Source organism: Streptomyces similanensis (assembly GCF_039543625.1).
GTDB classification, from domain to species: domain Bacteria; phylum Actinomycetota; class Actinomycetes; order Streptomycetales; family Streptomycetaceae; genus Streptomyces; species Streptomyces similanensis.
On record NZ_BAABKC010000067.1, the window covers coordinates 1 to 57671 of the forward strand.

The window sequence follows — 57671 nt, forward strand, 5'->3', positions numbered from 1 at the left end:
CCGGCTGATCGACACGCTCGCCGCGGGCGGCCACCGCGCCTTGAACGCGATCCGCAGCGCGCGGTCCCAAGTGCGTCAGCGTGTATGGAAGCTGGCCCAGCAGAGCGCGCCGGATGCGACCGGGACGGTGACCGTGGACCTGGACGGCGTCCTGGTGATCTCGCACTCCGACAAGGAAGACACGGCTGCGACCTGGAAGAAGACCTTTGGCCACCACCCGCTGATGGGCTTCGTCGACCACGGGACGGGCGGGTCCGGCGAGCCGGTGGCCGCTCTGCTCAGGCCCGGGAACGCAGGCAGCAACACCGCCGCCGATCACATCACCGCCACCCAACTGGCCCTGACTCAGCTGCCCCAGTCCTATCGGCGCGGGCGCCGGACGCTGATCCGCACCGACTCCGCGGGCGGCACCCACGAGTTCGTGGCCTGGCTCGCGAAACGGGGCCGGTGGCTGTCGTACTCGGTCGGCATGACCATCACCGACGCAATCCACCAGGCCGTACTCAAGGTGCCGCCCGCGGCATGGACGCCGGCCGTCGAGCCCGATGGAGAGATCCGCGACGGGGCCTGGGTCGCCGAACTCACCGGCGGCATGCTCGACGGCTGGCCGAGGGGCATGCGGCTGATCGTTCGAAAGGAACGGCCGCACCCCGGTGCCCAGCTGAGGATCACAGACGCCGACGGCATGCGGATCACGTGCTTCGCCACCAACACCACCAGCCGGCCCATCGCCGAACTCGAACTCCGCCACCGCCTGCGGGCACGGGCCGAGGACCGCATCCGAGCTGCCCGCGCGACCGGCCTGCGGAACCTGCCCCTGCACGACACCGCGCAGAACAGGGTCTGGCTGGAGATCGTCCAGATCGCACTCGACCTGTTGGCCTGGATGCCGATGCTTGCCCTGCGCGGCCAGACCCGCCTCTGGGAGCCCCGCCGCCTGCGGCTCCGCCTGTTCAGCTCGGCCGGCCAGTTCGTCACCACCGGTCGCCGCCAGATCCTCCGCCTCGCCCGCCACTGGCCATGGACCCATGTCGTCACCAGCGCCCTCGAACGGCTCGAACAACTGCCCAACCCGGTCTGAGCAGTAGCTTTCCCGTCCCTGCGAACAGCACCATCGTCTCCGGAACAGTGGAACCCGGCGCTCACCCGACACGACAGTCGGGCTACTGCCCTGCCCACCAGCAGCTACGGAACGCGAAACGGTCTGCCGACTCCGTCGGCAGACCGTCACGAAAGATCGAGGCTAGGCCCTGTCGTCAAATGATCTTGATTAGTGAATCATGGTGGGGTGATACGTCGTCATGAGCTGTCGGATGCTGAGTGGGAGTTCATCCAACCGTTGCTGCCGGTGTCGTTGCGGGGCCGGAAGCGGGTGGACGACCGGACGGTCCTGAATGGGATTGTGTGGAAGTTCCGGACGGGTACGGCCTGGCGGGACGTGCCGGATCGGTACGGGTCGTGGGCGACACTGCACACCCGTTTCCGCCGGTGGGCGAAGGACGGCACGTTCGAGCGAATGCTCCAGGCCGCGCATGCCAGGGCGGACGCGGCCGGGGACATCGAGTGGCTGGTTTCGGTCGACTCCACGGTCGTGCGAGCCCACCAGCACGCCGCCGGGGCCCGAAAAAGGGGGTCCTCGACCCGGCACTCGGACGGTCCAGGGGTGGGCTGACCACCAAGATCCACCTTGCGTGCGACGCGCTCGGCCGACCGCTGGGCTTCGTCCTGACCAGCGGGAACGTCAACGATTGCACCCGTTTCACTGAGGTGATGGAGGCGATACGGGTGCCCCGCATCGGCCCCGGACGGCCCCGCACCAGGCCGGTCCACGTCCTCGGCGACAAGGGCTACAGTTCCCGGGCGATCCGCATCTGACTGCGGCGCCGGGGCATCGCCCACACCATCCCCGAAAGGGCCGACCAGGTCCGCAACCGGACCCGGCTTGGCAGCCGCGGCGGCCGGCCACCGGCCTTCGACCGTGAGGTCTACAAGCGACACAACGTGGTGGAACGCTGCTTCAACCGATTGAAGCAGTGGCGAGGCATCGCCACCCGTTACGACAAGACCGCCGAGTCCTTCCAGGCAGCCGTCACCCTTGCCTCGGTCCTGATGTGGGTGTGATGTTCTACGAGGAGCGCTGGCTCATTCATGGACCGTGGAGTTCGGTCTCCCAAGCCTGGAACGGCGGCTCGACCTCATAAGTCGGGTCGCAACAGCTGCGGATCCACTGTGCGACGCGGTACTGCGCATCCCCGTCGTTCAGCACCTCGCCGTTTGTGTCGACTTGCAGCACATTGCCGTAGATCGCGAAGACCTGCTCCAACGACGAACCGAACTGGAAGAGAGCGGATCGGTAGTCGAAACCGTCGAGTAGGTCAACGTCGATGGTGCCGTTCGCCAAGTAGAAGGCGAAGAGCCGAAGCGAAGCACGCACGTCGACAGGAAGATGTCCCACCGGCACATCATGCCTGGTGTCTACACCACTTTGGCAAGATCTTTTTGACGACAGTGCCTAGGCCGTGCTGGAGACCGCCGCACACCGCAGCAGCTGCACGGCGTCAGCGTGACGGCCCTGCCCGTTTGGCGGCCACGGTGGACCGGCTCCGGCCGTGGCCGCAGTCCTGACGCCGGCCGGGTCCGCGAGGGACGCGTTCCGCACCCTGACCGCCACCTCGCGGTCTCCGGCCCCCGCCGCCCACATAGACGCGTCCGCCGCTCCGACCCCGCCCGGGCGGCGGACGCCCGACGGCATGCCGGTGGTGGGACAGCCGGGCTCACGGCTCGTTGGGCCGAGCGAGGGCTCGGGGGCCGAGCGGCTGGGAGCGGAACGACCGTCCCCGATTCGCTCACGATCGCCGGTGGCGTCTCTCGGACTGTGCCTTTGTCGGCAGGGCGGTCGCGGAGAGGATGCGTAGATCTTCGAAGGCTCGGAGGAGGTGCGCGTCCAAGCCCTGTGAGGGGTCATCGATCCAGGCTTGAGCCGCGTGATGAAAGGCGGCCCAGCCGGCCTGAGCAGCCAAACCGGCCAGCCGGTCCGCGACACCGCACTGCTGCAGCGCCTGCGCTACGGCTTCAGTGAGCGATGCGGCCTTGGCCAGGTCGCGTTCGCGAAGTGCTGGCGTCACCGCGATGATCGCCAGGCGTGGTTCGGAGAACGGACGGTTCTCCTCAAGGATCCGCCCGGCTTTCCGGAAGGCACAGAGCAGCGTCTCAAGCGGTGCCAGACCGTCGGGCGCGTCGGCCACCGCCTCCGTCAGCGCGGCACGCAAATCGGCTTCGCCGTCGAAGAGCACCTCGCGCTTGTCCGGGAAGTGCCGGAAGAACGTTCGCTCGTTGACGCCGGCCCGCGCGGCGATCTCCGCCGTGGTGGTCTGATCGAATCCTCGTTCCTGGTACAGCTCCAGGGCCGCCCGCTGAAGGCGGCGACGCGCTTCTGCTCCGCTTCTTGGCACCCTTCGAGAATACCGCAGGTGTCAGTTACTGGCACTACTTGACGCCAGTGACTGGCACTACCTAGGGTCAACGGCTATGCAGGTAGTGCCAGTCACTGGCGTCAAGTAGGAGAGTGTTTCATGCATGTTTTCGTCACCGGCGGTTCTGGCCAGACCGGCCCCGCAGTCGTCGCCGAGCTTGTTGCAGGCGGCCACACCGTCACTGGTCTGGCACGCTCGGATGCCGCCGCTGCCCGGCTGGAGTCACTGGGTGCCACACCACACCTCGGCTCCCTTGACGACCTTGACAGACTGCACAGCGGTGCCGCAGCCGCCGACGGAGTACTGCACATGGCCTACGGCGGCGACTTCTCCGACCTCGACGACATGATGAGGCGCGACCGGACCGCGATCGAGACGCTCGGCCAGCCGTTGGAACGTACAGGCAAGCCGCTCGTCATCACCTCGGGCACCCTCGTCATGCCCGCCGGCCGGGAAACCACCGAGAACGACGAGCCCGACCCCGCTGGGATCGCCGCCTTCCGCATCGCGGGTGAACGAGCTTGTCTGGTCCTTGCCGCCCGGGACGTGCGCGCAAGCGTGGTCCGCCTCGCACCCACCGTCCACGGCCCGGAAGACCACGGTTTCATCCCCATGCTCATCGACACTGCCCGAAAGACCGGTGTGTCGGCCTACATCGGCGACGGCGCCAACCGATGGCCTGCGGTGCACCGGCTCGACGCGGCGACCCTGTTCCGCCTGGCACTGGAGAAGGCCCCCGCAGGCAGCGTGCTGCACGGAGTAGCCGAAAACGGCGTCACCCTAAAAAGCATCGCAGAGACCATCGCCCGGGGGCTCGATCTGCCCACGGTCTCACTCACTCCCGACGAGGCTGCCACGCACTTCGTCAGCCCGTTCATGGCCACCGCCTACGGGCACGACGGGCCTGCCTCCAGTTCGTACACCCAGGAACAGCTCGGCTGGTCACCCAGCCACCCCACGCTGCTCGAAGACCTGGAGCACGGCGATTACCTGACCACGCCGGCCTCCCGACCCTCATGAGCAACGCACCGATGACGAGGCCAAGGTCAGCCGCACCGATTTCACTGGGTCACTGATCTTCGACAACAACCGGCAGGGCCCATGGATCCTCGCCGTGCTCGCCGTTGTTGCTCGATATCGGATCGCGTGAGACGGACGCGGGCTGGCAGGCTGCCCCCACGGGTGAGAGATAGCCAAGGCTGCTGTAGCGCCTGCGGGCGTTGTAGTACGTCAGCCACTGGAAGATCTCCAGCCTGGCGTGTCGCACCGTCGTGAACACCCCCTGCATCGCTTCTCACTTCAGCCACTGCCAGAAACTCTCGGCCAGCGCGTTCTCGTAGCTCGACCCGACGCGACCCATGCTCCTGCGGATACCGAAACCGTCACTGAACAGGGCGAACGCCTCTGATGTGTACTGAACGGATTCAACTGATCGTCGCAATACCTTGATCGAGAGGTGGAGCGATGGGCTCTGTGAAGCGGCACAAGCAGGTTCGTGCGTATCGGGGATTGATGCCGTCGCCGGGCAGGCCGTCGGTGGCCTGGCGTGAGGACAGGGTCAGGTTCTGAACGGCGATCGCTCGGGGTGCCAAGACTGAGGATGCGTGCAGTGCTGCCGGGGGGCCGGGCCGGTGGAATTCGCTGGTTCCGGCACGCTGGCGACGTGAATCCGTGTCTTCCTGATGAGGTGTCTGGGCGCTACCTGTCATTTCCCGAACGGGAGGACATCGCCGTCTGGCACACCCAGGGCGCCGGCGTTCGCGAGACCGCCCGCAGACTCGGACGGGCGCCGTCGACGATATCCCGTGAGCTGCGGCGCAATGCCTCTACTCGGACCTGCAAGCTGGACTACCGGGCCTCGACCGCGCAGTGGCACGCTGAACGCCGGGCCCGGACGCCCGAAGACAGCCAAGCTCGTGGACAATCCGAGGCTGAGCCTATGTCCAGGACCGGCTGTCGGGGTACATCACCGACGCCGGAGGCAACCGCGTCGGCCCGCAAGGCCCGGCCTGGAAGGGGCGCGACAAGCCGCACCGCGGCGACAGAGGCTGGGTGACAGCATGGAGCCCGGAGCAGATCGCGCGACGCCTGCCGCTCGAGTTCCCCGACGATCAGGACATGCGCATCAGTCACGAGGCGATCTACCAGGCGCTCTACGTCGAGCAACGTGGTGCGCTGAAACGCGAGTTGGTGTCTGCCTGCGCACCGGACGGGCGCTGCGTGTTCCTCGGGCACGCAGCCGGCACAAGGCGTGGGCCCACGTCACCGACGAGGTCCTCAGCGAGCGTCCCGCCGAGGCCGAGGACCGCGCCGTTCCCGGGCACTGGGAGGGCGACCTCATCATCGGGCTGAAACGCTCGGCGAGCGGGACTCTCGTCGAGCGCACCACCAGGTTCACCATGCTGGTCCACCTGCCGCGCGAGGAGGGCTACGGTGTGGTCCCGCGCACGAAGAACGGACCCGCTCTGGCCAGGTACGGCGCCATCACGATGAAGAACGCCCTGGCCAGGACAATGACCACACTGCCTGACCAACTCCGGCGGTCTCGCACCTGGGACCACGGCAAGGAGCTGTCCGCGCACGTCGCCTTCACGGTCGAGACCGGCATCCCTGGCTACTTCGCCGACCCTCACAGCCCCTGGCAACGCGGGACCAACGAGAACACCTTTTGGCGCAGCCTTGGCGGGCCGGGCTTCTTCGACGGGAGAAGTTCGGCGGGATCGTCGGGTGACTCGGAGAACACGTGCTGAAAGGATTTGCGTTGAGATGCCCACGGTGGTCCACAGGGCGAGAGCCCTGGCCGGAAGTGGCTTGATAGAAGCCTGCTGAGTCGTCAACTCGCAATAGGTCTGTCCCCTGGCCAGGGCCCTCGCGTCTGTCCCGTCATCCGTGACAGCAGACAAGGGGACAACTCGACGGTGACAGTGGGGATCGACCCGCACAAGCGCGTCCACGTCGCAGTGGCCGTCGACGCTGACGGCAGACGGCAGACGGCAGACGGCAGACGGCAGACCAAGCCCTTGACCGTCAAGAACGACGCAAACCTGATCGGCGTCCTACTCAAGTGGATCCACACGATCGCCGATGGCATCCCCGTGACCTGGGCCATCCAGGATGGTCGCGGGTTCGCCTGCCGCCTGGCCGATGGCCTGCTGCTGACTGGCCACGAGGTGGTCTGGGTTCCCACCAGGCTCATGTCCGCACACCGCAAGCTCCACGCCGCCACCGGCTCGAAGTCCGACCCCGTTGACGCCGCCGCAGTCGCCCACGCCGCGATCGCCACCCCTGGCCTGGACCGCCACCGCATCGACGACCGCATCGACGACCGCGTGCGCGAGCTGCGCGTTCTGGTCGCCTCACGGGCCGACCTCGGCCGACGTCGCACCATGGTCATCAACCAGATCAAGGCATACACACACCTCTGGCTCGACCACACCCCTGGCGACCTCACCCGCCGGCCCGGCATGACCTCGCTGACCGCGCTGGTGGACACCACGGACATGAGCGCCCATGTCCGCCGCATGCTGACCGAGATGATCACGGAGATAGGCGAACTGAACAAGCACGTCCGCGGACTCGAAGCCACGATCCACGAACTGGTCACCCCTCTGGCACCCGCGCTCCTGAAGATCACCGGGATCAGCCACGTCTCCGCGGCGGTCCTCCTCGCGGAGATCGGCGACATCACCCGCTTCACCAGCTCAGCGAAGCTCGCCCGCTACACCGGAGCCGCACCGATCCCGGTCTACTCCTCCGACAAGGAACACTACCGACTGCACAGAGGTGGCAACCGGCGGCTCAACAGCGTGCTCTCCACGACATCCATCGTCCAGCAGCGATCTCACCCAGGCGCGCAGGCCCTCTTGGCCCGCCACGAGCCGATCAAGGGAGCCCGCGGAGTCCGGCGAATCCTCAAACGCCACCTGATCGACGTCATCCACCGCGCCATGGCCAAAGACCGAGCCTCTTGGCAGCACCACGTCACCCATACACCAGCTCGCTGCTTGACACAGAAGCGTCAACGGCCTACTGCGTCAGTACTTTCCCAAGGCCACCGACTTGTCCCGCTGGAACAGCGAAGAGCTCCAGGCCGTCGCAGCGGTCTTCAACAACCGGCCCCGGAAAACCCTCGGGTGGCGAACCCCGGCCGAAGTGTTCACCCAGCAGCTACGATCGCTCCCACCAACCAGCGTTGCAACGACCGATTGAATCCGTCCAGTACCGCAGCCGGGCCTTCGCCGACGCTCGCCGCGAAGCCGGCGTCTCCCAGTCCATGAGCGCGGTCGGCTCCAGCGAGGACGACGCACTCGTCGAGTCGTTCAACGCGACGTGTAAACGGGAGACCCTCCAGGGCCGCAGGGTCTGGGACACCGAGCGCGAGGTCCGCCCGGACCTCTTCCGCCGGCTGCACCGCTACAACATCCTCCGACGCCACTCCCGCCTCGGACGCCGCGGCCCCATCGTCTACGAGCGAGCACTCCGAACGACATCAACTACGCCGGTCCAAGCCGCATAACCCGTGTTGAAGATCAGGGGCCAAGGCCCGCGCTTGGCCGGCTCTCCCTTGGTAACGGAGCCGCGTTCGCCAGGGACTCTCGCCGCCCGGCAGCGGTCTTGATGAAGCAGGTGTCGTCGATGACGAGCAACCCGCTGTCGTCGCCGAGGTGTTCGGCGACGGACGACTGCAGGTCGTCGCGGACGTCTTCGGCGTCCCAGGCCGCTCCGTTCAGCAACCGCTGGAGGCCGTCGGGGGTGTGATGCCCAGCGAACTCGGCCAGTTGCCAGCCGTTCTTGCGGCCGACCGGGGCGGAGCAGACCCCGCACATAGTCCCCCATCCGCGGCCGCAGGTCGGCACGGCCGAACCGGTGGCCGATGCAGAGGAAAAGGTCATCCAGTTCCCGGGCCGCGTCCGCATGTTCGTCGATCACGCTGGGAAGCTGTCCACATCACAGCAGGAAGGGTAACGAAACGCTGTTGGAGTACCCAGGTCGGCAGCAGGCGGCAGTTCACCGGAGTACCGGTGCCCTTCCCCCGACACCCGCCTCATGTCCATGGTCCCGGCGGGCGGCTGGGATCGGCCGCCCACCGGCGCCCGGCAGCTCCTGGACGACTTCGACCACACGTACGCCGGGGATCTGGAAGCACTCGACACGGCATGGGCCGAGGGTCTCAGTATGGCTGTACGTCGGATGCGCAGGCTGGAAACTCCTGCCGTGGGTCTGATAGAGATGCCAGTCTCCTGGCACGAAGGAGACCTGCCGCCTCCCATTCCGACCTCGCGGATGATCCACACGGCTGCACCCCTCGGGGAGCCTCGCACGCTGTGCTGTGGATCGGCCGTACGACGCCGCTTGATCAGAGCACCCGACCGTCACCGGCGAGGAACGTCTCGCGGCTCGGTATTCACCTCCGCCACCCGTCCGAACCGAGCCGGGAAACCGGGGAATCCTCGCGGTCGCCTGTCGATGACGTCGCGTCGGCGGCTTCCCCGGCGGCCTGTCTCCCCAAGCGCTTGCGCGCCCGATGGGCGGCCACGTTCGCCCGGGTGGCGCAGCGGTTCGAGCAGTACCGGCGCGAGCAGTTGGTCGAGGAGTCGACGTATACGTTGCGGCACGGCGCCGCCTGACACATGCCGAGCCGGCCGGGGCCGAACGCGGTGAGATGAAAGGCCAGACCCATCGCGGATATGGCGGCGTACCCCGCGGTCGCGTTCGACGGGTGTTCGGCCAGGTGCATGTGCCACCGCGGCCGGCCCTCGGCGTCGAGGTGGTCGTGGCCGGAGATCTGCGGGCTGACCGGGAAGTCCAGCAGCAACGCGTTGAGCAGATCAACGGCTTGGGTGTGGTCACCGTCGTCGGCCGCTGCGAAGACCGCGCGCAGCCGGGTGCGCACCGAGCGGAACCGGGTCACGTCGGCCTCCGTCACCCGGCGCGCGCTCTGCAGGGCTTCCCCGAAAAGCGCGCGGACCGCCTCGACGGAGGTGAGGCGGTCCGTGTGACGGGCCGTGTCCTCGGTGTTGACCAGGCGTACGGCGTAGTCCGAATACTCGGCCAGTTCCACTGGTGGTCCTTGATTCCGGGCGGGCTGGGACGGGTGGTTCGGTAAGCGACATGTGCAAGCCGAGCCTATTACGGGCACGGTCGGCGTGCGCACGCTTCCTTCCCAGCCGCCTCTCCCTCGGAACTCAGGGACTCGGCCTCGCCGCCGACGGCGTCCTCACGGGCGGTGCGGAAGCACCAGCGGGGCGTAGGCGTCCGGCCGGCGGGTGGCGAGGAAGGGGAAGAGCTCCAGCCAGTCACGGCGGGCGTCCAGGTCGAGATCGGCGACGAGGACGGCGGGCTCGTCGCGGGGCGCCTGCGCGAGGACTCGGCCGTAGGGGTCGACGATGAACGAACTGCCGTAGAACGTCAGGCCGTTCTCGGCGCCGATGCGGTTGGGCACCACCATGAAGGTGGCGTTGGCTATGGCGTTGCCCGTGATGACCTTCTGCCAGATCGGCTGGGTGTCGAAGCCGGGGTGACCGGGCTCGGAACCGATGGCGGTCGGGTAGACGAGGATGTCGGCGCCCGCGAGGGAGTAGGCGCGCGCCAGCTCCGGGAACCACTGGTCCCAGCAGGTCGGCAGCCCGAGGTTGGCCCCGTCGACCTTCACCAGCGGGAAGGCTTCCTCGCCGGCCGGGCCCTGGCGGAACCAGTGGTCCTCGTAGTAGCCCTCGGAGACGGGGATGTGGGTCTTGCGGGTCCGTTGGGCGAGGGTGCCGTCCGGGGCGACCAGGATCGCCGTGTTGTAGCCGAGACCGTCGTCCTCGCCGTCCGGCGCCGGCGCCTTCTCGTACAGCGAGGCGTGCACGTACACGCCGTACTCCCGCGCGGCCTCGGCGGCGAAGGCGAAGGTCGGGCCGGTCAGCAGGTCCTCGGGCTCGGCGGGCGCCGGGTGGTCGGCCTTGCGGACGACCGCGAAGTAGGGCGACAGCGTCAGCTCCTGAAGACACACCACGCGCGCCCCCTCGGCCGCCGCGAGCCGGATGCCTTCCAGCAGGCCCGCTCGGTGCTCGGCGGGATCGCGGCGCCAGCGCTGCTGCACGGCGGCGACGCGCAGGGGAGGCCGGTCCGCTGGACGGGTCCGCGTCGGTGAGGCGGGCGGATTGAAGGCGGTGATCAGACGCATGGCGGATTCCTGACGCTGAGGGCTGTTCTGTCGCGGCAACTCAGCCGCACGGGGGAGTGCCGGAACGTTCCGGCACGTGCAGGACGGTAGCCCATGCCGGAACGTTCCGGCAAGGCCGCTCGGATCCGTCTAGACTTCTGCCGTGTGAACGCCCGTACCGTGACCCTTCTCGACGTCGCCCGTGCCGCCGGGGTCTCCAAGAGCACCGCCTCCGACGCCCTCCAGGGCTCGGGGCGGGTCGCCGGAACGACCCGCGATCGGGTCAGGGAGGTCGCCGACCGCCTCGGCTACCGCCCCAACAGCGCCGCGCGACGACTACGGCGCGCCAGTACCGGAGCGGTCGGCCTCCACCTGCCGCAGACCGCGACGCGGCTCGACTACTACATGAACCTCGCTTTCGGGGCGGTCTCCCGGGCTCAGGAGGAGGGGCTGGACGTGGTGCTGCTGGCTCCGTCCAGCGGGACCTGCGGACGGCTCGCCTCACGGGTCGACGGGCTGCTCGTCATCGATCCCGAGGTCGGCGACACAGCGGTGCCCGCGCTGCTGGAGTCCGGCGTCCCGGTCGTCACCGGCGAGCGCTACCTGGGGCCCGTACCCGCTCCGGTCGGGTCCGTCGTCTGCGACAACGCCGCCTCGTTGAACGCCCTGCTCGACCACGTCCTCGACCGTGGCGCGCGCCGCCCCGCCCTGCTGGCTCCCGCGGACGCCTCGGCCTGGGCCGCGGCGCTGCGCACGACCGCCGAGAGCTGGAGCCGTGCCCGTTCGGCGCCCGTGACGGTACGGACGGTCTCGTTCGCGGCCACCGCCCGTGAGGCGGAGGAGGCCACGCTCGCCCTGCTCGCCGAGGACCCCTTGACCGATGCCGTGATCTGCGCCCCCGACGGCGCGGCGCCCGGGGTCCTGCACGCCGCCGGCGCCCTGGGGAGAGTCGTGGGAACGGATCTTCTCGTCGCATCGTGTGTGGACGGTCCCGCCGCCCGGGGCGGCAATCCGCCCATCACCGCGATCGATCTGCGGCCTGCGGCCTACGGCCGCGCCTGCGCCGAGCTCCTCTGCGACGTCCTCGCCGGCCGCGCGGCTCCGGACACCGTGCGCCGGCACGAGTGGGGCCTGGAGACCCGGGCTTCAACGCTGGGCTGACCTGCGCGTACCGGCAGCTCGAACCTTCTCTCGAACGGCCCGCGCCGTTCCGGCCGACCAACCGCGACGCAAGAGGGCTCCCGCCGGCGAAACGGCCGGTGGGAGCCCTCTGTGATCCTGTCGTGAAGGGTGAGAAGACGATCACGAGCAGGACGCTCGCGTGACTACGGCGTCACGGCTTGAGCAGCAGGCTGTCGCCGCGCTCCTTGGCGGCGGCGTAGCGCTTGGCGACGTCCTGCCAGTTGACGACCTGCCACATGGCCTCGATGAAGTCGACCTTCTGGTTCTTGTACTGGAGGTAGAAGGCGTGCTCCCAGGCGTCGAAGACCAGGATCGGGGTGGCGCCCTGGCCGACGTTGCCCTGGTGGTCGTAGACCTGCTCGACGATCAGGCGCCCGCTCAGCGGCTCGTAGGCGAGGACGCCCCAGCCGGAGCCCTGGGTGGTGGCCGCCGCCTTGGTCAGCTGGGCCTTGAAGCCGGCGTAGGAGCCGAAGGACTCGGTGATCGCGTCGGCCAGATCGCCGACCCCGTCCTGCGCGAGCGGCTCGCCGCCGCCGTCCTTGGGACCGGTCATGTTCTGCCAGTAGATGCTGTGCAGGATGTGCCCGGAGAGGTGGAAGGCGAGGCTCTTCTCCAGGCCGTTGATCGAGCCCCACGACTCCTTGTCCCGCGCCTCCGCGAGCTGCTCCAGCGTGTCGTTCGCGCCCTTCACATAAGCCGCGTGGTGCTTGTCGTGGTGCAGCTCGATGATCTCGGGGCTGATGACCGGGGCCAACGCCGAGTAGTCGTAGGGGAGTTCGGGAAGCGTGTAAAGCGCCATGTCCAACGTCCTCCGACGTTATTGCCAATGGTATGCAGATGCACGCTAACAGCAGGAGCGATAGTTTGCGATCAGGCACCGGACTCCGGACCCGTCCGTGTCGCACCGAGCGGCGCGGGTCCCGGACTCCTCCCTCGTGGTGAGAAAGGCAGCAGCGTGACCACGAACCCGTCGTCGGCGCAGGACGATGCGACAACGCCGCCGGATGCCCCGGCGCTGCTACGAGCCCACGGCTTGCGCCGCACCACCAGCCGGGTGTGCACACTGACGATGCTCTCGGCGTCCCGGCGCCATCTCTCCTCGGCGGAGGCCTGTGCGGAACTGCACCGGCGCGGAACCCCGTTCGATCCGGCAACCGTCTACCGGACGCTGGAATCCCTGACGGCGGTCGGCCTGACCCACGTGGTCCACGCCCCAGGCCCCAAGCGCTACGGGGTCAGCTCCGAGCCGCACCACCACACCGTGTGCGAGCAGTGCGGCCAGGTGAGCGACGTCGCGGGCGATCACGTGAAGGCGGCCGTCGAACAGGTCGCGCGGCTGACCGGGCTGAGCCCCGACTCCTCCGGCTCGCTCCTCGTGTACGGCCGGTGCACGGCCTGCGCTCAGGGAAGCGGCGAACCGGTGCGAGGCGGCGCCGAGGGCGGATGACGCCCGGCGGCACGACGCCTCGCGCCCGCCGCGCGCCCGGTCAGCCCTCCCCTTCGAGGTCCCCCTCCGTCTCCAGGTACACCCGCCGCAGCTCTTCCAGCACCGCCGGATCCGGCTTGGCCCACATTCCCCGCGACTCCGCCTCCAGCAGCCGCTCGGCGATGCCGTGCAGTGCCCACGGATTGGCCTGCTGGAGGAACTCCCGGTTGTGCAGGTCGAGGACGTAGGTCTCGGTGAGCTTGTCGTACATCCAGTCGGCGACCACCCCGGTGGTGGCGTCGTAGCCGAACAAATAGTCCACGGTGGCGGCGAGTTCGAAAGCGCCCTTGTAGCCGTGGCGGCGCATCGCCTCGATCCACTTGGGGTTGACGACACGGGCACGGAAGACGCGTGAGGTCTCCTCGACGAGGGTACGGGTGCGGACCGTCTCCGGGCGGGTGGAATCGCCGATGTACGCCTCGGGTGCGGTGCCGCGCAGGGCGCGCACGGTGGCCACCATGCCGCCGTGGTACTGGAAGTAGTCGTCGGAGTCGGCGATGTCGTGCTCGCGGGTGTCGGTGTTCTTCGCCGCGACCGCGATCCGCCGGTACGCGGTCTCCATCTCCTCGCGGGCCGGGCGGCCGTCGAGTTCGCGGCCGTAGGCGTAGCCGCCCCAGACGGTGTAGACCTCGGCGAGGTCGGCGTCGGTGCGCCAGTCGCGGGAGTCGATGAGCTGGAGCAGTCCGGCGCCGTAGGTGCCGGGGCGGGAGCCGAAGATGCGGGTGGTGGCGCGGCGTTCGTCGCCGTGGGCCGCCAGGTCCGCCTGCACGTGGGTGCGCACGTGGTTGGTCTCGGCCGGTTCGTCGAGTGAGGCCGCCAGGCGTACGGCGTCGTCCAGCAGGCCGATGGTGTGCGGGAAGGCGTCGCGGAAGAAGCCGGAGATGCGCAGGGTGACGTCGATGCGCGGGCGGCCCAGTTCCTCGTACGGGATGGGCTCAAGGCCGGTCACACGGCGCGAGGCGTCGTCCCAGACGGGGCGGACGCCGAGCAGGGCGAGCGCCTCGGCGACGTCGTCGCCGGCGGTGCGCATGGCGCTGGTGCCCCACAGGGACAGGCCGACGGAGGTGGGCCAGGCGCCGTTGTCGGCGCGGTAGCGCTGGAGGAGGGAGTCGGCGAGGGCCTGTCCGGTCTCCCAGGCGAGGCGGGAGGGGACGGCCTTGGGATCGACGGAGTAGAAGTTGCGGCCGGTCGGCAGGACGTTGACCAGGCCGCGCAGCGGGGAGCCGGAGGGGCCGGCCGGGACGAAGCCGCCGGCCAGGGCGTGCACGGTGTGGTCCAGCTCCGCCGTGGTCGCCGCGAGCCGGGGGACGACCTCGCGGGCGGCGAACTCAAGGACGGCGGCGACATGTTCGCCGTGCTCGACGGGGACGGCGGCCGGGTCCCAGTGCGCGTCCTCCATCGCCTTCACCAGGGCCCGCGCCTGCTCCTCGGCCGCGTCGGCCGTCGTGCGGGTCGCGGCGGACTCGTCCAGGCCGAGGGCCTCGCGCAGACCGGGGAGGGCGGTGGTGCCGCCCCAGATCTGGCGGGCGCGCAGGATGGCGAGGACGAGGTTGACGCGGTCCTCGCCGGCGGGCGCGGTGCCGAGGACGTGGAGGCCGTCGCGGATCTGGGCGTCCTTGACCTCGCAGAGCCAGCCGTCGACGTGGAGGAGGAAGTCGTCGAAGCCGTCGTCGTCGGGGCGGTCGTCCAGGCCGAGATCGTGGTCGAGGCGGGCGGCCTGGATGAGGGTCCAGATCTGGGCGCGGATGGCGGGCAGCTTGGCCGGGTCCATGGCGGAGATCTGTGCGTACTCGTCGAGGAGTTGTTCCAGCCGTGCGATGTCGCCGTAGGAGTCGGCGCGGGCCATGGGCGGGACGAGGTGGTCGACGAGGGTCGCGTGGGCGCGGCGTTTGGCCTGGGTGCCTTCGCCGGGGTCGTTGACCAGGAAGGGGTAGACCAGGGGGAGGTCGCCGAGGGCGGCGTCGGGGCCGCAGGCGGCGGAGAGGCCGGCGTTCTTGCCGGGCAGCCATTCCAGGTTGCCGTGCTTGCCGAGGTGGATCATCGCGTCGGCGCCGAAGCCGCCGTCGGTCTGCGGGGCGGCGATCCACCGGTAGGCGGCCAGGTAGTGGTGGGACGGCGGGAGGTCGGGGTCGTGGTAGATGGCGATCGGGTTCTCGCCGAAGCCGCGCGGGGGCTGGATGAGGATGAGCAGGTTGCCGAAGCGCAGGGCCGCCAGGACGATGTCGCCCTCCTTGTCGCGGCTGCGGTCGACGAACATCTCGCCGGGCGGCGGGCCCCAGTGCTCCTCCACCGCCGTGCGCAGGCTCTCGGGCAGGGTCGCGAACCAGCGGCGGTAGTCGGCGGCCGGGATGCGCACCGGGTTGCGCGCCAACTGCTCCTCGGTGAGCCAGTCCTGGTCGTGGCCGCCCGCCTCGATGAGCGCGCGGATCAGTTCGTCGCCGTCGCCCGAGGCCAGGCCGGGGACGTCGACCCCGCCGAAGTCGTATCCCTCGTCCCGCAGGCGGCGCAGCAGGGCGACGGCGCTGGCGGGGGTGTCCAGGCCGACGGCGTTGCCGATGCGGGAGTGCTTGGTCGGGTAGGCGGACAGGACGAGGGCGAGACGCTTGCGGACGGGCGGGATGTGGCGAAGCCGGGCGTGGCGTACGGCGATTCCGGCGACGCGGGCGGATCGCTCGGGGTCGGCGACGTAGGCGGGCAGGCCGTCGGCGTCGATCTCCTTGAAGGAGAACGGCACGGTGATCAGGCGGCCGTCGAACTCGGGCACGGCGATCTGGCTGGCCGCGTCGAGCGGGGAGACGCCCTCGTCGTTCTCCTCCCATGTCGTGCGCGAGCTGGTCAGGCACAGGGCCTGCAGGATCGGGACGTCCAGCGCGGTGAGCGCGCCGGCGTCCCAGGACTCGTCGTCCTGCCCGGCCGACGCCTCGGCGGGCCTGGTGCCGCCGGCCGCCAGCACGGTGGTGACGATCACGTCGGCGGCGCGCAGTTCGTCGATCAGCTCCGGCTCGGGGGCGCGCAGGGAGGCGACGTAGAGGGGCAGCGGGCGGCCGCCCGCGTCCTCGACGGCGTCGCACAGGGCGTGGACGAAGGCCGTGTTGCCGCTCATGTGGTGGGCGCGGTAGTAGAGCACGGCGACGGTCGGGCCGTCTGCCTTCGGCTCCGGGCGCTGCAAGGGTCCCCAGGAGGGGGCGGGGGCGGGCGCGTCGAATCCGTGGCCGGTGAGCAGCACCGTGTCGGAGAGGAACCGGGCCAGGTGTTCCAGGTTGGCGGGGCCGCCGTGGGCGAGGTAGGCGTGTGCCTCGGCGGCGATGCCGATGGGGACGGTGGAAGCGGCCATCAGCTGCGCGTCGGGGGCCTGTTCACCGGTGAGGACGATGACCGGGCGCCCGTCCGCGAGGAGCAGGTCCAAGCCGTCCTGCCAGGCTCGGATCCCGCCGAGAAGGCGAACGACGACGAGCCCGACGCCGTCGAGGAGGGCCGGAAGCCGGTCCAGCGGAAGTCGGGCCGGGTTGGCGAAGCGGTAGGCGACCGGGCCGCCGGCCGCGCGGGCGCTGAGCAGGTCGGTGTCGGAGGTCGACAGGAGCAGGATGTCGCGGGCGTGCGGGGCACGCTCCCCGGACGGAGTGGGCATGCGTCGCCTGGCCTTCCTCGGGGTCCGCGCCCCGGGCGGTGTGGAATGAGTCACCCCGTCGGGCAGAGCCGACCCGGGAAAGGGAGTTCCTGACTCGCCCGGCCTTCGAGGGGCCGGGCTCACAGTGGCGGGACCGTGCCGGATTCACACCGGCTTCCTCCCCTGTCGCCGTGCGGGCGATCGGTGGACCGGGTGATCCACCGGGGATCATAGTAAGGGTCACGGAATGCGCGCAGGGCGTACATCGGGTGTGATCGTAGGTATGCTCACCGCCATGCCCACGGCAATGCCTCCTTCGTCGTCCCAGGCCACACCGGCCGCGCGGGACCGCGGTGACGCGTGCCCCGGGACGCTGCGGCTGCACACGGCGGACGACGGAGCGCTGGCCCGTGTCCGGCTGCCCGGCGGCGTACTGACCGCGGATCAGGCGCGGGCTCTCGGCGACGCCGCGCGCCGGCTGGGCGACGGCGATCTGCACCTGACCTCGCGAGGCAATGTGCAGCTGCGCGGACTGGCACAGGGGTGCGGTGCGGAACTGGCGGCCGTGCTGGACTCGGCCGGGCTGCTGCCCTCGTGGGAGCACGAACGGGTGCGGAACATCGTCGCCTCGCCGCTGTCCGGCCTCGACGGCGGTGGTCTGCGGGACGTACGGCCCTGGCTGACGGCCCTGGACGCCGCGTTGTGCGCGAGTGACACCGCGACGGGCCTGTCGGGGCGGTTCCTGTTCGCCTTGGACGACGGGCGCGGTGACGTGGCCGCACTCGGTGCGGACGTCACCGTGCGCGCGGTCGCGGAAACGGGGGCGTGGCTCGCCCCCGGGTCGGTCCGCGTGGCCGCCGGGGACACGGCACGCGCGGCGCTGGCGGCCGCCGAGGCGTTCCTCGACGCGGCGCGCTCGCAGGGAGCACGAGCCTGGCGGATTTCCGAACTCATGCTGCCCGAGGGTGAGATGGACCGCCTGGTGCGCGATCGCCTGACTGCTGAGGGGATCGGCCACGAGGAGTCGCCCCAGCCGGCCGGCGTCCTCGACGGCCCGCGGCCAGGTGTCGTCGAAGGTGCGCTGTCCGTGCACGTGCCGCTGGGGAGGCTCTCGGCCCGACAGTGGGACGAGCTGGCCCGTGTGTGCGTGACCGAGCTGCGGCTGACGCCCTGGCGCGGTGTCGTCGTTCCCCTGGGGAACGCGTCCGCGGCACAGGCGGCCGAGACGTTCGCCCGTCTCGGCGCGGCCGGCCTGGTGACCGATCCCTCCTCTCCCTGGCTCGGCGTGGGCGCGTGCGTCGGCCGCCCCGGATGCGCCAAGGCGCACGCCGACGTACGGGCGGACGCGGCGCTGTCGCTGGAAGCGACCGACGGTGTCGGCCTCCCCGTGTACTGGTCCGGGTGCGAACGGCGCTGCGGTCACCCCCGCGGCGACCACGTCGACGTGGTCGCGACACCGGGCGGGGGTTACCGCGTGTCGGCCGCCACGACCGACCGGAGAGCGCGGACCGTTCCCACCGCCCGACCCGCCCTGATACGCGCCGCCCTGGCGGCGATCACCTCATGAACCGCACGACGACCGAGAGCAGCGAGAAGAACACCGTGACCACCCACGTCTACGAGAAGGACGGCGCGGCCATCTACCGCCAGTCCTTCGCCACCATCCGCGCCGAGGCTGACCTCGCGCACCTGCCCGCGGACGTCGGTCAGGTCGCGGTGCGCATGATCCACGCCTGCGGGATGGTGGACCTAGTCCGGGACCTGTCCTACTCGCCCTCGGTGGTGTCCCGGGCCCGCGAGGCGCTGCGCGCCGGGGCGCCGATCCTGTGCGACGTGCAGATGGTGGCCAGCGGCGTCACCCGCAAGCGGCTGCCCGTCGGCAACGACGTGCTGTGCACGCTGTCCGACCCGGCCGTCCCGGAGCTGGCCGCGAAGCTCGGCACCACGCGCAGTGCCGCCGCGCTCGAACTGTGGCGCGACCGGCTGGACGGAGCGGTCGTCGCGGTCGGCAACGCGCCCACCGCCCTCTTCCGTCTCCTGGAGATGATCGAGGAGGGCGCGCCCCGCCCTGCCGCCGTCATCGGTGTGCCCGTCGGGTTCGTCGGCGCCGCCGAGTCCAAGGACGCGCTGGCCGCGCATCCGTCGGGGCTCGACCACCTGGTGGTGCGCGGTCGTCGCGGTGGCAGCGCCATCGCGGCCGCCGCGCTCAACGCGATCGCGAGCGAGGAAGAGTGAGCGGCAAGCTGTACGGGGTGGGCCTCGGGCCCGGCGACCCTTCTCTGATGACCGTACGGGCGGTCGAGGTCATCGCCGAGGCGGATGTGATCGCCTACCACAGTGCCCGGCACGGGCGGTCCATCGCCCGCTCGATCGCGGCGAAGCATCTGCGCGCCGACCACGTCGAGGAACCGCTGGTCTACCCCGTCACGACCGAGACCACCGACCATCCGGGCGGTTACCGGGGCGCCATGGAGGACTTCTACGCCGAGGCGGCGGCGAAGCTCGCGGCCCACCTCGACGCCGGCCGTACCGTGGCAGTGCTCGCCGAGGGCGATCCGTTCTTCTACGGCTCCTACATGCACATGCACAAACGGCTCGCCGACCGCTACGAGACCGAGGTGATTCCCGGCGTCACCTCCGTGTCCGCCGCCGCGGCCCGGCTCGGCGCGCCGCTCGCCGAGGGCGAGGAGGTGCTGACCATCCTGCCGGGCACCCTGCCCGAGGAGGAGCTGACCGCGCGGCTGGCCGCGACGGACGTCGCCGTGGTGATGAAGCTTGGCCGCACCTTCCCCAAGGTGCGTCGGGCCCTGGAGGACTCCGGGCGGCTGCGCGAGGCGCGGTACGTGGAGCGGGCCACCATGGGCAAGGAGCGCATCGCCGCCCTGGCCGAGGTGGACGCGGATTCGGTGCCGTACTTCTCGGTCGCCGTCCTGCCCAGCCGGGTGGGCGCCGAGCGGCCCGTGACCGGGGGCCGGGGCGAAGTGGTCGTGGTGGGCACGGGTCCGGCCGGTCCGATGTGGCTGACGCCCGAGACGCGGGGCACGCTGGCCGCAGCCGACGATCTGGTCGGATACACCACCTACCTGGACCGGGTGCCGGAGCGCCCTGGTCAGCTCCGGCACGGCTCGGACAACCGGGTGGAGGCCGAGCGCGCCGAGTTCGCGTTGCAGCTGGCGCGGCGGGGACGCCGGGTGGCCGTGGTCTCCGGGGGTGATCCGGGCGTCTTCGCGATGGCCACCGCCGTACTGGAGGCCGCCTCGCAGGAGGAGTACCAGGACGTGCCGGTGCGGGTGCTTCCCGGCGTCACCGCCGCCAACGCCGCCGCGGCCCGTGCCGGCGCCCCGCTCGGCCACGACTACGCCGCCATATCCCTCTCCGACCGGCTCAAGCCGTGGGACGTGGTCGCCGGGCGGCTGCGGGCAGCGGCCTCCGCGGACCTGGTGCTCGCGCTCTACAACCCCGGCTCACGCAGCCGCACCTGGCAGGTGGGCAAGGCGCGGGACCTGCTGCTGGAGTACCGGGCGCCGCAGACGCCGGTCGTGGTCGCGCGGGACGTGGGCGGCGCGGAGGAGCGGGTGCGGATCGTGCCGCTGGGCGAGCTGGATCCGGCTGAGATCGACATGCGCACGATCCTGCTGGTCGGTTCCTCTCAGACGCGGGTGGTCCGCCGTGGGGACGGCGCGGAGATCGTCTGGACCCCGCGCCGCTATCCGGAGGTGTGAGGACGAGCGGTGCCACCCGGTCCGGGTGGCACCGCGAACGACGCTATTCGCCCTTCTCCGAAGCCGTGGCCGGCCGGGCAAGGCCCGCCGTCCACTTCTCCTCGATCCGGCCCACCTTCCACACCAGCAGGGCGACGGCCCAGGTGGCGAAGAACAGGCCGACGATGACGTAGCCGATGATGTTGAGGTCGAGTCCGGCGACCCAGTCCCAGAACGTGCCGTGCAGATCCGCCTTCTCGGCGACCAGGCCGAGGAGTTCCACGGTGCCGATGATCAGGGCGACGGCGACGGACAGCCCGGTGATGGTCAGGTTGTAGTAGACCTTGCGGACCGGCTTGGAAAAGGCCCAGCCGTAGGCGAAGTTCATGAACGAGCCGTCGATCGTGTCCAGCAGCGACATGCCCGCCGCGAACAGGACCGGCAGGCACAGGATGGCGTACCAGGGCAGGCCCGAGGCGGCGCCGGAGCCGGCGAGGACGAGCAGGGCGATCTCGGTCGCGGTGTCGAAGCCGAGGCCGAAGAGGACGCCCAGGGGGTACATCTGCCAGGGCTTGGTGATCGACTTCATCAGGCGGCCCAGGATGCGGTTCATGAAGCCGCGGTTGTTCAGCTGCTCCTCCAGCGCGGCCTCGTCGAAGTGCCCGGAGCGCATCTGCCGGAACACCTTCCAGATCCCGGCCATGATCACCAGGTTGATGACCGCGATGACGTAGAGGAAGGTCCCGGAGACCGTCGTGCCGATCCAGCCGGTGATGCTGTGCAGCGTCGAGTCGTCGTTCTCGACGGGTCCGGCCAGGGCTTTCACTCCCAGGGAGAGCAGGAAGGCGAGGGCGAAGACGATCGTGGAGTGGCCGAGGGAGAACCAGAAGCCGACCGACAGGGGCCGTCGGCCCTCGTTCATCAGCTTGCGGGTGGTGTTGTCGATCGCGGCGATGTGGTCCGCGTCGAAGGCGTGCCGCATGCCGAGGGTGTAGGCGGTGACGCCGATGCCTACGCCGAAGGTCTTGGTGCCGAGGCTGTAGTGCTCGGGGGCGACGATCACCACGAGCGTGAACCAGCCTATGACGTGCAGTGCGAGGATGAAGGCGGCCATCCCGCCGACGCCGGCCCACTCCTTCGCGGTCATCGAGGTACGGATGCGGTGCCACGAGATGCCGCGGCCGGCGGCCGGAGCGGGCGGCCGGGTGGAAGCGGAATCAGGAGCGGTGGCCATGGGGTGTGACCCTAACTTCTCGGCGAGCGGCTGTTTTCAGCCGCGCCTTCCAGGTTTCTGCCACCTGGTTGCAACAACAACATGACCGCAGCAAAGCCCGTGCCAGGTTTGGGTCAACGACCCGGATAGAAGTGCTGCCCGAGGCGCTCGCACAGCCACCCGGCCGCGCTTTCGGGGTCGGCCACGACGGGGACGCCCTCGGGCACCGGTGGTCTGCGGACCACGACCACCGGGAGCCCGGCCTCGCGAGCGGCGCTCAGTTTCGGTGCGGTGGCCGCTCCCCCGCTGTCCTTGGTCACGACGACGTCGATGCGGTGGCGGCGCAGCAGCGCGCGCTCGCCGTCGAGGGTGAAGGGGCCGCGGTCCAGCAGCGCCTCCATGCGGGGCGGGTGCGGGGCCTCGGGGGCGTCCACGGACCGGACGAGGAACCAGAGGTCGTCCAGGTCGGCGAAGGCGGCCAGCCCCATGCGGCCGGTGGTGAGGAACACGCGCCGGCCCAGTGCGGGCAGCAACCGGGCCGCCTCCGCCAGCGAGGCCGCCTCGTGCCAGCGATCGCCCTCGACGGGGACCCAGCCGGGGCGGCGCAGAGCGAGCAGGGGAACATGGGTGACGGCAGCGGCCTCGGCCGCGTTGAAGCTGATCGTCCCGGCGAAGGGGTGGGTGGCGTCGACGACCGCGTCGACCATGTGCTCGCTCAGCCACCCGGCCAGTCCGTCAGGCCCGCCGAAGCCGCCGACACGGGTCTCGCCCGGCGGCAGTCGTGGGCTGGCGACACGTCCGGCGAGGGAGCTGGTCAGCCTCAGCCCGGTCGTGCCGTGCAGCAGTTCGGCGAGACGGCGGGCCTCCGTGGTGCCGCCGAGGATCAGTACGTGCATGGGAGTCCGAGTCCGTTCATGAAGGGCAGTGAGGGTCGAGGCGTGGGCGAGGCGAGCGGTGCGGACGGCACGCGGGGTTCGGAGCAGGTGAAGGGAGGCCGCCGCGCCCAGCTGGAGCACACCGGGCTGCGGCACGGCTGGACCACCGGCGCCTGTGCGACGGCGGCCACGACGGCCGCGTACACGGCGCTGCTGACCGGCGAGTTTCCCGACCCGGTGACGATCACGCTGCCCAAGGGGCAGACTCCGTCGTTCGCGCTGGCCGCCGAGGAGCTTACCGGGGCCCACGCGATGGCGGGCGTCGTGAAGGACGCGGGCGACGATCCCGACGTCACCCACGGCGCCCTGGTGCGGGCCACCGTCCGGCGGCTGCCTCCGGGAAGCGGCGTCGTCTTCCGCGCGGGTCCCGGCGTGGGAACGGTCACCCGGCCCGGCCTTCCGCTGCCGGTCGGTGAAGCGGCCGTCAATCCCGTCCCCCGGCGAATGATGCGCGAACACGTCGCCGAGGTCGCCGCGCGCCACGGAGGCGGCGGCGACGTCGAGATCACCGTCTCCGTCGACCACGGCGAGGAGATAGCCCGCTCCACCTGGAACCCGCGGCTGGGCATCCTCGGCGGACTGTCCATCCTCGGCACCACGGGCATCGTCGTCCCGTACTCCTGCTCGGCGTGGATCGACTCCATCCGGCGGGGCGTCGATGTGGCCCGGGCGGCCGGGCGCACCCATGTCGCCGGGTGCACCGGGTCGACCTCCGAGAAGACGGTCGTCGCCGAGTACGGCCTGCCCGAGGACGCGCTGCTCGACATGGGCGACTTCGCCGGCGCCGTGCTCAAGTACGTCCGCCGCCATCCGGTGGACCGTCTCACGATCTGCGGCGGCTTCGCCAAACTCTCCAAGCTGGCCGCGGGCCACCTGGACCTGCACTCCGGCCGCTCCCAGGTCGACAAGGGCTTCCTCGCCGAGCTGGCCCGCCGCGGCGGCGCGGACGGGACGCTCGCCGCCGAAGTGGCCGCCGCCAACACCGGCCTCGCCGCGCTCCAGCTGTGCCAGGCCGCCGGGGTTCCGCTCGGCGACCTCGTCGCACAGGCGGCTCGCGACGAAGCACTCGCTGTCCTGCGGGGTGCGCCGGTCGCCGCGGACGTCATCTGCATCGACCGGGCCGGCACGGTCGTGGGGCGCAGCTCGGTGCGATAGGTCCCGCTCGTCGCCGTACCGGCGGGGCCGGGATCAGCGGGCGTGCCGCTCGCGTCCGGGCGAGTACAGGTGGCTGTCGCGGAACTGCTGCGCTCCCAGGGTGCGCCCCACCATGATCACAGCGGTGCGCAGCACGCCGGCCGCCTTCACCTTCGGCGCGATCTCGTCCAAGGCGCCGCGGATGATCACTTCGTCCGGGCGGGAGGCGTAGGCGACCACTGCGGCGGGGCAGTCGGCGCCGTAGTGCGGGAGCAGTTCGGCGACCACGCGGTCGACGTACTGGGCGGCCAGGTGCAGCACGATGAGCGCGCCGCTGCGGCCGAGAGTGGCCAGGTCCTCGCCCTCCGGCATGGCGGTCGCCCGGTTGGCCACACGGGTGAGGATCACGGTCTGGCCGACGGTCGGCACGGTCAGCTCCCGCTTCAAGGAGGCGGCCGCGGCGGCGAACGCCGGAACGCCCGGCACCACCTCGTACGGCACCCCTGCCGCGTCGAGCCTGCGCATCTGCTCGGCAACCGCGCTGAACACGGAGGGGTCGCCCGAGTGCAGCCGCGCCACGTCCAGGCCCTCCTCATGGGCACGGACCAGTTCGGCGATGATCTCGTCCAGGTTGAGTTGAGCGGTGTCCACCAGACGCGCGTCCGGCGGGCATTCGGCCAGCAGCTCGCGCGGGACGAGGCTGCCCGCGTACAGGCAGACCTGGCACGAGGCGAGCGTCCGGGCGCCACGCACCGTGATCAGGTCGGCGGCGCCCGGGCCGGCGCCGATGAAGTACACGGTCATCTGTCTGCTCCTGGGGTCGGATCGAGGGGCTTCTGTACGGACCACTGGGTGACCGGCATGGCCTGCCGCCAGCCGGTGAAGCCGCCCACCGGGACGGCGTGCGCCACCGCCAGCCGCACCAGTTCCCCGCCGTGACGGCGGTAGGCGTCGGCGAGCAGCGCCTCCGATTCCAGCGTGACGGTGTTGGCGACCAGTCGTCCGCCGACGGGCAGTGCGGCCCAGCAGGTGTCGAGGAGACCGGGTGCGGTGAGTCCGCCCCCGACGAACACGGCGTCCGGTGCGGGCAGTTCGGTCAGAGCGGCAGGCGCGTCACCGGTGACGACGCTGAGTCCGGGTACGCCGAGCCGTTCGGCGTTTCGTAGGATGCGCTCGGCGCGCGCCGGGTCGCGTTCGACGGTGACGGCCCGGCAGGAGGGATGGGTGCGCATCCATTCGACGGCGATCGAGCCGGAGCCGCCGCCGACGTCCCACAGCAGTTCGCCGGGGGCGGGGGCGAGAGCGCCGAGGGTGGCAGCTCGGACGTGCTTCTTCGTGAGCTGACCGTCGTGTTCGTACGCCTCGTCCGGCAGTCCGGGTACGGCGCCCAGGCGCAGGGTCCGCGGTGCCCGACGGCATTCGACGGCCACAATGTTGAGCGGGTCGCCGGGCTGTTGCGTCCGTGTCCACTCGTCGGCGGTGGTTCGCGCGCTCGTACGTTCCCGGTGGCCGCCGAGCTGTTCCAGGACCCGCATGAGGCTCGGGCCGAAGCCACGTTCCCTCAGGAGCGCGGCGACCTCCGCGGGGGTGGTGGCGTCGGCGCTGAGCACGAGCAGGCGCCGGCCGTGGTGCAGGGCGGCGGCGAGGCGGGCGGTGGGGCGGCCCACGAGCGTGACGACGTCGATGTCCTCCAGCGGCCAGCCGAGCCGGCCGGCGGCGTAGGACACCGACGACGGATGAGGCAGGACGCGCAGGGCGTCGGTTTCTTCGGCGAGGGCGCGGCCGATCCCGTAGAACATCGGGTCTCCGCTGGCCAGGACGGCGATGTGGCGGCCGGCGTGCGCGGCGAGCACGCGTGGGACGGCGGGCCGCAGGGGCGTGGGCCAGCCGACACGTTCTCCGGCGCATTCGGCCGGGAGCAGGTCCAGCTGGCGTGGTCCGCCGATGAGGACCTCGGCCGCGCGCAGCACCGCGCGGGCCGGCTCGGTGAGGCCCGCCCAGCCGTCGGCTCCGATCCCGACGACGGTGACACCAAGGAACGGGGCAGGTCGGGCGGGAGTCACTGCTGGATACCTCGGAGTTCAGGGGGCGGACAGGGGCGCACTCTACTGGTCGATCACCAGCGCCCCCGAGACCGGGTTCACTTCCTGCCCGAACTTATTGCACACTGGTCGCAATAACTATCAATGTGCAGAAGGAGGCGGTCATGGGCTCTCCGGTCGTGCTGGGCATCGAGTCGTCGTGCGACGAGACCGGCGCGGGTCTGGTCCGCGACGGCGTGCTGCTCGGCCACGCCGTGGCGTCGAGCATGGACGAGCACGCCCGCTACGGCGGTGTCGTCCCGGAGATCGCGTCCCGCGCCCATCTGCACAGCCTGCGGCCGGTGGTCCGGCAGGCGCTGGACCGGGCGGGCCTCCGGCTGACGGACATCGGCGCGGTCGCCGTCACCACGGGCCCCGGCCTGTCCGGGGCACTCCAGGTCGGCCTGGCCGGGGCGAAGGGCATCGCCTACGCGCTCGGCGTGCCGTTGTATGGGGTGCACCACCTCGCCGGGCACGTGGCCGCGGACACCCTGGAGCACGGTCCGCTGCCCGATCCCTGCATGGTGCTGATCGTCTCCGGCGGTCACACCTCCCTGCTCCTCGTGCGCGATCTGGCCCGCGATCCGATCGCTCATCTGGGTGACACCCTGGACGACGCGGCCGGCGAGTGCTTCGACAAGGTCGCGCGGGTCTTCGGACTGCCCTACCCGGGCGGACCGGCCATCGACCGGGTGGCACGCGACGGCGATCCCCGCGCCGTCGCCTTTCCCCGGCCGCTGCCCGGTTCCTACGACTTCTCCTTCTCGGGGCTGAAGACGGCCGCCGCCCGCTGGGCCGAGGGGCACGCCGGGCGGGAGCTGCCGGTGGCCGACGGGGCCGCCTCGCTCCAGGAGGCGGTCGCCGACGTGCTGACCCGCAAGGCGGTGGCGGCCTGTGCCGAGCACGGGGTGGGGACTCTCGTCGTGGTCGGCGGAGTGGCCGCGAACTCGCGGGTGCGGTCGCTGGCCGAGGAACGCTGCCGGGCCGCCGGCATCGAGCTGCGGGTGCCGCCGCTCAGGCTGTGCACGGACAACGGCGCGATGATCGCCGCCGTCGGCGACCTCCTCGTACGAGCGGGGGCCGAACCGGCGCCGCTGGACGTGTCGATCGATCCGTCGGCGCCGCTAGAGTACGCGGCCCTGCAGCCCGTGGCGGCGGCCCGGACGGCGGCGGCCTGATGGACATCCGCGCCGTCCCGGCCGACGCGCTCCTGCCGTACGGCGCGGCCCTGCGCTCCGTCTACGCCGACGCGTTCCGCCCGCCCCCGTGGAACGAGGACGAGGAACAGGCGGCCGCCTTCGCCGCTCGGCTGGCGTCGGACGTGCGGCGGCCGGGGTTCACCGCCGCGCTCGCCTTCGACGGCCCGTCCCTCGTCGGCTTCGCCACCGCCTGGACCACGCCCACGCCCTTTCCGGCAGACCGCTGCTACCCGCAGGCGGCGGTGGCCCTCGGCCGGAGCCGTACCGAGGAATGGCTGTGCGGCGCCCGCGAGATCGACGAGATCGCGGTGCGTCCCGCGGCACGGGGCTCGGGCATCGGCGCCGGGCTGCTGGAAGCGGTGACCGCTGACGTCACGGACGGCCGCGCCTGGCTGCTCACCTCCCTGCGAGCCGCCAGGACCGTGTCCTTCTACCGCCACCGGGGCTGGACGCAGGCCACCCATCCCGCCCCCGAGGGCGAGGGTGTCGCCGTCTTCCTCGGCCCCCGCCACCCCGCCCGCGCCTTGGCCGCCCAGCCCCTGTAGCCCCTCGTAGCCCCCGGAGCACCCCTTGCGCACCGCCGAGATCCGCCGCCGCTTCCTCGACTTCTTCGCCGAACGCGGCCACACCGTCGTGCCCAGCGCCCCGCTGCCGACGCCCGACCCCACGCTGCTGTTCGTCAACGCCGGCATGGTGCCCTTCAAGCCGTACCTGACCGGTGAGGCGGCGGTGCCGTGGCCGCGGGCGACGAGTGTGCAGAAGTGCGTGCGCACCCTGGACATCGAAGAGGTGGGCCGCACCACCCGGCACGGCTCCTTCTTCCAGATGAACGGCAACTTCTCCTTCGGCGACTACTTCAAGGAGGAGGCGATCTCCTTCGCCTGGGAGCTGTCCACCAGCCCGGTCGCCGACGGGGGTTACGGTCTCGACCCGGACCGGATCTGGGTCACCGTGCACCACACCGACGACGAGGCCCGCGCGCTGTGGCGGCGTGTCGCCGCTCTGCCCGACGAGCGGATCGTGGCGCGCGGCGACGAGGACAACTTCTGGTCCATGGGTGTGCCCGGACCGTGCGGGCCGTGCTCGGAGCTGTACTACGACCGCGGTCCGGCCCTCGGCCGGGCGGGCGGCCCGGCGGTGGACGAGGACCGCTACATGGAGTTCTGGAACCTGGTCTTCATGCAGTACGAGCGAGGCGAGGGCGCGGGCAAGACCGGCTATCCGATCCTCGGCGAACTCCCCCGCCGCAACATCGACACCGGCATGGGCCTGGAGCGGATGGCCACCCTGCTCCAGGGCGTCGACAACCTCTACGAGATCGACGAGACCCGCCCGATCCTCGACCGGGCCGCTGCCCTCGCCGACGTCCGCTACGGCGCGGACCCCGAGGCCGACGTACGGCTCCGGGTGATCGCCGACCACGTCCGCACCGCTCTGATGCTCCTCGCCGACGGCAGCTCCCCCGGCAACGAGGGCCGCGGCTACGTTCTGCGCCGCATCCTGCGCCGGGCCGTCCGTTCCCTGCGCCAACTCGGTTACCAGGACCCCGCGCTACCGGACCTGCTCGCCGTGGCCCGCGACTGCATGGCGCCGAGCTACCCGGAGGTCGCCGAGGCGTACGACCGGATCGTGCAGAGGGCGGCCGGCGAGGAGGACGCCTTCCGCGCAACCCTGCGCCAGGGAACCACCGTGCTGGACACGGCCGTTGCCGAGGTGAGGAAGGGCGGCGGGCGGCAATTGCCCGGCGCCCAGGCGTTCCTGCTGCACGACACCTACGGTTTCCCCATCGACCTCACCCTGGAGATGGCTGCCGAACAGGGCGTGGAGGTGGACCGCGAGGGCTTCACGGCGCTGATGCGGGAGCAGCGCGAACGCGCCCGCGCCGACGCCCGCGCCCGCAAGTCCGGCGGCGCCACCGACACGACCGCCCTGCGCGGTGTCCTCGACGAGCACGGCCCGACCGACTGGCGGGCGTGGGACACCCTGACCACAGACTCCCGGGTCCTCGCCCTGCTGACGGCTTCCGGGCCGGTCCCCGTGGCCGGCGAGGGCGAGATCGCGACCGTGGTCATGGACCGCACTCCGTTCTACGCCGAATCCGGCGGGCAGGAGAGCGACGCGGGCTGGCTCTCCGGCACCTCGGTGGAGGCCGAAGTCCTGAATGTGCAGCGCCCATTGCCGGGTCTGGTGGTCCACCAGGTGAGAGTGACCGCGGGCGACCTCGCCGTCGGCGACACGGTCCACGCCGCCGTGGACCCGGAGTGGCGGCTCGGCGCCCGCCAAGCCCACTCCGGCACCCACGTCCTGCACGCGGCGCTGCGCCAGGTCCTCGGCCCCACCGCCCTCCAGTCCGGCTCCTACAACCGCCCCGGCCACCTCCGCCTCGACTTCCCCTGGCGCGGCGGCCTCTCCCCCGCCGCCCGCAGCGAGATCGAAGAGGCCGCCAACCTGGCCCTGCGCCGCGACCTGCCGGTCGGCGTACGGTGGATGACCCTGCCGGAGGCCAAGGAACTGGGCGCGCTGGCGCTGTTCGACGAGACGTACGGCGAGAAGGTCCGCGTCGTGGAGATCGGCGGCGCCTGGTCGCGTGAGCTGTGCGGCGGCACCCATGTCGAACACTCCTCGCAGATCGGCGTGGTGGCGCTGACCTCGGAGTCGTCGGTGGGCGCGGGCATGCGCCGGCTGGAAGCCGCCGTCGGCGTCGAGGGCTTCGGCTATCTCGCCCGCGAGCGCGACCTCGTCGCCCGCATCGCCGAGCAACTCCAGGCGCCACGCGCCGAACTCGCCGATCGCGTCGCCGGGCTGCTGGAGCGGCTGAAGTCGGCCGAACGCGAGAACCAGCGGCTGCGTCAGGCGGCGACCCGGGCGCGGGCGGCCGCCCTGGCCGATCAGGCCCGCGACGTGGGCGGTGTCCTGGTCGTCACCGCGACCGCCGAGGACGGACCGGACGGCGCCAGGGCCCTGACCGTCGCGGTACGCGACCTGCTGCCCAGCGACCGCCCGGGTGTGGTGGCGATCGGCGTGGAGTCCGGCGGCGGGGCAGTCCTCGTCGCCGCCGTCAACCCGAGGGCGCGGGAGGCGGGGCTGGCCGCCTCGACGCTGGTCAAGCAACTCCTGGACGGCAGGGGCGGCGGTTCGCCGGAGCTGGCCCAGGGCGGCGGCCTGACCGCCGACCGGCTGGCCTCGGTGCTGGAGGCCGTCCCGGTGGCCGTCTCGGAGCGGTGAACGCCCTCGGCTCCGCCGCCGTTCGGGGGAAAGAGGAGCCGCGGGCGACAATCTCCGACCGGTAAGGGGAGACATCACTGCATGACTGTTACCGTTCAGGTCGACACCACGCGCCCCGTGGCGACCCTCATCAACGTCTTCACCGTTTCCCCCGACCGCCAGGAGGAACTGGTCGCCCTGCTCGCTCGCGCCACCGAGGACACGATGAAGCAGCAACCCGGCTTCCTGCACGCCAACTTCCACGTCTCCCACGACGGCGAACGCGTGATCAACTACGCCCAGTGGGAGACCGAGGAGCACTACCACGCGATGCTCGCCAACCCCGAGGCCCGCTTCCACATGGACCAGGCCGCCAAGATCGCGACGGATGTGCAGCCCCGCCTCTACCAGGTCAAGTCGACACACACCGCGGCGTGACACGCTCTCGTCGTCGCGCCCCGCGATCACTCCGCGGGGCGCACACCGACCGCCGATACCTCGAACATATCGGTGCGGTCGGTGGGTGACCGCGGCCTTGGCACGGACCCGGATTCCTCAAAGGAGACCTACACGACAAGGGCACCAAAAGCCCAGGAAAGATGTTGACCCGCTCCGCCGGCAGACGGACCTCGCGCGGGAGCAGGTCATCGAGACCATAATCACCTCCTTCCGCAACCGCTACGTGCTGACCGTCGGCGGAAGCACGGCGGAAGAGACGGCCCGCCCACGCCGAGGAACTGGTCCGGACGAAGTTCGGGACCGAGGAGTGGACCGAGCACACGCTGGAAAGAACGCCTCACCCACCACCGCGGTCCCCGCTCGCGCCCGGCTCCCCCAGAAGCGGGTCCGGGAAAGTGCGCCATGCCTTGGAACCGGACGCCAGCTCGGAGTCGGTCAGCAGTGTTGCGTCGAGAAGGTCGTGCACTCGCCTCTCGCAGAGCCCGGTGCCGGTGGGGACGACCTCGGTACGCCGCTCACCGAAGCGGTCGTCCCAGAACCAGGACGCCATGGTCCGGTGGGCTGGGAGGCCGCCCGCCAGACCGCAGTGGCCTCGCCGGTCAGCCAGGTCCCGTTCCCCCCACAGCTCCATGTCGGCTCCGGCCGACCGCCAACTCACGACCGTGTCGGGGCGGGTGGCCAGCCAGAGATGTCCGCAGCTGCGGACGACTCCGAGCATGACCTGCGGAAGTATCTCTGCCAGCCGTTCAAGGTGAGCCAGCCGTCGCGCCCGCCAGAGCAAGGAAGTGACGCCGTGGTCATCGCCCGGGCACCCGCTGCCCGGGGAAGGCGGCTCCCCGCTCGTCCGCGGAAAGCCACCTTCCCCCATGAGATTGGCGCTCAGAGGGCCCCTTCCTCCATGACCGCTGCCCCGTCGAGGACCGGGAAAGTCTCGGCACGGGCGAGGTCCGCGAAGGCGGCGACCGTCGGGCGGGCGAAGAAGCGCGCCAGGGGCAGCCGTACCCGCAGCTCGTCCGCGGCCCGCTCGACGAGTCGGACCGCCTTGACGCTGTCGCCGCCGAGGGTGAAGAAGTTGTCCTCGGAGGTCCGCACCGGAACGCCCAGGACGCTCTCCCACAGCTTCGCGAACGACTGCTCAACGGGGTCGAGTTCCCGGGCCGCCGCATCTCCTCGCGCATCCTGGCCCGAGAGCGCGGCGACGACGGTGACGACTCCCCGGCGGTCGACCTTGCCGTTGGCCGTCAGCGGGATCTCCGGCAGCGCTGCGAACCGGCGCGGCACCATCGCGTCCGGCAGCCACTCGGCCAGCCAGCGTGGCAACGCCTCGGTCAGCGCGGCGCCCTCCTCCGGGCCGGCGGCGACGACGGCGGCCACCAGTTCGCGAGCGGCGCCGGTGCCCGACACGGCGACCGCGGCGCGGGCCACACCCGGGTGGGCGGACAGCGCGGCCTCGATCTCGCCCAGCTCGATGCGGTGCCCGCGCACCTTGACCTGGTCGTCGGTACGGCCCAGGAACTCCAGCACTCCCCCGGGCCGGTACCGGCCGAGGTCACCGGTGCGGTACCAGCGGCGTCCGCCGGAGGTGACGAAGCGCTCGGACGTCAGGTCCGGCGCCCCCCGGTAGCCGCGAGCCAGGCCGGCGCCGCCGATCCAGAGCTCACCCGGCACCCAGTCCGGTCGGTCCGCACCGCCCTGCGGATCGACGACCCGGTACCCCTGGTTTCGCAGCGGCCTGCCGTACGGGATCGACGGCCAGTCCGGGAGCAGGCCCTCCACATCGTGGGAGTTGGACCAGATCGACGCCTCCGTGGCACCGCCCAGGCCGACGAGCCGGGCGGAGGGGAGCAGCGCCGCCAGTCGCTCCGGCAGGTCGAGGCCGATCCAGTCGCCGGAGAGCAGGGCCAGGCGCAGGTTCCGCGGCACCCTCCCCGGCTCGTGTTCGGCGACCGTGAGCAGCATGTCGAGCAGCGCGGGGACGGTGTTCCAGAGCGTCACCCCGTGCCGGACGCACAGGTCGGCCCACCGCTGGGCGTCACGGCGCTCGTTCTCGGCGAGGGTGATCAGGGCGCCGCCCGCGGACAGCAGGCCGAAGACGTCGTACACCGACAGGTCGAAGTCGAGGGCCGAGACCGCCAGTACACGGTCGCCGGCGCTCACCTGGTAACGGTCGTTGACGTCCTCGACGGTGTTGGCGGCGGCCGCGTGGGTGATCTCCACGCCCTTGGGATCGCCGGTCGACCCGGACGTGAAGATGACGTACGCCAGTTGGTCCGGAGCGGCGACGGCCACCGACTCCACCGGCTCGTGCCGGTCGGCGTCGGTGAGCGGCAGGGCCTGCACCGGCCAGTCCTCGTCGGGCCCCGCGGCCAGCGCCAGGCGTACGCCCGCCCCGCTGACGATGCGGTCGCGTCGGACGCGCGGCTGGTCGACGCCGACGGGGACGTACGCCGCCCCGGCGGCGAGCACGCCGAGGACCGCGGCGATCTGGTCCGGGCCCTTGGGCAGGCAGACGGCGACCGGTTCGCCCGGGGTCACGGCGTGCGCGGTCAGCAGGGCGGCGACGCGGCGAGCGCGCAGGGACAGTTCGCCATAGGTCACGGATGCGTCCGCGCCGTCCGTGAGAACCGCCGGGGCGTCCGGGCGGATGGCGGCGTGGCGGAAGAAGGGTGCGTGCAGGCAGGTCTCCCGCTGCTCCGCTGCCGTGTCGTTGGCCCGGTTGCGCGCCGTGCGCTGGGCCGGTGGCAGGCAGACCGGCCGGGGGGCGTTCCAGTCGGCCACCAGCAGGGCGTCCAGGTGCGAGGTGTACGCGGCGAACATGGCGTCCAGGACGCCCGCCGGGAATAGGTCCGCCACGGCGTCCCAGTGCAGGTCGATCACCGTGCCGTCGGGCGTGTGCCGCTCCACGGCCTGGTGGTCGAGCCAGACCTGCGGGGTCTGGGTGATGCCGTACACCTGGTCGGTGAAGAGTCCGGCCGCGTCGCCGCCCGCGTCCAGGCCGAGGGCGCTGGTGAAGACGACCGGCATGGTCACGTCCGCCTGTCCGGTGCGGCGGGCGAGTCGGCGCAGTACCTGGACGGCGGAGAGGGAACGGTGGTCGAGGGCCTGCCACATTTCGCGCTGGGTACGGCGGGCGCCCGTCAGCCAGGGCTGGTCCGGGTGGTGCTCGTGGCCGACCAGGACCAGGGAGGTGAAGTCACCCAGGACGCGGCTGATGTGGGGGTGGGCCTCGCGCCGGTCGAACAGGGTGAGGTTGACCGTGAGGTCCCGCTCGGCGCTCCACAGGGACAGCACCTCGCAGTACGCCGTGAGCAGCACCGCGGACGGGGTGACACCGTGGGCGCGGGCGCGTTCCTCCAGGTTCCGGCGGGCCGCTGGGTCGAGGACGGCGGTGCGCCGGGCGAACCGGGGCCGGACGATGTCGGCCGGGTCGCGGGCGAGCGGCAGCCGCGGTGCGGCCGGCAGGGTGGCGAGCCGCTGCTCCCAGTGCCGCTCGGCCGCCTGGAGTTCGTCCGGATCGGTGCCGGCCGCGAGGACGTGGTCGCGGAAGGTGACGTCGACGGGGGGCAGTTCGGCGTCCGGGTCGGCGTACAGGGCGGAGAGTTCGGCGTAGAAAGTGAGGATGCTCAGCGCGTCCAGCACCAGGTTGTCCATGCCGAGGGCGAGCCGCACCCGCTGGTCCTCGCGTACGGCGGCGACGCTGAACAGCGGCCACCGGCCGGGGTCGAAGACGTGGTGCGACCAGGTGTCGCGCAGTTCTGCCCGGGCCGTCTCGGCGTCGGCTCCGGCGTCGGTGACCTGAACGGTGAAGCGGGGTACGTCGGCCAGGACGCGCTGGTTGCCGTCGGCGTCGAAGACGGCCCGTAGCATCGGGTGGCGGGCGACGAGGCGGTTGACGGCCTCCTCCAGCCGGGCCACGTCGAGGCCGGGGATGTCGTATTCGCGGTAGAAGTGGCAGCCGACGCCGCCGAGGGTGAAGTCCTCGCCGCGCCCGAGCCAGTAGGCGAGCTGGACGTCGGTGGGCGGGAAGGGGTCGTGTCGGTGTCCGGGGTCGGGTACGGGCGGCTGGACCGGCGGCCGGGCCGGGCCGAGGTGCAGGGTCTGGGCGAAGTCGGCGAGGACCGGGTGGGCGAACAGGGCGCTCAGAGCGGTGCCCTGGGCGCCGTCGGCGCGCACGCGGCTCAGGAGGCGGGTGGCCAGCAGTGAGTCGCCGCCCAGGGCGAAGAAGTCGTCGGTGCGGCCCGGGCCCGGCTCAGGGATGCGCAGGACGTCCGCCCAGGCAGCGGCGACGAGGCGTTCGGCGTCGGTGCGAGGCGGCTCGTGGTGGTCCGGTGCCTCCGATCCCCTTGCCGGAACGACCAGTTCGGCCACACGGGCGGCGACGGCGGCCCGGTCGGTCTTGCCGTTGCGGGTCAGCGGGAGCTCGGAGAGCACCACCGTGGCATCCGGGAGCATCGCGGTGGGCAGGAGCGTGCCGAGGTGTTCCCTGAGGTGTGCGGGCGACGGCACCCGTCCGCCGACGGGGACGACAGCGGCGGCCGGCCGGCGGCTCGGCAGCAGCACGGCGACGGCCCGCGCGACGTCCGGGTGCGCCGCCAGGGCGGCCTCGATCTCGCCCAGTTCGATGCGGTGTCCGCGGACCTTGACCTGGTGGTCGGTGCGGCCGAGGAACTCCAGGGCGCCGTCGGGACGGTAACGGGCGCGGTCGCCCGTCCGGTACCAGCGCAGGCCGTCGTGCTCGACGAAGCGGTCGGCGGTGCGGGCGGGGTCGCCGCGGTATCCACGGGCCACTCCCCCGCCGCCGATCCACAGTTCGCCGGGCACCCAGTCCGGGCGATCCCGGCCGAGCGCGTCCACCACCCGGCACCGTACGCCGGTGAGCGGCAGGCCGTAGGGGACGTTGCTCCAGTCCTCCGGGACAGAGAGCGTGACCTCCTGCCAGGTGGAGTGGATGGCGGTCTCGGTGGTGCCGCCGAGCCCGGCGAAGCGGCAACCGGGTGCCAGGCGGGCCAGCCTCCCGGCCAGGTCGGTGGTGACCCGGTCGCCGCCGAGCAGCACCGCCCGCAGCGGCAGCGGCAGCGGCAGCGGCAGCGGCAGCGGGCGGACCTTGGCCGAGTCCGCTTCCGCCGAACTCACCTCCGCCTCGGCGACGGTGAGCAGCATGTCGAGCAGGGCGGGCACGCAGTTCAGCACGGTCGCCCCGTGGGTGTGCGCCAGGCGCAGCCACGCGTCGGCGTCCCGGCGCTCCGGCTCGCGTACGCAGACGACGGCTCCCCCGGTGCCCAGCGGGGCGAACAGGTCGAAGACGGAGAGGTCGAACTCCAGCGCGGACAGCGCCAGGGTACGGTCGGCGGGGCCGAGTCCGAGGCGCTCCCGCAGATCGGCCACGGTGCACATGGCCGCCGCGTGGGCCACCTCGACGCCCTTGGGTTCGCCGGTCGAGCCGGAGGTGTACAGGACGTAGGCGAGGTCTTCGGGCGAGCCCGGCACCGGGGCCGGCAGCGGCTCGGCGGTGAGGGCGGCGTCCAGACCGTCGAGGAGGAGGCGGGCGCCCGCGGACCTCAGGACGCGGGCACGGCGCGCGGGCGGCTGGTCGACGGCGACGGGGAGGTAGGCCGCGCCGGCCGCGAGGACGCCGAGGACCGCGACCGCCTGGTCGGGCCCCTTGGGCAGGCTCACGGCGACCAGGTCGCCGACGCGCACGCCCTCGGCGTGCAGGTGGCCCGCGACGGCGAGGGCGCGGGCGGCCAGGTCGCCGTAGGTGTGCCGCTCGGTGCCGGTGCCCCACAGCAGCGCGGGGGCGTCGGGGGTGGCGACGGCGTGCTGGAAGAAGTCCTCGTGCAGGCGCAGGCCGGCGCCGGGCGGGCGGCCGGTGTCGTTCACAGCACGCCGGGTCCGCCGCTGTCCGGCGGGCAGCAGGTCGCCGACGGGCGCCGTCCACACGTCCGCCTCATCGGTGAGCTGGTCCAAGAGGGCGGAGTACGCGGCGAACATGGCGTCCAGGACGCCGGGGGCGAATGCGGCCTCCCGCGCGTCCCAGTTGACCAGCAGTCCGCCGTCCAGTTCGGTGATCTGGGCGTCGAGCCACACCTGCGGGCCCTGGGAGACGATCCACGCCGGTTCGCCGAAGACGCGGGTGACCGAGGCGGAGAAGAGCGGCCCGAGACCGAGCGCGCTGGTGTGCACTACCGGGGCGAGGGTCTGGGCGCCGCGGTGGCGGCCAAGGTCGCGTAGTACCTCCACGCCGGAGTGGCGGGTGTGCGCGGCGTCGGCGTGGAAGCGCTCCTGAAGCCGTTCGGCCCGGTCGGCGAAGCTGCCCGGCGCGGTGCCGTCCCACGCGAGCAGGACCGAGGAGGTGAAGTCGCCGACCAGGTCGTCGACGTCCGGGTGCAGGGGTTCGCGGTCGAACAGGGGAAGGTTGAGCAGGAAGGAGGGCTCGGTGCTCCAGGCGGTGAGGACCTCGGCGAAGACGGCGGTCAGCGCCAGGGCGGGGGTCAGCCCGTGGGCGCGGGCGCGTGCCTCGAAGGCGGCGGCCCGGTCGGGGCGCAGGGTCCGGTGCCGGCGCACGACGGTGGTGGCCTCGGCGTCGTGCCCGGCGGCGGGCAGCTCGGGCGCCCCGGGCAGGGTGTCGAGGCGGTCGCGCCACCAGGCCTCGTCCGCCTCCCGCACGGCGCGGCCGGGGCCGGCGCGGTGGGTGTCGCGGTCGGCCAGGTAACGGCGGAAGGAGTAGCCGGGCCTGGCGCGCGGCACCTCGCCGCCCGAGCTGTAGGCGTCCGCGAGGTCGGCGAGCAGGACGCGCAGGCTGAGCGCGTCGGCGGCGATCATGTCGAGGTTGACGTGCGTGCGAGTGCGGCCGTCCGGCAGCAGGGTGAGCCGGACGTCGAAGACCTCGCCGGAGCCGATGTCCATCGCGCGGTGCGAGAGCGCGGCGCGGATGCGCTCCAGCGCGTCCTGCTCGGCCGCGGGGTCCTCGTGGCGCAGGTCGGTGACGCGCAGGCCGGGCCAGTGGATGGTGTCCAGGACCTCCTGGGTGCCGTCGTCGAGGACGCGGACCCGGAGCATGTCGTGGCGGGCGAGGACGGCGCGTACGGCCGTTTCGAGGCGGGTGGGGTCCACGCCGGCACCGTCGAACTCGTGATAGAAGTGCGCGGCCACACCTCCCAAACGCTGTCCCGGGGAGCGTCCGGCCCAATAGGCGTGCTGCATCAGGGCCAGCGGGAAGGGTCCCGTCGCCTCCTCGCCGGCCTCGGGCGCGGCGTCGGTGTCGGCGGCGGCTCGGGGGACCGGCGCGGCCGAGAGCAGGGTGTGCCACGCCGCAGGGGTCGGGGTGGCGGCGAGGGCGCCGAAGGTGATGTCCACGCCGGCCCGGCGCCAACGGGCCGCCAGCTTCATCAGCGTGATGGAGTCCAGGCCCAGGGAGATGAGGTTGTCGTCGTCGCGGAGGGTGCCGGGCGGCAGGTCGAGCACCACCTCGAGGCGTGCGCGCAGGGCCTCCGGGTCGGTCGTCTCGGCAGTGGCCGGGTCGGGCGCGTCGGTCAGCACGGGTCTTCCTTCTGTCAAACGGGGGGAGTACGGGGCCGGCACGGCGGGGACGGCCGCCGTGCCGGTGTCCGTGGCGGCCTCGTGGGGCGGATCAGGGCTGTGTCACCAGCGCACCGGCAGTGTGGCCGGGCCCCGGAGGAAGGCCGCGGACTTCCAGGTCGCGTCGCCGGCCGTGCGCAAGCCGGGCAGCAGCCGGGCGAGGGCGCTCAGACCCTCCTGGAGTTCCACCCGGCCCAGGGCGGCGCCCGCGCAGTGGTGGATGCCGTGCCCGAAGGCGAGGTGGGCGCCGGTGTCGCGGGCCGGGTCGAGGGTGTCGGGGCGGGGGAAGCGCAGGGCGTCGCGGTTGGCTGCGCCGATCGCCACGAGCACCGGCTCACCCGCCCGGACCGTCACGCCGCCGACCTCCACATCCGCCAGGGCGTAGCGCGGCAGGGAGGCGGAGGCGGCCAGGGGGACGTAGCGCAGCAGTTCCTCGACCCAGTCCCGGGCGCGCTCCGGGTGTTCGGCCAGCTCGACGAAGGCGTCGGGGCGTTCGGTGAGCAGGGTCCAGGTGAAGTTGGCGAGCTGGGAGGCGGTGGTCTCGTAGCCGCCGAGCAGGATCGCGATGCACAGCTCGACGAGCTCGTCCCGGGAGGCCCGGTCGTCGGGGGCATCCTCGTCGCGGGCCCGCAGCAGCGCGGTCATCAGGTCATCGGCGGGCTCGGCCCGCCGCTGGTCGAGCAGGTCGCCCATGTACGCCTTGAGCGCGCCGGTGGCGGCCATGAAGTCCTGCGGGGTCGCCCCGCTGGTGGACAGGACGGTGTCGCTCCAGCCGCGGAAGCGGTCGCGGTCCGCTGCGGGGACGCCGAGCAGTTCGCAGATGACGGTGATCGGCACGGGAAGCGCGACGTGCTCCACCAGATCGGCGGGGGCGCCCTCGGCGATCATCCGCCTGATGGCGTCCTCGCTGATCTCGCGGACGCGGGGCCGCAGCGATTCCGCCCGGCGGGCGGTGAAGGCGCGGGCGGCCGGGCGGCGCAGCCTGGTGTGGCGGGGTGGGTCGGTGGCGACCAGGCCGAGGGGGCTGACCGGGGTGGTGCGGGGCGCGTCCCGTTCGGCGTCCGCACGGGAGAAGCGGGCGTCGGCGAGGACCGCGCGGGCCTCGTGGTGGCGGGTGACGAGCCAGGCCGGTTCGCCGTAGGGCAGCTGGACGCGGAGCAGCCCCGGGGTGCGCTGGGCGACGCGGTAGGCGTCGGCGAGGTCCAGGCCGGCGGCGTTGTCGAAGGGGTAGGGGACGGGGGTGTTCACAGTGCCTCCGCGACGGTGTCCAGGGTGCGGGCGAGGGCGGCGCGGTCGACCTTGCCGGCGCCGGTACGGGGGAAGCCGTCGACGGCGCGGACCCGGTCGGGGTGCTTGAACGCGGCGAGCCCACGGGCCGTCAGATGGTCGATGAGGTCGCGCCGGGTGGGGGCCTCGCCGCGGGGGACGACGAAGGCGCAGGTGCGTTCGCCCATGTCGGGGTCGGCGTAGCCGACCAGGGCCACGTCGTGCACGCGCGGGTGGGCGAGGAGGTGGTTCTCGACCTCCTCCACAGGGACCTTGTCGCCGCCCCGGTTGATGACGTCCTTCAGGCGCCCCTCGACGACGATGTGGCCTCCGGGCAGGCGACGCACCAGGTCGCCGGAGCGGTAGAAGCCGTCGGGGGTAAAGGCGGTGGTGTTGTGCCGTTCGGCGCGAAAGTAGCCGCGCAGGGTGTAGGGGCCCCGGGTCCACAGTTCACCGCTCTCGCCGTCGGGGGCGTCCGTACCGTCGGGGGCGACCACGCGTACCTCGTCCGCCTCGGACAGGGGGCGGCCCTGAGTGGTGAACACCGTCTCCTCGGGGTCGTCGAGGCGGGTGAAGTTCAGCAGGCCCTCGGCCATGCCGTACACCTGTTGCAGGGTGCAGCCGAGGACCGGGCGGATGCGCCGGGCGGTTTCCTCCTTGAGCCGCGCGCCGCCCGCCTGGAGGAGGGTGAGGCTGCTGAGATCCGGTGCGAGGAGTTCGGCGGCGTCCAGCCAGGCGAGGACGAGCGGGGGCACGAGCGCGACAGTGGTCACGCGCTCGCGGGCGATGAGGCCGAAGGCGGTGTCCGGGTCCGGTGAGGGGGACAGCACGGCGGTGCCGCCGGCGTGCAGGGTGCCCAGGAGGCCGGGGCAGGCCAGGGCGAAGTTGTGCGCGGCGGGCAGGGCGAGGAGGGTGACGCTGCTCGCGTCGAGACCGGCGACAGCGGCGCTCGCCCGCAGGTTGTACGCGTAGTCGTCGTGGGTGCGCGGGATCAGTTTGGGCAGACCGGTGGTGCCGCCGGACAGCAGGAGTACGGCGACGTCCTGGGGGCGCGCGTCGTCGGGGCTACCGGGGTCCGGGTTGGCGGAGGCGAGCGTCTCGAAGGGCGTGAAGGGGCCGGGCTCGGCGGTGCCGGCGGTGAAGACGTGACGGACGGTGTGGGCGCAGGCGCGCACCGCCTGGGCGAGCCGGGTCTGTTCGGCGCCGCCGTTCTCCATGACGCAGGCGGCGGCGCCGGACAGGCGGGCGAGATGGACGAGTTCGCTCTCCCGGTGGGCGGGCAGGGCGAGCACCGGGACGACGCCGGCGCGGAAGCTGCCGAACAGCGTCAGGACGAAGGGCAGGCCGTTGGGGAGGTGGACCAGGAGGCGGTTGCCGGGCTTGAGGCCGTGGGCGCGCAGCCCGGCCGCCACCCGGTCGGCGGCCCGGTCGAGTTCGGCGTAGCTCAGGCGCCGGCCGTCCGCGACCAGGGCGGTGTGCTCGGGGGCGCGGCGGGCGCCGGCGCGCAGGACGGACCCGAGGGTGGTGCCGGTCCAGTGGCCCTCGGCGCGGTAGCGGGCGGCGGTCGTTTCGGGCCAGGGGGTGAATCCGTCGAGCAGGGGCACGATGGGTCCTCGATGGGTGGGGAGGTGGGCGGGTCGTCAGCCGGTGGCGCGGATCAGGCGCAGGGGAAGCGTCTCCAGGCCGTGCATGGCGGTGGAGAAGCGCCAGCGCAGCGTGGATTCGTCCACGGCCAGTTCGAGGTCCGGGAAGCGGGCCAGGAGCCGGCCGAAGGCGATCTCCCCTTCCAGGCGGGCCAGTGCGGCGCCGACGCAGAAGTGGATGCCGTGCCCGAAGGCGAGGTGGCCGCCGGCGGGGCGGGTGATGTCGAGCCGGTCCGGCTCGGCGAACCGGCCGTCGCGGTTGGCGGCGAGCCAGGACACCATCACGAAGTGGCCGGCGGGGATGGTGACGCCGCCGAGTTCGACGTCCTCGGTCGCGTAGCGGGGGCTGGAGAGGTTGTTGGGGGTCTCGTAGCGCAGGAACTCCTCCACGGCCCGCGGGAGCAGGTCGGGGCGGGACGTGAGCAGGGCGAACTGCTCGGGGTGGCGCAGCAGGGCGAGCACGCCGCTGCTGATGAGGTTGACGGTGGTCTCGAAGCCGCCGGTCAGCAGCACGACGGCGGTGGCGATCAGCTCGTCGCGGGAGAGGCGGTCACCGCCGTCGCTGACGTGGACGAGGCGGGTGAGGAGGTCGTCGCCGGGATCGCGGCGCTTGGCCGCCACGAGGTCGCCGAGGTAGGCCGCCATGAGTTTCGAGGCGGCGCCGATCTCCTCGGGGGTGACGGCGGCGACCATGGTGTGCGTCCAGGCGGTGAAGCGGTCGCGGTCCTCGAAGGGGATGCCGAGCAGTTCACAGATGACCCGGATGGGCAGCGGGAGCGCGTAGTCGGCGAGGAGTTCGCTCTCGGGGCCCGACTTCTCCATGGCGTCGAGCAGTTCGTCGGCGATGGCCTCGATGCGCGGCCGCAGCGGGGCGACGGCGCCGGGGGTGAAGACCTTGGTGATCAAGGACCGCAGCCGGGTGTGGTCCGGCGCGTCGAGGTTGAGGAGGTTCTTGGCCAGCTCGGGGGCGAAGTGGCTCTCGGTGTCCTCGCCGCCGCCCAGACGCAGCCGCTCCAGCCGGTCGTAGACGCCGTCGCTGCTAAAGCGGGGGTCGGTGACGGCGGTACGGGCCTCGTCGTGGCCGGTGACGAGCCAGACCGGGAACCCGCCGGGCAGTTCCACGAAGCGGACGGGTGAGGCGGCGCGCAGCTCTGCGGCGATGGTGTGCGCGTCCTGGATGAAGTCCTCGCCGAGAGGAAGCGGGGCGGTGGGAAGCGGGGCGTTCACTGGGGTCCTCCGGTGGGACGGTGCGGGCGGGCGGGAGACAGGGGGGCGTGGGGGTCGGCGTTCACGGCAGGTCCAGCTCGGGCTGGTACAGGTCGGCCCACACGTGGAAGTCGAGGAGGCGCTCCAGGCCGGTGCGCGGGGCGCCGGTCACCGTGGCCGGGTCGGCGGCGGCGGTGCGCCGGGCCCAGTCGTGGTCGAAGACGGCGAACACCGGGTGGCCGGGGTCGGCGAGGATCTGGCGGGCCTGCTCCTGGAGGGCGGCCGGGTAGCCGGTGTCCTGGGTGGAGGGGTAGGGGCTCTTGACGCGCTCGGTGACGGACGTCGGCAGCAGGTGGGCGACAGCCTGCCGGAGCAGGCCCTTCTCCCGGCCGTCGAGGGTCTTCAGGGACCAGGGCGCGTTGTAGACGTAGGAGACCAGGCGGTGGTCGGCGAAGGGGACGCGGACCTCCAGACCGGTCGCCATCGACATGCGGTCCTTGCGGTCGAGCATGGCCCGCACCAAGCGGGTGATGTGCAGGTGGCTGCTGGTGCGCATCCGGCGCTCGAAGGGGTCCGCGCCGGGCAGGTGCTCGACCTTGGCGACGGCGCCGGCGTACTCGTCGGCGACGTAGGCGCCGATGTCGAGCGCGTCGCGCAGTTCGGGGCGCAGCGGCTCGGTGCGGTCGGCGGTGTAGGTGTTCTGGAAGGCGAGCCACGGGAAGGTGTCGGCGTCGCGGGCCGCCGGGTGGTGGAACCAGATGTAGCCGCCGAAGAGTTCGTCGGAGAACTCGCCCGACAGAGCGACGGTGGACTGCTCCCGGATTGCGCGGAACAGCAGCAGCATGGAGCTGTCGATGTCGCCGAGACCGATGGGCATGTCGCGGGCGGCGACCACCGCGCGGCGCAGGTCCGGGTCGGTGAGCGCGCGGGAGTCGAGAACCACGTTGCGGTGGTCGGCGCCGACGTGCGCGGCGACGTCACGGATGAACGGGGCGTCGGGGGTGTCGCGGAACTCGTCGGGCCGGAAATTCTCCTCGTAGCCGGCGAAGTCCACGGAAAAGGTGCGCGGCTTGTCTCCGGACGCCTGCTGATGACGGGCGGCGAGCGCGGTGACGGCGCTGGAGTCCAGACCACCGGAGAGCAGTACGCACTGCGGTACGTCGGAGACGAGTTGCCCGGGCACGATCTCGCCGAGGAGCGCGGCGACCCGTTCGACGGTCGTCGCCGCGTCGTCGGGATGCTCCGCCGTCTCCAGGCGCCAGTAGGTGTGCTCGCGCATTCCGTCGCGGTCGACGGTGAGCACGGTGCCGGGCTCGACCTCGTACAGATCCTTCCACAGCGACCAGCCGGGTGCCTTCGTGAAGCCGACGAGTTCCCGCAGGCACGAGGCGTCGACGCGGCGCGGGAAGGCCGGGTTGGCGAGCACGGCCTTGGGTTCGGAGCCGAACAGGACGCCGTCGGGGGTGCGGTGGTAGTAGAGCGGCTTGACGCCCATGCGGTCGCGGACGAGGACCATGCGCTGGCGGCGCTCGTCCCACACGGCGAAGGCGTACATGCCGGTCAGCCGCTCGGCGACGGCCTCGCCCCACTCCAGATAGCCGCGCAGCACGGTCTCGGTGTCGCTGCGGGTGGTGAACCGGTGGCCGCAGCGCTGGAGCTCGGCGCGCAGTCGCGGGTGGTTGTAGACCTCGCCGGAGTAGACGAGGGTGACGTCGCCCTGCGGGGTGGACGCCGTCATCGGCTGGGCACCGCCCGGCAGGTCGATGACGGCGAGGCGCCGGTGGCCCAGGGCCGCGTGCCGGTACAGGCGCACGCCGCTCGCGTCGGGGCCCCGGTCGGCGAGGGTGGCGGTCATGGCGTCGACCGTGTCGCCCCGCCGGGTGAGGTTCTGGTCGAACGCCACCCAGCCGGTGATTCCGCACATGGGTGTTCCTCGGTTTCGTGTCGGGCCGGCCGCCGCTGGAGGCGGCACGGACGGTGGTTCGTGTCGGGAGCGCCGGTGGTTCTAGGACACCGGTGGTTCAGGTCGCCGGGCGCCGGGTGGCGAGGACGCGGTGGCCCAGTGGGTGGAGGGGGTGGCCCTCGGCGGGCAGGTCGGCGACGGGCAGGAGACCGGCGCCGTCGAGCACGGCGCGCCACTGGGCGTGGGTCAGGAAGCTGGCCCCGGTGGTGGCGCGGGCGTCGCGGGGCTCCGTCAGGAGGAAGCCCTGTGACGCCAGCACCCAGTGCTCCTCCTGGGTCGGTTCAGTGAGCACCAGCAGGCCACCGGGGACGAGCAGCCGGGCGAGCCCGCGCACGGAACGGTCGGTGTCCACCGCCGCGTTCAGCACGCCGCCGGCCACGACCACGTCGAAGGAGCCGGCCGCGTGGCCCTGCGTCCCGGGGTCTCCGTCGATGTCGAGGAGGCCGTAGCGCAGCCGGTCGCCGAAGCGGGCGCGGGCGTGGTCGAGGAAGAACGGGGAGACGTCGGTGAAGAGGTAGTCCACGGGCGTGCCGGGCAGGCGTTCCAGCTCCGGCAGGACCACTTCGGTGCTCGTCGCCGTCCCGCCGCCCGCCTCCAGGACGCGGCGGTCGCCCACGATGCCCCGCAAGTGGTCTGCCACCAGGGCGGCGGCGGCGTGGTGCTGGTAGCGGGCGGTGGCGCTCTCCCGGTACAGCGAACGGGCGGTGTCGGTCTTCCCGCGCGGGAAGAGGAGTCCGGCCGCGCTCGTCTCCGCTCGCATCAGCGCCAGGAGTTCACCGGCCGAGCCGCGGGCGTAGGTGACGGTCGCGTCGGAGCCGTGCGCGGCACGCCAGCCGCGCCGGGCCGTGCCCCACACCGCGTCCAGGTCGGCGTACGCCCGCGGGTCCACGGCGCAGCCAAGGACGCCCGTCGCGTCCTGGACCAGCAGCCCTTCCTCGGCCAGCACGGTCAGCCATCGGCGCAGGAGCCGCCGGTGGTCGTCGGCCGGCCGGACCCTGGCCTCGATCTCCTCCGGGGTGTGACGGTCGTCGGGGCGCGTGAAGCAGCCGGCCCGGTGGAGGGTGTGCACCATGCTGTGCAGGGCCGCTCGGCCCACCTCGCGGGCCGCGTCGACCGAGGCGTGGAGGTCCAGGCCGCCCAGTGCCGCGTCGGCCGCGGCGGAGGCCGTGTCCGCGAGGTCACGGGGGGCCGGGCCGTGGGAGCCCGGCAGCGGCGCCGCCTGTTCCAGCGCGGGGCCCAGGGCCGCCCAGGCCTCGACGTCGTCCGGCCCGGTGCCGGGTTCCGCGCAGACGACGCGGGTCAGGGCCGACAGGTCGGTCAGGGCGGCGGTGGGCGCGCCGGGCAGGGCGCGGACCGAGGCGAGCGGGAGCACCGCCTCGGTGGCCTCGGTGCGTTCCAGCGCGGCCAGCAGCCGGGCCGGCCCGGTGGCGGCGGGGAGCGCCGTGACCCGGCCGCGCCGGGCCCAGCTGCCGAGGGCCGCGCGGGCGCCCGCCGGATCGCCGGCCAGGACCAGCGTGTGCGGCGGGGGCCCCTCGTCGGACCCGGGCTCCAGGGTCGCGGCGGCCAGAGCATCCGCCACCGCCGCGAAGAAGCGGGCCGCCGCGTCGGGCAGTGCGCCGCCGGGGGCGGGCGGTACGGCGGCGAGGACGGCCGCCGACGGGAAGTCCGTGCCGTCGACGGTGCAGACCGGCTGCCCGCCACGCCCGTCCAGGAGGCGGCGCAGTGGCGCGGTGTCCACGGTCGCGGCCCCGGGCGCGGTGGCGTACCACAGGTACTGGCCGGCCGGGGCCGGTTCCGACGGGTCGTCGGGCTGCCGGGCGCGGATGTCGAAGCCAGCTGCGGTCAGGTCGGTCTCCCACTCCCCCACCGTGGGGAAGACCGTGTCGGTTCCCGCCCGGCGGTCGCTGAAGCGGGTGCGCGGGTCGGAGCCATGGGGCGATGAGGCCGGCGGGGAGAGCAGAAACTGCATCGAGGTCAGGACGGTGTCGCAGTCGCCGGCCGAGTCCACGACCAGCAGCGTGCCGCCGGGCGCCAGCAGCCGGCGGATGCGGCGCAGGGCGGCCGGCAGGTCGGCCGCGTTGTGCAGGACGTTGGCGGCCACCACGATGTCCGCGCCGCCCACCGCAAGGCCCTGGTCGGTGAAGTCGGCGTCGATGTCGAGCAACGCGGTGCGCACGCCGAGGCGTTCGGCGGCGGCACCGGTGTAGAGCGGACTCACGTCGGTGAACAGGTATTCGGCGTTGCGGCCCCGCAGCGCGTCGAGCACCGCTTCGGTGGCCGCACCAGATCCGCCGCCCAGTTCGACCACGGTCGTGCGGCCGGGGCCGCGCCGAGCGGTCTCGCTCGCCACCAGCTCGGCGCACCGTTCGTGCAGCCGTGCGGTGAAGGCGTTGCGCTGGTAGGCGCCGAGTGAGGTCACCGCGTCGGTGTCCGCGGGCAGCAGGTCGGCGAGGGTGATCCGGTCGCTCAGCAGGTCGGGCAGGCGGTCGAGGGCGGCCCCGTGCAGCCGGGCCATCTCCGGTGGGAATCCGAGCCGCGCGTACGGAGCGGTCAGCTCGTACGGGGTGGGGACGCCGGCCGGGCCCGTGGCGTGGAAGACGCCGTCCTGGTCGCGGCTGAGCGCGCCCGCGGTGGTGAGCGCGGTCAGCCAGCGGCCCAGGAGGGCGCGGTGCCGGGGAGCCACGGAGAGGCCGGCGGCGATGCCGTCCGCGGTGGCGGGGAGCGCCGGGTGGAGGGCGGCCGTCATCGCGCTACGGCTGATGGCATCGAGGCCGGCCAGCTCGCGGCGCGGCCGGAGCCCGCCGGGAGCGGGGGTGAGGGCGTCGCTCACAGCGCCCCCACTTCGGTGACGGCGTCCGGTGCGAAAGGGTCGACGCCCTCGGGGAGCAGGTCTATCCGGGCGCACGGGACGGTGTCGTCGGCCCGGTCTGAACGGGTGAGGGCCGCCAGGACGGCCTCGGCGTCGAGCACGTCGGCGGCGAAGTGCCGGCCGGCCGGTATCTCCTTGCGCAGCACGCACAGCGCCGCGTGGGCGGCGACCGCGCCGGTCAGCCGGGCGTTGCCGGCGCCGTGCAGGACCGCGGTGCGGGTGGCCGCGTTCCCCGTGAGGGACACCGCCAGGGTGACGGTGGGCGGGCGGCCCGCGAGGTCGAGGGCAGCCGCCCGGCACAGGCCCTCGGCAGCCTCGTCGGGGGGCAGCGCGTGCACGAGGTCGAAGGCGGCGAGCACGCGCTCGCCCTGGATCAGGGTCAGCCAGTCGCCGTCGCGGACGCCGAGCGCCCGGGCGGTGCGGGCGTCCTCGGCGGAGAGCTGGGGCAGCTCGGTGCCGGCACCCGGGAAGAACGGCAGGTCGGTGACGGTACGGCGGGTCAGCGCGCGGGGTCGGGGTGCGCCGTCCCGCCAGGCTGCCAAGGGGCCCGGGCCCGGGGCGGCGGCGCCGTGCAGGTACTCCAGGGCGGAGGTGCGGGTGAACAGGTCCCGCACCCTGGTGCGGACCGTGACCGTGTCGGGCCGGGTCATTCCCGCGGCCCGCGCCCAGCGGGCCGCGGCCCTCGGAAAGATGCCGGTCAGTCCGGGACGCAGGCCGGCGGAGAGCACGGCGGTCCGGCCGGCACGCCGGTAGCGCCCGTCGTCCAGGAGCGCGTGCAGGGCGTCGTCCCCGGCGGCGTCCACGTAGTCGACGCCCGCCCGGAAGGCGGCGTCGGCCGCGACGGAACCGGTGAGGTGGGAGGGGCCCGCGCAGTTCACCAGGACGTCCAGGCCCGCCGCGAACGCCGCCACGTCGTCGCCGTCGCGCACGTCCACCACCCGGTGTTCCGCCGCCGGGTCGTGCGGCAGGCGCCGGGCGAGGAAGCCGGCCGCCGCGTCGGCCGAGCGACCGCCGACGCGGACGGGCTGCCCGGCCTCGCGCAGGGCGAGGACGGTGGGCGCCCCTACGTCCCCGTAGCCGCCGATGACGCCGATCACGCGGTCACCTCCGCCGTGCCCTCGGGCACCAGGCGCCAGCCGCGGCTGCGCCGGCGCCGCTCCCAGAAGCGGGCGTACAGGCCGCCGGCGGCGAGGAGTTCCTCATGGGTGCCGCGCTCGCTGACGCGGCCCTCGTCCAGGACGATGATCTGGTCGGCGGCCACGACGGTGGACAGCTGGTGGGCGATGACCAGCAGGGTGGAGTCGGCCATGAGGGTCCGCAGGGCCCGCTGGACGTACTTCTCGTTCTCCGGGTCGAGGGCGGCGGTGGCCTCGTCGAGCAGCACGACCGGGGCTCGCTTGAGGACGGCGCGGGCGACGGACACGCGCTGCCGTTCGCCGCCGGACAGGGATGCCCCGCCCTCGCCGACCCGGGTGGCCAGGCCGTCCGGCAGCCGCTCGACGATCTCCTCGACGCCGCCGATCCGGGCGGCCTCGCGCACCTCCTCGTCGGTGGCGTCGGGCCGGCCGACGCGGATGTTGCCCTCCAGGGTGTCGTCGAAGAGGTACACATCCTGCTGGACCAGGGAGATCTGAGCCATCAGCTGCTCGACCGGCATCCGGCGCACGTCGGCGCCGCCGACGCGGACCGAACCGGCGTCGGCGTCGAAGAAGCGGGCGATGAGCCGGACCAGCGTGGTCTTGCCGGCGCCGGACGCGCCGACCACCGCGGTCATGGTGCGCGGCGGGACGCGCAAGGAGACGTCCCGCAGGACCGGGTCGCCGTCCTCGTAGCCGAAGGTGACCTTGTCGAAGGCGATCTCGCCGCGGCGGTCGAGGGCGGCCCGGGTGTCGGTGTCGGGCAGCGGCGGCTCGTCCAGCAGGGCGGCGACCCGGCCGAGGTCGTTGCCGGCCATTCGCAGCATGCCGCTCATGCCGGCCGCCTCCGAGAGCGGTCCGACGAACCGGGCGGCGAGCGCGAGCAGCGCGACGAGAGCGGCGGGCCCGACCGCGTCGTGCAGCGCGAGAGCCACACCGACGGCGACGAGGGCGGCGAAGCACAGCTGGATGGCGAGGCCGCCTGCGAGCAGCCGGGGCATGGTCTCGGCGAGCATCCGGCCGCCCGCCTCGCTGCGTGCGTCCACCGCGGCCTCCAGCGGGGCGTAGCCCTCGCGGTCGCGGCCGAAGGCCCGCAGGGTCTTCTGAGCCCGGGCGAACTCCACCACCCGATTGCCGGCCCGGGCGTCGGCGGAGTCCCGCTGATGTTCGCTGCGGCCGATCCAGGCGGCCGACCAGCGGTGGGTGGCGTACAGCAACGGCGCGCAGCACACCAGGACGAGGCCGAGCCGCCAGTCCAGGACGAGCATGGCGAGGACGACGGTGGCGGGGGTGACGACGCCGCTCACGACGGGGGTGAGCAGGTGGGCGAAGACATTGCTGACCGTGAGGGTGCCGGTGGTCGCCGACCGCGCGACCCGGCCGACCTTCTCGGAGGTGAACCAGCCGAGCGGCAGCCGGACCAGGTGGTCGCCGAGCCGGTCGTGCAGGGTGGTGAGGGTGACGACGGCCAGCGAGAAGCCCCGCATGGCCTGCTGGTAGCGGGCGACGCAGGTCGCCACGACGAGGACCGCGAGCACCGCGAGGTGCCGCAGGGCCCCGTCGGTGTCGCCGTCGAAGAGCGAGCGCAGCACGGGGACGAGGAAGGCCATGGCGATGCCTTCGAGGACCCCGTAGGCCACGAGCCACATGAAGTAACGGCGCAGGTCGCTCCGGCGGTCGGGCCCCAGGACGGTGGCCAGGTGACGGATCATCGGTCGGTCTCCTCGGTCGGCTCGGCGTCGGGGCGGTGGGCCTCCCACATGCGGGCGTAGCGGCCCTCGGCGGCGAGAAGTGCGGTGTGCGTACCCTGTTCGACCACCTGGCCGCCGTCGAGGACGGCGATCCGGTCGGCGCCGGTGATGGTGGCGAGCCGGTGTGCGACGACGATCACGGTGCGGCCCCGTACCAGGGTGGAGAGGGCGTCCTGGATCTCCGCCTCCGACTCGGGGTCGGCGTAGGCGGTGGCCTCGTCGAGGACGAGGACGGGCGCGTCGGCGAGCAGGGCCCGGGCGATGGTCAGGCGCTGGGCCTCGCCGCCGGAGAACCGGGCGTCCTCGCCGACGACCGAGTCGTAGCCGCGCGGCAGCCGCATGACGCGGTCGTGGATGCGGGCGGTGGTCGCGGCGGCGACGAGGTCGGCGTCCGTGGCGTCCGGGCTTCCCAGGCGCAGGTTGTCGGCGACCGTGCCGTGCAGCAGTTGGACGTCCTGGAGGACGAAACCGACGTGCCGGTACAGCTCCTCGGGCGCGAGGTCGCGGACGTCGGCGCCGCCGATACGGACGGAGCCTGCGTCCACGTCGTGGAACCGGGGGACGAGGGCGGCGAGCGTAGACTTGCCGGCCCCTGACCCGCCGACCAGGGCGGTGACGGTGCCCGCCCGGCAGGTGAGGTCGATGCCGTGAAGCACCGGACGGCCGGGCTCGTAGCCGAAGACGACACCGTCGAGGACGACGTCGTTGCCGTTCGGCCGCTGCGGGGTGTCGGTGACCGGCAGTTCGGGCACGTCGAGCAGCGCGGTGATGCGCCCGGCGGCGGCCACCGCCTTGCGCTGCGCGGTCAGGCCCTGGTTGAGGGTGAGCAGGGTGCTGGGCAGCACGGCGGCGACCAGGACCTCGGCGAGGACGTCGGCGGGAGACACCCAGCCCTCGTGGGTGAACCAGATGCCGCCGGCCAGTCCGACGACGGAGATCACCGGCACGGACAGGGCCATGGAGGTGTACGCCTCCAGCTTGAGCACCGGGCGCACCCAGCCCGCGTACTGGTCGCCGTAGGCGTGCACGGCCTCGCGGTACCCGGCGTGGGCGCGGCGCGTGCCGCCGAACACCTTGACGACACCGATGCCGTGCACGAACTCCACCACGGCGGCGCTGACCCGGGCGAAGGCGGAGTCCAGGTCGGTCATCTTCTCGGTGAAGCCGCGCATCATGAAGGCGTACGCCGTGAAGTAGACCGGCAGGGTGGCGAGCGCCAGCAGGGCGAGCCGCCAGTCGACCCAGAGCAGGTAGCCGAGGCCGGCGAGCGGCATGGCGACCGCGCCGGAGAGCTCGACGTCGTGGTGGGCGATCAGGTGGTGCAGGTCGTCGATGTCCTCCTGGGCGGCCTTGCGGACTTGCCCCGAGGTGGTCGCCGAGTACCAGCCCAGCGGGACCCGGCCGAGCTTGGCGACCATGCGGCGGCGCAGGTCGGCCTGGAGCCGGCCGTCCGCCAGGTGGGTGATCCACAAGGCCGCGCCGTTGCAGCTCCAGCCGATCAGGAGGGTCACGGCGACGATCACCGCCGCGTTGATCACCCGGTCGCGGTCCGGCGGGCCGTCGGCGAGCAGGGTCCGGCCGATCTCGGCGATGCCGACGAAGGGCACCAGGTTGGTGACGGCGCCGAGCGCGCCCAGCACGACGCCGAGCCGGGTCATCCAGGCGACGGGCCGGCGCAGTTCACGCAAGGCGCTCGCGGTGCGCCGCCGTTCCTCGCGCCCGGTGTCCGGCGGTGACGCGGCGCCGGCCAGCTGCTCGGCGGCCGTGGCGGGTTCGGTGGTGGTCGTGGTCATCGGGGGGTGTCTCCCTTGGTGTCCCGGCCGGTGGTCTGCCGACCGGGTCGCAGCGGGGCTGCCAGGTGTGCGGCGACGGTGTGGACGTGCGGCGGCTCGATGACGCTGAAGTGGTTGCCGGGTACGTCGGTGACGGTGAACCGGCCGAGGCAGGTCTCGGCCCAGAACGGTTCGGCGAGGTGGCCGACGCCGCCGGTGACGCCGAACGACTGCTGCTCCGCGGCGCGCAGGAACGTCATGTCCCCCGCATACGGTTCCAGTTGCAGGTGGGCGGCCTTCATGCTGTGCCGGCAGGTGCGGAACAGGGCCGGGACCAGTTCGGCGTCGACGGGCACCTGCGCGTTGTCCGAGGCGGCGCGGGCGTAGGCGGCGAGCCGTTCCTCCTGCGGGCGTTCGGCGGCGCGGCGGGCGGCCGCGGCCACCGCGGCCAGTCCCTCGTCGCCGGTCAGGCCGTCAGCGCTGTCCAGCGCGGCCAGGGCGCCGGCCGGGATGCGTCCGCCGCCGCACGTGGTGAGGAGTTCCACCGCGCGGTAGACGTCCTCGTCGGCGACGCCCGGTCCGAAGACGGCCGGTACCGGGTCGAGGCCGAGGTTGGGCACGAAGATGGACTCGTAGGCCAGCTCCTCGTCGGTGTCCAGGAACATGGGGATGCTGTCGACCAGGGTGAGGTCGGCGACCCTGAGTCCGCGTTCGGTCAGCCGCCGGGCCACCTCGGTGGCCAGCAGTCCGCCGAGGCAGTAGCCGATCAGCTGGAAGCTGGTGTGGCCCTCGTCGGCCAGGCGCCGGGCGTACCGGTCGGCGACGGTGGCCACCAGGTGTTCGGGCGGGGTCGCCGTGTACGTGTCGGCGTCGGCGACGGCGATGCCGAGCACGGGGCCGAGGTCCTGGGCGGCCAGGGCGCGGCCGAGGTGCTGGAAGTAGTCCAGGGTGCCCAGGGCGGCGTGGAACATGACGCGCACGGTGCCGTCCGGGTGCGGGGCGCCGCCGAACGGGACGATCAGGGCGTTGCCGCCGGTGTCGCGGGCGTCGGCGGAGCCGGCGTCGGAGGTGGCAGGGTCCGTGCTCCGCAGGGCGCGGGCGAGGGCCTGGACAGTAGGCTCGTTGAGCATCTGCCGCAGCAGGGCGTCGTAGGTGTGGGCCGCCGCCTCGGGCACCTCCTCGCGCAGCCTGCCCGCCACGCGGGCGAGGATCAGGGAATCGGCGCCGTGGTCGTAGAAGTTGTCCTCCGGCGGGAGGGCGGTGATACCGAGGGCGGTGGCCCACAGCGCGCACAGGCGCTCCTCGAGACCGGCGTCGCCGTCCGCCACGGCCGCCTCGGCGCCGGCCAGCTCGCCGGGCCGCCGGCCGGCCAGGGCGCGGCGGTCGATCTTGCCGTTGGCGGTGACGGGCAGCGCGTCGACGACCTGGACGTGGCCGGGCACCATGGCCGCGGGCACCCGCTCGGCGGCGAACGCGGCGACCTGCTCGGGTCGCACCAGTGTCCGGTCCGTCTTGGCGCGCAGCACGAACAGCCGGTGTCCGGCGGCCTCGAAGGCATGGCCCGGACCGGGCAGGCTCAGGACGTCCTCCGCGCCGACCCGCGTGAAGAGGTCGCGCCAGCCGTCCTCGTCGAGGAGCGGACAGGCGCCGTACTCGCGGTCGCCGTCGCCCGGTTCCATCATGAAGCCCTGGGTGAGCAGGATGTGCGGGTAGGCGGCGACCGGCTCGGTCACCACCAGCAGGCCGCCCGGCGCGAGCAGTTCGACGGCGGCGCGCACCGCGCGGGCGCTGTCCCGGGCGCTGTTGAGCATCCCGGCGCACACCACGAGGTCGGCGCTGTTCGGCGGCAGACCCTGGGCGAGGAGGTCGCCGTCGACGTCCACGACGCCGAAGCGCACCCCTTGGCCGTGGAAGGCGGCGCGCGCCCGGGGCAGGAAGGAGGGGCTGACGTCGGTGAACAGGTAGTCGACGTCGAGGCCGTCGAGCAGCGGCAGGGCCGATTCGGTGGTGGCGCCGGTGCCGGCGCCCAGTTCCACGACGCGCAGCGGTCCGGGGCCGTCGTGCTCGGCGGCGCGGCGGTGGACGACGGCCGCGACGGCGGCGTTGAGGTGGCGGGAGAGGGCGTCGTCGCGGTAGACGGCGCGGGCGGGGGCGTCGTCGCCCTCGGGGAAGAGCAGGTCGAAGGGGTTGAGGCGGTCCTCCAGGAGGTCGTCGAGGCGCTCGGCGTGCGCACGGTGGTAGGCGAGGTGGTCGTCCGTGCACAGGCCGTCCGCGATCCCCCGGGCAGCATCCTCCCAGGCGCGGGCGATGTCCTCGATGCCGCGTGCCAGCGTGGCGAGGTAGCGGCCGTCCGCGTCGCGGCTCAGTACTTCCGCGTCCGCCAGCGCCGTCAGCCAGTGCCGCACCAGCCAGCGGTGGCGGGGCGCCACCTTGGCCGCGTCCAGTACGTCGTCCGCGCTCTGGGCGCCGCCGGTGAGCGCACCGCGCCGCCGCATGGCGTCGAGCATGGTCAGCAGGGACGCCCGCCGCAGGGCCTCGTAGTGGGCGGCGACCCGCTCGCCGTCCACGCCGGGCAGGACACGGTCGGCGTAGCGCTGCGCGGCGGTGCGCAGCCGGGCGTCCCGGGCGGACTCGTCCGGCGGGGTGCGCGGGGCGGGTTCGACGAATCCGAGCAGCGTCCGGTCCCCGCCGGCATCGCTCACCACGGCGGCGGCGGCGCCGACCGCGGGGTGGGCCAGCAGGGCCGCCTCGACCTCGCCGAGTTCGACGCGGTGGCCGCGGATCTTGACCTGGTTGTCCTCGCGGCCGAGGAACTCGATCTCCCCGCCGGGCAGGTAGCGGCCCACATCGCCGGTCCGGTACAGCCGCTGTCCGTCGCGGGGGTGGCCGGGGAACCGACGGGCGGTGAGGTCGGGATCGCCGAGGTAGCCGAGCGCCAGGCCCTCTCCGGTGATGCACAGCTCGCCGGGGACCCAGACGGGGCAGTCCAGGCCGTCGGTGTCGAGGACACGGAAGCCCTGGTTCCGCAGCGGGGTGCCGTAGGGAATGCTCGTGCGGGTGTCGTCCGCCTCGGTGATCGGGTGGTGGATGGACCAGATCGCCGCCTCGGTGGCGCCGCCGAGGGACATCAGCTCCAGGCCGGGCAGCAGGGTACGCAGCCGGCCGGGCAGCGGCACCGGTATCCAGTCGCCCGAGAGCAGGGCGAGCCGCAGGGCGGGCAGTTCGGTGGGCTCGGTGGTCAGGTAGTCGGCGAGCATGTGGAGCTGGGCCGGCACGGAGTTCCACAGGGTGACGCCGTACTCGGCCACCAGCCGCGCCCAGTGGGACGGGTCGGGCCCGCGCGCCGGGTCGGGCAGGACCAGGGCGGCGCCCGCGGCGAGCGCGCCGAAGACGTCGTACACCGACAGGTCGAAACCGAGCTGGGCGAGCTGGAGCACCCGGTCGCCGTCGGTGACGCCGAACCGCTCGTTGATGTCCTCGACGGTGTTGAGGGCGGCGCGGTGGGAGGTGACGACGCCCTTGGGGTCGCCGGTGGAGCCGGAGGTGTGAATGACGTAGGCGGGTGCGCCGGGATCGCCTCCCTCTGGCACGGGTATGAACGCCCGGGGGGCGAGGCGGTCGACATCGATGCGGTCCACGCCCTCGGGCCGGCCCTCGCCGTCGTCCACCCAGGACTGGGTGAGGACGTGCCGGACGCCCGAGGTGGTCAGCAGCCGGGCGCGCCGCAGCGCGGGCTGGGCGGTGTCGACGGGCACATAGACGCAGCCGGCCAACAGGACGCCCAGCACGGCAGCGGCCTGCTCGGGGCCCTTGTCCATGATGACGGCGATCCGATCGCCCTCCGTGCGGCCCGCCGCGTGCAGGGCGTCGGCCACGGCCCCGGCGCCGCGGGCCAGCTCGCCGTAGCTGACCGTGCCGAAGGCGCCCAGCAGGGCGGGCGCGTCGGGGCGGTCCGCGGCCCGGGCGAAGAAGCCCTCGTGCAGCAGGCCGCCGGGCAGCGGGCCGGCCGTGTCGTTGGCGGTGCGACGCTCCTTCGCCTGCCAGGCGGGCAGGGCGACGGGCTCGGGACTGTCCCAGGCGTCCGGGTCGTCGGCGAGGGCTTCGAGCAGCGCGCCGAAGGCGGCCAGCATGTCCTCGGCCATCCCGTCGGGCAGCACGCCACGCCTGATGTCCCAGTTGACCTCCAGGTCGCCGGAGCCGTCGCCGACCTGGCAGTCCAGGAAGACCTGCGGGGTCTGGGTGATGCCCGCGCCGAGGGTGCGTCCGCTGCGCTGCGAAGAGCCGGGACCCAGGCCGAGGGAGCTGGTGAAGACGTACGGCATGAGGGCCGCGTCCCGGCCGCGGGTCCGGGTGAGGTCGCGGATGACCTCCACGCCCGAGTAGAGCCGGTGGTCCAAGTCGCTGAAGAGCCGCTCGCCGAGCCGCTTCGCCCGCTCCGCCGGAGCCGCCCCGGCCTGCGCGTCCACCGCGAGCAGGGTGACGGAGGTGAAGTCGCCGACCAGACGGTCGACGTCCGGGTGCAGGGGCAGGCGGTTGAGCAGCGTCAGGTTGACCGTGAAGGACTTCCGGCGGCTCCATCGCCCCAGGACCGACACGTAGGCGGCGAGGACGGCGGCGGTGGGGGTCAGTCCGCGGGCGGCCGCCTGGCCGCGCAGCCGCTGCCAGGCCGGCTCGGGCAGGCGGTGGGTCAGGCGGTGGAAGCGAGGTGCGTCGCCGGTGGCCGCGGTGACGCCGGCGGTCGTGGCGATCTGGGGCAGGTCGGGCGCGGGGGGCAGGGAGGCCAGGCGCGAGCGCCAGTAGTCGCGGTCTCTGCGGTGGCGCGCGGTGTCCCGCAGGGCGCGTTCGGCCAGAACGTAGTCGCGGAAGGAGATCGCGGCCTGCGGCAGAGCGGCGGTGTCCGAGGGGTCGGGCGCGGCGAGGAGGGTGTCCAGTTCGTCGAGGAGGATCGCGGCGCTGGCCCAGTCGGCGACCAGGGAGTCGAGGGAGAAGTGCAGCACGTCGCCGTCGGCCAGCCGGGTCACGCGCAGCTCGAACAGCGGCCAGTGCGCGGTGTCGTAGGTGCGGTGGCCCAGGTCGGCCCGCGTCGCCTCCAGGTGTGCCGCACGGCGCCGAGGGGTTTCGCGCAGGTCGGTGACGGCGATCCGGCACCGCGGCGCCTCGCGCAAGACCTGCTGGTAACCGTCCTCGTGGACGATCGCGCGCAGCATGTCGTGCCGGGCGATCAGGGCGTTCCAGGCCTGTTCCAGGGCGGTGGGGTCGAGGCGCGGGTAGTGGATCTCCAGATAGCCGTGGCAGGCGACTCCGCCATGCCCGAAGGGGTCCCGCCGGCCGAGCAGGTAGGCGCTCTGCACGTCGGTGAGCGGGAACGGCTCGTGGGCGGCTGCGGGATCGGCGGTGACCGTGCGGGCGGTGGTCTCCGCGTCGAGCAGGGCGACGACCTGCTCCTTGTGGGCCCGCAGGGCGCTGCGGCGGTCCTCGGTGAGGACGCCCTGCGGCGCCCGGAACCGTATCTGGCCGTCCTCGCTCCACAACTCGACGCCGAGGGAGGCGAGTTCGTCGAGGAGGCCGGCCGCGGTGGTGGATGCGGTCATGACGTGGAGGACCCCTTGCCGTGGGTGGTGGGCGGTACGGGTGTGGCGTCGGCCGGGAGCAGGACGGCGCCGTGC

At 72.7% G+C, this 57671-nt stretch carries 36 protein-coding genes, 5 pseudogenes and 1 riboswitch (1 of these 42 running past the window's edge); of the genes and pseudogenes, 17 read left to right on the top strand and 24 right to left on the bottom strand.

Annotation, left to right across the window (positions count from 1 at the left end; translation table 11 throughout):
- Both ABEB07_RS22500 and ABEB07_RS22505 read left to right on the top strand, forming a co-directional pair.
- On the top strand, window positions 1-1081 hold a 1081-nt coding region (locus tag ABEB07_RS22500), incomplete at its 5' end, for an IS1380 family transposase (protein ID WP_345670000.1).
- 210 nt (window positions 1082-1291) lie between these two features.
- A pseudogene (locus ABEB07_RS22505) lies at window positions 1292-2121 on the top strand (IS5 family transposase).
- 25 nt (window positions 2122-2146) lie between these two features.
- On the opposite strand, the gene ABEB07_RS22510 reads toward ABEB07_RS22505, so the two are convergent.
- Window positions 2147-2455 (bottom strand): DUF7677 family protein, encoded by a 309-nt coding sequence (locus ABEB07_RS22510; protein ID WP_345670001.1) that lies wholly within the window; start codon window positions 2453-2455, stop codon window positions 2147-2149.
- Window positions 2456-2846: 391 nt separating this feature from the next.
- Window positions 2847-3452, bottom strand: a complete 606-nt coding sequence (locus tag ABEB07_RS22515; RefSeq protein WP_345670003.1) for a TetR family transcriptional regulator — start codon at window positions 3450-3452, stop codon at window positions 2847-2849.
- Window positions 3453-3572: 120 nt separating this feature from the next.
- Between ABEB07_RS22515 and ABEB07_RS22520 the strand changes: the two genes are divergently transcribed.
- Window positions 3573-4493: an SDR family oxidoreductase gene (locus ABEB07_RS22520; RefSeq protein ID WP_345670004.1), complete on the top strand. Its 921-nt coding sequence runs from the start codon at window positions 3573-3575 to the stop codon at window positions 4491-4493.
- A 49-nt stretch (window positions 4494-4542) separates the two neighbouring features.
- Here the strand turns inward: ABEB07_RS22520 and ABEB07_RS39265 are convergent, their stop codons facing one another.
- Window positions 4543-4761, bottom strand: a complete 219-nt coding sequence (locus ABEB07_RS39265; protein WP_425589058.1) for an integrase core domain-containing protein — start codon at window positions 4759-4761, stop codon at window positions 4543-4545.
- Window positions 4762-5048: 287 nt separating this feature from the next.
- Here ABEB07_RS39265 and ABEB07_RS22530 point away from each other — a divergent pair.
- From ABEB07_RS22530 to ABEB07_RS22545, 4 genes and pseudogenes are all read left to right on the top strand, one after another.
- Window positions 5049-6139, top strand: a pseudogene (locus tag ABEB07_RS22530) (IS30 family transposase); the annotation flags it as partial.
- Between the two features lie 258 nt (window positions 6140-6397).
- Window positions 6398-7318 (top strand): annotated as a pseudogene (locus ABEB07_RS22535) (IS110 family transposase); the annotation flags it as partial.
- A 163-nt stretch (window positions 7319-7481) separates the two neighbouring features.
- A pseudogene (locus tag ABEB07_RS22540) lies at window positions 7482-7682 on the top strand (IS30 family transposase); the annotation flags it as partial.
- A gap of 64 nt (window positions 7683-7746) precedes the next feature.
- The gene (locus ABEB07_RS22545; protein ID WP_345670005.1) at window positions 7747-7989 is read left to right on the top strand and encodes an integrase core domain-containing protein; all 243 of its coding nucleotides are present in this window, start codon (window positions 7747-7749) and stop codon (window positions 7987-7989) included.
- 58 nt (window positions 7990-8047) lie between these two features.
- On the opposite strand, the pseudogene ABEB07_RS22550 reads toward ABEB07_RS22545, so the two are convergent.
- The 3 genes and pseudogenes from ABEB07_RS22550 to ABEB07_RS22560 form a co-directional block, all read right to left on the bottom strand.
- Window positions 8048-8402 (bottom strand): annotated as a pseudogene (locus tag ABEB07_RS22550) (transposase); the annotation flags it as partial.
- A gap of 475 nt (window positions 8403-8877) precedes the next feature.
- Window positions 8878-9534, bottom strand: coding sequence for a CGNR zinc finger domain-containing protein (locus ABEB07_RS22555; protein WP_345670008.1), 657 nt, complete (start codon window positions 9532-9534; stop codon window positions 8878-8880).
- 156 nt (window positions 9535-9690) lie between these two features.
- The gene (locus ABEB07_RS22560) at window positions 9691-10641 is read right to left on the bottom strand and encodes a nitrilase-related carbon-nitrogen hydrolase (protein ID WP_345670009.1); all 951 of its coding nucleotides are present in this window, start codon (window positions 10639-10641) and stop codon (window positions 9691-9693) included.
- Window positions 10642-10785: 144 nt separating this feature from the next.
- Between ABEB07_RS22560 and ABEB07_RS22565 the strand changes: the two genes are divergently transcribed.
- Window positions 10786-11781 carry a LacI family DNA-binding transcriptional regulator gene (locus tag ABEB07_RS22565; protein WP_345670010.1) on the top strand — a complete coding sequence of 332 codons (996 nt, stop codon included), beginning with the start codon at window positions 10786-10788 and terminating at the stop codon, window positions 11779-11781.
- Between the two features lie 172 nt (window positions 11782-11953).
- Here ABEB07_RS22565 and ABEB07_RS22570 read toward each other — a convergent pair whose 3' ends face one another.
- The gene (locus tag ABEB07_RS22570; protein WP_345670011.1) at window positions 11954-12601 is read right to left on the bottom strand and encodes a superoxide dismutase; all 648 of its coding nucleotides are present in this window, start codon (window positions 12599-12601) and stop codon (window positions 11954-11956) included.
- A gap of 156 nt (window positions 12602-12757) precedes the next feature.
- Here ABEB07_RS22570 and ABEB07_RS22575 point away from each other — a divergent pair, with 156 nt between their 5' ends.
- Entirely contained in the window at window positions 12758-13249 is a 492-nt protein-coding gene (locus ABEB07_RS22575; RefSeq protein ID WP_345670012.1) for a Fur family transcriptional regulator, read from the top strand.
- A 40-nt stretch (window positions 13250-13289) separates the two neighbouring features.
- On the opposite strand, the gene cobN is transcribed toward ABEB07_RS22575, so the two are convergent.
- Entirely contained in the window at window positions 13290-16916 is a 3627-nt protein-coding gene (gene cobN, locus ABEB07_RS22580; protein WP_345670013.1) for a cobaltochelatase subunit CobN, read from the bottom strand.
- A 63-nt stretch (window positions 16917-16979) separates the two neighbouring features.
- A riboswitch (cobalamin riboswitch) is annotated at window positions 16980-17133 on the bottom strand.
- A gap of 45 nt (window positions 17134-17178) precedes the next feature.
- Between cobN and cobG the strand changes: the two genes are divergently transcribed.
- The 3 genes from cobG to ABEB07_RS22595 are packed head-to-tail and all read left to right on the top strand — an operon-like array spanning window position 17179 to window position 20617.
- Complete coding sequence (cobG, locus tag ABEB07_RS22585) at window positions 17179-18462, top strand: precorrin-3B synthase (protein WP_425589059.1); 1284 nt, start codon at window positions 17179-17181, stop codon at window positions 18460-18462.
- Window positions 18459-19130, top strand: a complete 672-nt coding sequence (locus ABEB07_RS22590) for a precorrin-8X methylmutase (RefSeq protein WP_345670015.1) — start codon at window positions 18459-18461, stop codon at window positions 19128-19130. Before cobG ends, ABEB07_RS22590 begins: the two co-directional genes overlap by 4 nt.
- On the top strand, window positions 19127-20617 hold the full coding sequence (locus ABEB07_RS22595) for a precorrin-2 C(20)-methyltransferase (RefSeq protein WP_345670017.1): 1491 nt from the start codon (window positions 19127-19129) through the stop codon (window positions 20615-20617). Before ABEB07_RS22590 ends, ABEB07_RS22595 begins: the two co-directional genes overlap by 4 nt.
- Before the next feature lie 43 nt (window positions 20618-20660).
- On the opposite strand, the gene nicT is transcribed toward ABEB07_RS22595, so the two are convergent.
- Together nicT and ABEB07_RS22605 are read right to left on the bottom strand one after the other, a co-directional pair.
- On the bottom strand, window positions 20661-21830 hold the full coding sequence (nicT, locus tag ABEB07_RS22600) for a Nickel transporter NicT (protein ID WP_345670018.1): 1170 nt from the start codon (window positions 21828-21830) through the stop codon (window positions 20661-20663).
- Window positions 21831-21943: 113 nt separating this feature from the next.
- Window positions 21944-22705 (bottom strand): cobalt-precorrin-6A reductase, encoded by a 762-nt coding sequence (locus tag ABEB07_RS22605; RefSeq protein ID WP_345670019.1) that lies wholly within the window; start codon window positions 22703-22705, stop codon window positions 21944-21946.
- Between the two features lie 18 nt (window positions 22706-22723).
- Here ABEB07_RS22605 and ABEB07_RS22610 point away from each other — a divergent pair, with 18 nt between their 5' ends.
- Window positions 22724-23899 carry a cobalt-precorrin-5B (C(1))-methyltransferase gene (locus ABEB07_RS22610; protein ID WP_345670021.1) on the top strand — a complete coding sequence of 392 codons (1176 nt, stop codon included), beginning with the start codon at window positions 22724-22726 and terminating at the stop codon, window positions 23897-23899.
- 33 nt (window positions 23900-23932) lie between these two features.
- Here the strand turns inward: ABEB07_RS22610 and cobM are convergent, their stop codons facing one another.
- On the bottom strand, window positions 23933-24682 hold the full coding sequence (cobM, locus tag ABEB07_RS22615; RefSeq protein WP_345670022.1) for a precorrin-4 C(11)-methyltransferase: 750 nt from the start codon (window positions 24680-24682) through the stop codon (window positions 23933-23935).
- Entirely contained in the window at window positions 24679-25941 is a 1263-nt protein-coding gene (gene cbiE / locus ABEB07_RS22620; RefSeq protein ID WP_345670023.1) for a precorrin-6y C5,15-methyltransferase (decarboxylating) subunit CbiE, read from the bottom strand. Before cbiE ends, cobM begins: the two co-directional genes overlap by 4 nt.
- A gap of 143 nt (window positions 25942-26084) precedes the next feature.
- Here cbiE and tsaD point away from each other — a divergent pair, with 143 nt between their 5' ends.
- The 4 genes from tsaD to ABEB07_RS22640 all read left to right on the top strand — a co-directional run bounded on the left by tsaD (window position 26085) and on the right by ABEB07_RS22640 (window position 30800).
- Entirely contained in the window at window positions 26085-27137 is a 1053-nt protein-coding gene (gene tsaD / locus ABEB07_RS22625; RefSeq protein ID WP_345670024.1) for a tRNA (adenosine(37)-N6)-threonylcarbamoyltransferase complex transferase subunit TsaD, read from the top strand.
- Window positions 27137-27703: a GNAT family N-acetyltransferase gene (locus ABEB07_RS22630; RefSeq protein WP_345670025.1), complete on the top strand. Its 567-nt coding sequence runs from the start codon at window positions 27137-27139 to the stop codon at window positions 27701-27703. The genes tsaD and ABEB07_RS22630 overlap by 1 nt, the downstream gene beginning before the upstream one ends.
- A 25-nt stretch (window positions 27704-27728) precedes the next feature.
- A complete protein-coding gene (gene alaS, locus ABEB07_RS22635) occupies window positions 27729-30383 on the top strand; it encodes an alanine--tRNA ligase (protein WP_345670026.1) in 2655 nt (884 codons plus the stop codon).
- A gap of 81 nt (window positions 30384-30464) precedes the next feature.
- The gene (locus tag ABEB07_RS22640; RefSeq protein ID WP_345670028.1) at window positions 30465-30800 is read left to right on the top strand and encodes an antibiotic biosynthesis monooxygenase family protein; all 336 of its coding nucleotides are present in this window, start codon (window positions 30465-30467) and stop codon (window positions 30798-30800) included.
- A gap of 358 nt (window positions 30801-31158) precedes the next feature.
- Here the strand turns inward: ABEB07_RS22640 and ABEB07_RS22645 are convergent, their stop codons facing one another.
- The 12 genes from ABEB07_RS22645 to ABEB07_RS22700 all read right to left on the bottom strand — a co-directional run.
- The gene (locus tag ABEB07_RS22645) at window positions 31159-31689 is read right to left on the bottom strand and encodes a CobW C-terminal domain-containing protein (RefSeq protein ID WP_345670029.1); all 531 of its coding nucleotides are present in this window, start codon (window positions 31687-31689) and stop codon (window positions 31159-31161) included.
- Between the two features lie 11 nt (window positions 31690-31700).
- Window positions 31701-38360 carry an amino acid adenylation domain-containing protein gene (locus ABEB07_RS22650; protein WP_345670030.1) on the bottom strand — a complete coding sequence of 2220 codons (6660 nt, stop codon included), beginning with the start codon at window positions 38358-38360 and terminating at the stop codon, window positions 31701-31703.
- Window positions 38361-38462: 102 nt separating this feature from the next.
- On the bottom strand, window positions 38463-39647 hold the full coding sequence (locus tag ABEB07_RS22655; RefSeq protein ID WP_345670031.1) for a cytochrome P450: 1185 nt from the start codon (window positions 39645-39647) through the stop codon (window positions 38463-38465).
- Entirely contained in the window at window positions 39644-41269 is a 1626-nt protein-coding gene (locus ABEB07_RS22660) for a (2,3-dihydroxybenzoyl)adenylate synthase (RefSeq protein WP_345670032.1), read from the bottom strand. The genes ABEB07_RS22655 and ABEB07_RS22660 overlap by 4 nt, the downstream gene beginning before the upstream one ends.
- Window positions 41270-41305: 36 nt before the next feature.
- Entirely contained in the window at window positions 41306-42535 is a 1230-nt protein-coding gene (locus tag ABEB07_RS22665; RefSeq protein ID WP_345670033.1) for a cytochrome P450 family protein, read from the bottom strand.
- A 61-nt stretch (window positions 42536-42596) separates the two neighbouring features.
- Window positions 42597-44438: an asparagine synthase (glutamine-hydrolyzing) gene (gene asnB, locus ABEB07_RS22670; RefSeq protein ID WP_345670034.1), complete on the bottom strand. Its 1842-nt coding sequence runs from the start codon at window positions 44436-44438 to the stop codon at window positions 42597-42599.
- A 97-nt stretch (window positions 44439-44535) separates the two neighbouring features.
- Complete coding sequence (locus tag ABEB07_RS22675; protein WP_345670035.1) at window positions 44536-47307, bottom strand: class I SAM-dependent methyltransferase; 2772 nt, start codon at window positions 47305-47307, stop codon at window positions 44536-44538.
- Window positions 47304-48443 (bottom strand): saccharopine dehydrogenase NADP-binding domain-containing protein, encoded by a 1140-nt coding sequence (locus ABEB07_RS22680; RefSeq protein WP_345670036.1) that lies wholly within the window; start codon window positions 48441-48443, stop codon window positions 47304-47306. The genes ABEB07_RS22675 and ABEB07_RS22680 overlap by 4 nt, the downstream gene beginning before the upstream one ends.
- Window positions 48440-50194 (bottom strand): ABC transporter ATP-binding protein, encoded by a 1755-nt coding sequence (locus ABEB07_RS22685; RefSeq protein ID WP_345670037.1) that lies wholly within the window; start codon window positions 50192-50194, stop codon window positions 48440-48442. The genes ABEB07_RS22680 and ABEB07_RS22685 overlap by 4 nt, the downstream gene beginning before the upstream one ends.
- Complete coding sequence (locus ABEB07_RS22690) at window positions 50191-52026, bottom strand: ABC transporter ATP-binding protein (protein ID WP_345670038.1); 1836 nt, start codon at window positions 52024-52026, stop codon at window positions 50191-50193. The genes ABEB07_RS22685 and ABEB07_RS22690 overlap by 4 nt, the downstream gene beginning before the upstream one ends.
- On the bottom strand, window positions 52023-57596 hold the full coding sequence (locus tag ABEB07_RS22695; protein WP_345670039.1) for a non-ribosomal peptide synthetase: 5574 nt from the start codon (window positions 57594-57596) through the stop codon (window positions 52023-52025). The genes ABEB07_RS22690 and ABEB07_RS22695 overlap by 4 nt, the downstream gene beginning before the upstream one ends.
- On the bottom strand, window positions 57593-57671 hold the end of the coding sequence (locus ABEB07_RS22700; RefSeq protein WP_345670041.1) for a VOC family protein. 701 nt of this gene lie beyond the right edge of the window; the window shows 79 of its 780 coding nt (coding positions 702-780); its start codon lies off the right edge, out of view; its stop codon occupies window positions 57593-57595. The genes ABEB07_RS22695 and ABEB07_RS22700 overlap by 4 nt, the downstream gene beginning before the upstream one ends.

Bases quoted from the DNA above. Each gene is read 5' to 3' on its own strand.
- ABEB07_RS22520 (WP_345670004.1), top strand. From the start codon at position 3,573: ATGCATGTTTTCGTCACCGGCGGTTCTGGCCAGACCGGCCCCGCAGTC.
- ABEB07_RS39265 (WP_425589058.1), bottom strand. From the start codon at position 4,761: ATGCAGGGGGTGTTCACGACGGTGCGACACGCCAGGCTGGAGATCTTC.
- ABEB07_RS22545 (WP_345670005.1), top strand. From the start codon at position 7,747: ATGAGCGCGGTCGGCTCCAGCGAGGACGACGCACTCGTCGAGTCGTTC.
- ABEB07_RS22560 (WP_345670009.1), bottom strand. From the start codon at position 10,641: ATGCGTCTGATCACCGCCTTCAATCCGCCCGCCTCACCGACGCGGACC.
- ABEB07_RS22570 (WP_345670011.1), bottom strand. From the start codon at position 12,601: ATGGCGCTTTACACGCTTCCCGAACTCCCCTACGACTACTCGGCGTTG.
- cobN (WP_345670013.1), bottom strand. From the start codon at position 16,916: ATGCCCACTCCGTCCGGGGAGCGTGCCCCGCACGCCCGCGACATCCTG.
- cobG (WP_425589059.1), top strand. From the start codon at position 17,179: ATGCTCACCGCCATGCCCACGGCAATGCCTCCTTCGTCGTCCCAGGCC.
- ABEB07_RS22590 (WP_345670015.1), top strand. From the start codon at position 18,459: ATGAACCGCACGACGACCGAGAGCAGCGAGAAGAACACCGTGACCACC.
- nicT (WP_345670018.1), bottom strand. From the start codon at position 21,830: ATGGCCACCGCTCCTGATTCCGCTTCCACCCGGCCGCCCGCTCCGGCC.
- ABEB07_RS22605 (WP_345670019.1), bottom strand. From the start codon at position 22,705: ATGCACGTACTGATCCTCGGCGGCACCACGGAGGCCCGCCGTCTCGCC.
- ABEB07_RS22610 (WP_345670021.1), top strand. From the start codon at position 22,724: ATGAAGGGCAGTGAGGGTCGAGGCGTGGGCGAGGCGAGCGGTGCGGAC.
- cobM (WP_345670022.1), bottom strand. From the start codon at position 24,682: ATGACCGTGTACTTCATCGGCGCCGGCCCGGGCGCCGCCGACCTGATC.
- tsaD (WP_345670024.1), top strand. From the start codon at position 26,085: ATGGGCTCTCCGGTCGTGCTGGGCATCGAGTCGTCGTGCGACGAGACC.
- ABEB07_RS22630 (WP_345670025.1), top strand. From the start codon at position 27,137: ATGGACATCCGCGCCGTCCCGGCCGACGCGCTCCTGCCGTACGGCGCG.
- ABEB07_RS22640 (WP_345670028.1), top strand. From the start codon at position 30,465: ATGACTGTTACCGTTCAGGTCGACACCACGCGCCCCGTGGCGACCCTC.
- ABEB07_RS22645 (WP_345670029.1), bottom strand. From the start codon at position 31,689: ATGGGGGAAGGTGGCTTTCCGCGGACGAGCGGGGAGCCGCCTTCCCCG.
- asnB (WP_345670034.1), bottom strand. From the start codon at position 44,438: ATGTGCGGAATCACCGGCTGGGTGGCGTTCGACCAGAACCTCACCCGG.
- ABEB07_RS22685 (WP_345670037.1), bottom strand. From the start codon at position 50,194: ATGATCCGTCACCTGGCCACCGTCCTGGGGCCCGACCGCCGGAGCGAC.
- ABEB07_RS22690 (WP_345670038.1), bottom strand. From the start codon at position 52,026: ATGACCACGACCACCACCGAACCCGCCACGGCCGCCGAGCAGCTGGCC.
- ABEB07_RS22695 (WP_345670039.1), bottom strand. From the start codon at position 57,596: ATGACCGCATCCACCACCGCGGCCGGCCTCCTCGACGAACTCGCCTCC.